64 protein-coding genes and 1 tRNA gene are annotated in these 53,777 nt (G+C 70.5%); 40 read left to right on the plus strand and 25 right to left on the minus strand.

The genetic code is table 11. The features are described from left to right. The first annotated feature begins 181 nt into the window (after nt 1-181). The 27 genes from ACTOWY_RS35220 (at nt 182) to ACTOWY_RS35350 (ending at nt 16,600) form a co-directional block, all read left to right on the plus strand. A complete protein-coding gene (locus tag ACTOWY_RS35220) occupies nt 182-478 on the plus strand; it encodes a hypothetical protein (RefSeq protein ID WP_441313924.1) in 297 nt (98 codons plus the stop codon). Next, nucleotides 478-918 carry a hypothetical protein gene (locus tag ACTOWY_RS35225; RefSeq protein ID WP_441313925.1) on the plus strand — a complete coding sequence of 147 codons (441 nt, stop codon included), beginning with the start codon at nt 478-480 and terminating at the stop codon, nt 916-918. The genes ACTOWY_RS35220 and ACTOWY_RS35225 overlap by 1 nt, the downstream gene beginning before the upstream one ends. Next, nucleotides 918-1,103: a hypothetical protein gene (locus ACTOWY_RS35230; RefSeq protein WP_441313926.1), complete on the plus strand. Its 186-nt coding sequence runs from the start codon at nt 918-920 to the stop codon at nt 1,101-1,103. Before ACTOWY_RS35225 ends, ACTOWY_RS35230 begins: the two co-directional genes overlap by 1 nt. Continuing rightward, nucleotides 1,103-1,543: a DUF3307 domain-containing protein gene (locus ACTOWY_RS35235; RefSeq protein ID WP_441313927.1), complete on the plus strand. Its 441-nt coding sequence runs from the start codon at nt 1,103-1,105 to the stop codon at nt 1,541-1,543. Before ACTOWY_RS35230 ends, ACTOWY_RS35235 begins: the two co-directional genes overlap by 1 nt. Next, complete coding sequence (locus tag ACTOWY_RS35240) at nt 1,543-1,989, plus strand: hypothetical protein (RefSeq protein ID WP_441313928.1); 447 nt, start codon at nt 1,543-1,545, stop codon at nt 1,987-1,989. The genes ACTOWY_RS35235 and ACTOWY_RS35240 overlap by 1 nt, the downstream gene beginning before the upstream one ends. Before the next feature lie 280 nt (nt 1,990-2,269). Continuing rightward, nucleotides 2,270-2,452 carry a hypothetical protein gene (locus tag ACTOWY_RS35245; protein WP_441313929.1) on the plus strand — a complete coding sequence of 61 codons (183 nt, stop codon included), beginning with the start codon at nt 2,270-2,272 and terminating at the stop codon, nt 2,450-2,452. Nucleotides 2,453-2,456: 4 nt separating this feature from the next. After that, the gene (locus tag ACTOWY_RS35250) at nt 2,457-2,609 is read left to right on the plus strand and encodes a hypothetical protein (RefSeq protein ID WP_441313930.1); all 153 of its coding nucleotides are present in this window, start codon (nt 2,457-2,459) and stop codon (nt 2,607-2,609) included. Between the two features lie 3 nt (nt 2,610-2,612). Next, nucleotides 2,613-3,050 (plus strand): RRQRL motif-containing zinc-binding protein, encoded by a 438-nt coding sequence (locus tag ACTOWY_RS35255; protein WP_441313931.1) that lies wholly within the window; start codon nt 2,613-2,615, stop codon nt 3,048-3,050. Further along, nucleotides 3,047-3,256 (plus strand): hypothetical protein, encoded by a 210-nt coding sequence (locus ACTOWY_RS35260; protein WP_441313932.1) that lies wholly within the window; start codon nt 3,047-3,049, stop codon nt 3,254-3,256. Before ACTOWY_RS35255 ends, ACTOWY_RS35260 begins: the two co-directional genes overlap by 4 nt. Before the next feature lie 8 nt (nt 3,257-3,264). Continuing rightward, on the plus strand, nt 3,265-3,486 hold the full coding sequence (locus ACTOWY_RS35265; protein ID WP_441313933.1) for a hypothetical protein: 222 nt from the start codon (nt 3,265-3,267) through the stop codon (nt 3,484-3,486). A gap of 8 nt (nt 3,487-3,494) precedes the next feature. Beyond that, complete coding sequence (locus tag ACTOWY_RS35270) at nt 3,495-4,328, plus strand: DUF4097 family beta strand repeat-containing protein (protein WP_441313934.1); 834 nt, start codon at nt 3,495-3,497, stop codon at nt 4,326-4,328. Between the two features lie 294 nt (nt 4,329-4,622). After that, complete coding sequence (locus tag ACTOWY_RS35275; RefSeq protein WP_441313935.1) at nt 4,623-4,820, plus strand: hypothetical protein; 198 nt, start codon at nt 4,623-4,625, stop codon at nt 4,818-4,820. Continuing rightward, nucleotides 4,817-5,047, plus strand: coding sequence for a hypothetical protein (locus tag ACTOWY_RS35280; RefSeq protein ID WP_441313936.1), 231 nt, complete (start codon nt 4,817-4,819; stop codon nt 5,045-5,047). The genes ACTOWY_RS35275 and ACTOWY_RS35280 overlap by 4 nt, the downstream gene beginning before the upstream one ends. A gap of 1 nt (nt 5,048) precedes the next feature. Continuing rightward, nucleotides 5,049-5,285 carry a hypothetical protein gene (locus ACTOWY_RS35285; protein ID WP_441313937.1) on the plus strand — a complete coding sequence of 79 codons (237 nt, stop codon included), beginning with the start codon at nt 5,049-5,051 and terminating at the stop codon, nt 5,283-5,285. Next, nucleotides 5,285-5,464, plus strand: coding sequence for a hypothetical protein (locus ACTOWY_RS35290; protein WP_441313938.1), 180 nt, complete (start codon nt 5,285-5,287; stop codon nt 5,462-5,464). Before ACTOWY_RS35285 ends, ACTOWY_RS35290 begins: the two co-directional genes overlap by 1 nt. Beyond that, a complete protein-coding gene (locus ACTOWY_RS35295; RefSeq protein WP_441313939.1) occupies nt 5,461-6,441 on the plus strand; it encodes a hypothetical protein in 981 nt (326 codons plus the stop codon). Before ACTOWY_RS35290 ends, ACTOWY_RS35295 begins: the two co-directional genes overlap by 4 nt. Continuing rightward, entirely contained in the window at nt 6,438-6,788 is a 351-nt protein-coding gene (locus ACTOWY_RS35300) for a hypothetical protein (RefSeq protein ID WP_441313940.1), read from the plus strand. The genes ACTOWY_RS35295 and ACTOWY_RS35300 overlap by 4 nt, the downstream gene beginning before the upstream one ends. Next, nucleotides 6,785-8,992: an ATP-binding protein gene (locus tag ACTOWY_RS35305; RefSeq protein ID WP_441313941.1), complete on the plus strand. Its 2,208-nt coding sequence runs from the start codon at nt 6,785-6,787 to the stop codon at nt 8,990-8,992. The genes ACTOWY_RS35300 and ACTOWY_RS35305 overlap by 4 nt, the downstream gene beginning before the upstream one ends. A gap of 295 nt (nt 8,993-9,287) precedes the next feature. Continuing rightward, nucleotides 9,288-9,590, plus strand: a complete 303-nt coding sequence (locus ACTOWY_RS35310; protein WP_441313942.1) for a hypothetical protein — start codon at nt 9,288-9,290, stop codon at nt 9,588-9,590. 82 nt (nt 9,591-9,672) lie between these two features. Continuing rightward, on the plus strand, nt 9,673-9,891 hold the full coding sequence (locus ACTOWY_RS35315) for a hypothetical protein (protein WP_441313943.1): 219 nt from the start codon (nt 9,673-9,675) through the stop codon (nt 9,889-9,891). Next, the gene (locus ACTOWY_RS35320; protein ID WP_441313944.1) at nt 9,888-10,319 is read left to right on the plus strand and encodes a hypothetical protein; all 432 of its coding nucleotides are present in this window, start codon (nt 9,888-9,890) and stop codon (nt 10,317-10,319) included. Before ACTOWY_RS35315 ends, ACTOWY_RS35320 begins: the two co-directional genes overlap by 4 nt. Next, the gene (locus tag ACTOWY_RS35325; RefSeq protein WP_441313945.1) at nt 10,309-10,746 is read left to right on the plus strand and encodes a hypothetical protein; all 438 of its coding nucleotides are present in this window, start codon (nt 10,309-10,311) and stop codon (nt 10,744-10,746) included. The genes ACTOWY_RS35320 and ACTOWY_RS35325 overlap by 11 nt, the downstream gene beginning before the upstream one ends. Before the next feature lie 159 nt (nt 10,747-10,905). Beyond that, nucleotides 10,906-11,616 (plus strand): PP2C family protein-serine/threonine phosphatase, encoded by a 711-nt coding sequence (locus tag ACTOWY_RS35330; protein WP_441313946.1) that lies wholly within the window; start codon nt 10,906-10,908, stop codon nt 11,614-11,616. A 112-nt stretch (nt 11,617-11,728) separates the two neighbouring features. Beyond that, nucleotides 11,729-12,811, plus strand: coding sequence for a bifunctional DNA primase/polymerase (locus tag ACTOWY_RS35335; RefSeq protein WP_441313947.1), 1,083 nt, complete (start codon nt 11,729-11,731; stop codon nt 12,809-12,811). Next, on the plus strand, nt 12,808-14,457 hold the full coding sequence (locus tag ACTOWY_RS35340; RefSeq protein ID WP_441313948.1) for a hypothetical protein: 1,650 nt from the start codon (nt 12,808-12,810) through the stop codon (nt 14,455-14,457). Before ACTOWY_RS35335 ends, ACTOWY_RS35340 begins: the two co-directional genes overlap by 4 nt. A 218-nt stretch (nt 14,458-14,675) precedes the next feature. Then, entirely contained in the window at nt 14,676-15,029 is a 354-nt protein-coding gene (locus ACTOWY_RS35345; RefSeq protein WP_441313949.1) for a hypothetical protein, read from the plus strand. Between the two features lie 62 nt (nt 15,030-15,091). Then, a complete protein-coding gene (locus ACTOWY_RS35350; RefSeq protein ID WP_441313950.1) occupies nt 15,092-16,600 on the plus strand; it encodes a LacI family DNA-binding transcriptional regulator in 1,509 nt (502 codons plus the stop codon). Nucleotides 16,601-16,711: 111 nt separating this feature from the next. On the opposite strand, the gene ACTOWY_RS35355 is transcribed toward ACTOWY_RS35350, so the two are convergent. After that, a tRNA-Pro gene (locus ACTOWY_RS35355) sits at nt 16,712-16,785 on the minus strand. Between the two features lie 22 nt (nt 16,786-16,807). Further along, nucleotides 16,808-17,770 (minus strand): metallophosphoesterase, encoded by a 963-nt coding sequence (locus tag ACTOWY_RS35360; protein WP_441313951.1) that lies wholly within the window; start codon nt 17,768-17,770, stop codon nt 16,808-16,810. Between the two features lie 59 nt (nt 17,771-17,829). On the opposite strand from ACTOWY_RS35360, the gene ACTOWY_RS35365 reads away from it, so the two are divergent. Then, nucleotides 17,830-18,300: a GatB/YqeY domain-containing protein gene (locus ACTOWY_RS35365; RefSeq protein ID WP_441313952.1), complete on the plus strand. Its 471-nt coding sequence runs from the start codon at nt 17,830-17,832 to the stop codon at nt 18,298-18,300. A 65-nt stretch (nt 18,301-18,365) separates the two neighbouring features. Here ACTOWY_RS35365 and ACTOWY_RS35370 read toward each other — a convergent pair whose 3' ends face one another. Then, nucleotides 18,366-20,720: a penicillin-binding protein gene (locus ACTOWY_RS35370; RefSeq protein WP_441313953.1), complete on the minus strand. Its 2,355-nt coding sequence runs from the start codon at nt 20,718-20,720 to the stop codon at nt 18,366-18,368. Between the two features lie 304 nt (nt 20,721-21,024). On the opposite strand from ACTOWY_RS35370, the gene ACTOWY_RS35375 reads away from it, so the two are divergent. Beyond that, a complete protein-coding gene (locus ACTOWY_RS35375; RefSeq protein ID WP_185001228.1) occupies nt 21,025-21,351 on the plus strand; it encodes a WhiB family transcriptional regulator in 327 nt (108 codons plus the stop codon). A 4-nt stretch (nt 21,352-21,355) separates the two neighbouring features. Here the strand turns inward: ACTOWY_RS35375 and ACTOWY_RS35380 are convergent, their stop codons facing one another. The 3 genes from ACTOWY_RS35380 to ACTOWY_RS35390 are packed head-to-tail and all read right to left on the minus strand — an operon-like array spanning nt 21,356 to nt 23,775. Further along, complete coding sequence (locus tag ACTOWY_RS35380) at nt 21,356-22,495, minus strand: ArsA family ATPase (RefSeq protein ID WP_441313954.1); 1,140 nt, start codon at nt 22,493-22,495, stop codon at nt 21,356-21,358. After that, on the minus strand, nt 22,492-23,481 hold the full coding sequence (locus tag ACTOWY_RS35385; protein WP_441314018.1) for an ArsA-related P-loop ATPase: 990 nt from the start codon (nt 23,479-23,481) through the stop codon (nt 22,492-22,494). Before ACTOWY_RS35385 ends, ACTOWY_RS35380 begins: the two co-directional genes overlap by 4 nt. Nucleotides 23,482-23,523: 42 nt before the next feature. Next, nucleotides 23,524-23,775 carry a hypothetical protein gene (locus ACTOWY_RS35390; RefSeq protein ID WP_441313955.1) on the minus strand — a complete coding sequence of 84 codons (252 nt, stop codon included), beginning with the start codon at nt 23,773-23,775 and terminating at the stop codon, nt 23,524-23,526. Between the two features lie 216 nt (nt 23,776-23,991). Here ACTOWY_RS35390 and ACTOWY_RS35395 point away from each other — a divergent pair, with 216 nt between their 5' ends. Together ACTOWY_RS35395 and ACTOWY_RS35400 are read left to right on the plus strand one after the other, a co-directional pair. Continuing rightward, nucleotides 23,992-24,150 (plus strand): DUF4177 domain-containing protein, encoded by a 159-nt coding sequence (locus ACTOWY_RS35395; RefSeq protein ID WP_185001230.1) that lies wholly within the window; start codon nt 23,992-23,994, stop codon nt 24,148-24,150. Nucleotides 24,151-24,152: 2 nt separating this feature from the next. Next, entirely contained in the window at nt 24,153-24,611 is a 459-nt protein-coding gene (locus ACTOWY_RS35400; protein WP_441313956.1) for a RidA family protein, read from the plus strand. 54 nt (nt 24,612-24,665) lie between these two features. Here the strand turns inward: ACTOWY_RS35400 and ACTOWY_RS35405 are convergent, their stop codons facing one another. The 3 genes from ACTOWY_RS35405 to ACTOWY_RS35415 are packed head-to-tail and all read right to left on the minus strand — an operon-like array spanning nt 24,666 to nt 27,287. Then, nucleotides 24,666-25,886, minus strand: coding sequence for a hypothetical protein (locus ACTOWY_RS35405; protein ID WP_441313957.1), 1,221 nt, complete (start codon nt 25,884-25,886; stop codon nt 24,666-24,668). Nucleotides 25,887-25,914: 28 nt separating this feature from the next. Further along, on the minus strand, nt 25,915-26,820 hold the full coding sequence (locus tag ACTOWY_RS35410) for a Gfo/Idh/MocA family protein (protein ID WP_441313958.1): 906 nt from the start codon (nt 26,818-26,820) through the stop codon (nt 25,915-25,917). 11 nt (nt 26,821-26,831) lie between these two features. Beyond that, nucleotides 26,832-27,287, minus strand: a complete 456-nt coding sequence (locus ACTOWY_RS35415) for a hypothetical protein (protein WP_441313959.1) — start codon at nt 27,285-27,287, stop codon at nt 26,832-26,834. Nucleotides 27,288-27,319: 32 nt separating this feature from the next. Here ACTOWY_RS35415 and ACTOWY_RS35420 point away from each other — a divergent pair, with 32 nt between their 5' ends. After that, a complete protein-coding gene (locus tag ACTOWY_RS35420) occupies nt 27,320-28,150 on the plus strand; it encodes an NUDIX hydrolase (RefSeq protein ID WP_441313960.1) in 831 nt (276 codons plus the stop codon). Beyond that, complete coding sequence (locus ACTOWY_RS35425; protein ID WP_441313961.1) at nt 28,147-28,926, plus strand: MBL fold metallo-hydrolase; 780 nt, start codon at nt 28,147-28,149, stop codon at nt 28,924-28,926. The genes ACTOWY_RS35420 and ACTOWY_RS35425 overlap by 4 nt, the downstream gene beginning before the upstream one ends. Here the strand turns inward: ACTOWY_RS35425 and dnaN are convergent. The 4 genes from dnaN to ACTOWY_RS35445 all read right to left on the minus strand — a co-directional run bounded on the left by dnaN (nt 28,923) and on the right by ACTOWY_RS35445 (nt 32,771). After that, nucleotides 28,923-30,029 (minus strand): DNA polymerase III subunit beta, encoded by a 1,107-nt coding sequence (gene dnaN, locus ACTOWY_RS35430; RefSeq protein ID WP_441313962.1) that lies wholly within the window; start codon nt 30,027-30,029, stop codon nt 28,923-28,925. The genes ACTOWY_RS35425 and dnaN overlap by 4 nt on opposite strands. Before the next feature lie 40 nt (nt 30,030-30,069). Next, the gene (locus ACTOWY_RS35435; RefSeq protein WP_441313963.1) at nt 30,070-31,335 is read right to left on the minus strand and encodes an MFS transporter; all 1,266 of its coding nucleotides are present in this window, start codon (nt 31,333-31,335) and stop codon (nt 30,070-30,072) included. A gap of 397 nt (nt 31,336-31,732) precedes the next feature. Further along, complete coding sequence (locus ACTOWY_RS35440) at nt 31,733-32,407, minus strand: Crp/Fnr family transcriptional regulator (protein ID WP_185001239.1); 675 nt, start codon at nt 32,405-32,407, stop codon at nt 31,733-31,735. A 109-nt stretch (nt 32,408-32,516) separates the two neighbouring features. Next, nucleotides 32,517-32,771 carry a hypothetical protein gene (locus ACTOWY_RS35445; protein WP_441314019.1) on the minus strand — a complete coding sequence of 85 codons (255 nt, stop codon included), beginning with the start codon at nt 32,769-32,771 and terminating at the stop codon, nt 32,517-32,519. A 139-nt stretch (nt 32,772-32,910) separates the two neighbouring features. On the opposite strand from ACTOWY_RS35445, the gene nth reads away from it, so the two are divergent. The 4 genes from nth to ACTOWY_RS35465 are packed head-to-tail and all read left to right on the plus strand — an operon-like array spanning nt 32,911 to nt 36,114. Then, nucleotides 32,911-33,612, plus strand: coding sequence for an endonuclease III (gene nth / locus ACTOWY_RS35450; protein ID WP_441314020.1), 702 nt, complete (start codon nt 32,911-32,913; stop codon nt 33,610-33,612). Continuing rightward, nucleotides 33,609-34,232, plus strand: coding sequence for a TlpA family protein disulfide reductase (locus tag ACTOWY_RS35455; RefSeq protein WP_441313964.1), 624 nt, complete (start codon nt 33,609-33,611; stop codon nt 34,230-34,232). Before nth ends, ACTOWY_RS35455 begins: the two co-directional genes overlap by 4 nt. After that, on the plus strand, nt 34,232-34,933 hold the full coding sequence (locus ACTOWY_RS35460; protein WP_441313965.1) for an NUDIX hydrolase: 702 nt from the start codon (nt 34,232-34,234) through the stop codon (nt 34,931-34,933). The genes ACTOWY_RS35455 and ACTOWY_RS35460 overlap by 1 nt, the downstream gene beginning before the upstream one ends. Beyond that, nucleotides 34,930-36,114: a MarP family serine protease gene (locus tag ACTOWY_RS35465; RefSeq protein ID WP_441313966.1), complete on the plus strand. Its 1,185-nt coding sequence runs from the start codon at nt 34,930-34,932 to the stop codon at nt 36,112-36,114. The genes ACTOWY_RS35460 and ACTOWY_RS35465 overlap by 4 nt, the downstream gene beginning before the upstream one ends. Here ACTOWY_RS35465 and ACTOWY_RS35470 read toward each other — a convergent pair whose 3' ends face one another. Beyond that, nucleotides 36,115-36,621: a phage holin family protein gene (locus ACTOWY_RS35470; RefSeq protein WP_441313967.1), complete on the minus strand. Its 507-nt coding sequence runs from the start codon at nt 36,619-36,621 to the stop codon at nt 36,115-36,117. It lies immediately after the preceding gene. Between the two features lie 16 nt (nt 36,622-36,637). Further along, nucleotides 36,638-37,846, minus strand: coding sequence for a Na+/H+ antiporter NhaA (gene nhaA, locus ACTOWY_RS35475; RefSeq protein WP_441313968.1), 1,209 nt, complete (start codon nt 37,844-37,846; stop codon nt 36,638-36,640). A 163-nt stretch (nt 37,847-38,009) separates the two neighbouring features. Between nhaA and ACTOWY_RS35480 the strand changes: the two genes are divergently transcribed. Together ACTOWY_RS35480 and ACTOWY_RS35485 are read left to right on the plus strand one after the other, a co-directional pair. Then, the gene (locus ACTOWY_RS35480) at nt 38,010-38,813 is read left to right on the plus strand and encodes a sulfite exporter TauE/SafE family protein (RefSeq protein ID WP_441313969.1); all 804 of its coding nucleotides are present in this window, start codon (nt 38,010-38,012) and stop codon (nt 38,811-38,813) included. Between the two features lie 92 nt (nt 38,814-38,905). Beyond that, entirely contained in the window at nt 38,906-39,595 is a 690-nt protein-coding gene (locus tag ACTOWY_RS35485) for a hypothetical protein (RefSeq protein ID WP_441313970.1), read from the plus strand. 54 nt (nt 39,596-39,649) lie between these two features. Here ACTOWY_RS35485 and acs read toward each other — a convergent pair whose 3' ends face one another. Then, nucleotides 39,650-41,641: an acetate--CoA ligase gene (gene acs / locus ACTOWY_RS35490; RefSeq protein WP_441313971.1), complete on the minus strand. Its 1,992-nt coding sequence runs from the start codon at nt 41,639-41,641 to the stop codon at nt 39,650-39,652. 130 nt (nt 41,642-41,771) lie between these two features. Further along, entirely contained in the window at nt 41,772-42,377 is a 606-nt protein-coding gene (locus ACTOWY_RS35495; RefSeq protein ID WP_441314021.1) for a GNAT family N-acetyltransferase, read from the minus strand. Nucleotides 42,378-42,490: 113 nt separating this feature from the next. Here ACTOWY_RS35495 and ACTOWY_RS35500 point away from each other — a divergent pair, with 113 nt between their 5' ends. Continuing rightward, nucleotides 42,491-43,246, plus strand: coding sequence for an oxidoreductase (locus tag ACTOWY_RS35500; RefSeq protein WP_441313972.1), 756 nt, complete (start codon nt 42,491-42,493; stop codon nt 43,244-43,246). A 24-nt stretch (nt 43,247-43,270) separates the two neighbouring features. Here ACTOWY_RS35500 and ACTOWY_RS35505 read toward each other — a convergent pair whose 3' ends face one another. The 8 genes from ACTOWY_RS35505 to ACTOWY_RS35540 all read right to left on the minus strand — a co-directional run bounded on the left by ACTOWY_RS35505 (nt 43,271) and on the right by ACTOWY_RS35540 (nt 53,534). Beyond that, nucleotides 43,271-44,203: an N-acetylmuramic acid 6-phosphate etherase gene (locus ACTOWY_RS35505; protein WP_441313973.1), complete on the minus strand. Its 933-nt coding sequence runs from the start codon at nt 44,201-44,203 to the stop codon at nt 43,271-43,273. Further along, complete coding sequence (locus ACTOWY_RS35510) at nt 44,200-45,135, minus strand: MurR/RpiR family transcriptional regulator (protein ID WP_441313974.1); 936 nt, start codon at nt 45,133-45,135, stop codon at nt 44,200-44,202. Before ACTOWY_RS35510 ends, ACTOWY_RS35505 begins: the two co-directional genes overlap by 4 nt. Nucleotides 45,136-45,579: 444 nt before the next feature. Continuing rightward, a complete protein-coding gene (locus ACTOWY_RS35515) occupies nt 45,580-47,319 on the minus strand; it encodes a serine hydrolase domain-containing protein (protein ID WP_441313975.1) in 1,740 nt (579 codons plus the stop codon). 9 nt (nt 47,320-47,328) lie between these two features. Further along, complete coding sequence (locus tag ACTOWY_RS35520) at nt 47,329-48,597, minus strand: exo-beta-N-acetylmuramidase NamZ family protein (RefSeq protein WP_441313976.1); 1,269 nt, start codon at nt 48,595-48,597, stop codon at nt 47,329-47,331. A gap of 14 nt (nt 48,598-48,611) precedes the next feature. Then, nucleotides 48,612-50,336 (minus strand): glycoside hydrolase family 3 protein, encoded by a 1,725-nt coding sequence (locus ACTOWY_RS35525; protein WP_441314022.1) that lies wholly within the window; start codon nt 50,334-50,336, stop codon nt 48,612-48,614. 167 nt (nt 50,337-50,503) lie between these two features. Further along, nucleotides 50,504-51,358: a carbohydrate ABC transporter permease gene (locus tag ACTOWY_RS35530; protein WP_441313977.1), complete on the minus strand. Its 855-nt coding sequence runs from the start codon at nt 51,356-51,358 to the stop codon at nt 50,504-50,506. After that, the gene (locus tag ACTOWY_RS35535) at nt 51,355-52,239 is read right to left on the minus strand and encodes a carbohydrate ABC transporter permease (protein WP_441313978.1); all 885 of its coding nucleotides are present in this window, start codon (nt 52,237-52,239) and stop codon (nt 51,355-51,357) included. Before ACTOWY_RS35535 ends, ACTOWY_RS35530 begins: the two co-directional genes overlap by 4 nt. Next, nucleotides 52,236-53,534 carry an ABC transporter substrate-binding protein gene (locus ACTOWY_RS35540; protein WP_441313979.1) on the minus strand — a complete coding sequence of 433 codons (1,299 nt, stop codon included), beginning with the start codon at nt 53,532-53,534 and terminating at the stop codon, nt 52,236-52,238. The genes ACTOWY_RS35535 and ACTOWY_RS35540 overlap by 4 nt, the downstream gene beginning before the upstream one ends. Nucleotides 53,535-53,777: the final 243 nt, after the last annotated feature.

The raw sequence follows: 53,777 nt of genomic DNA on the forward strand, positions 1-53,777 counted from the left end.
GGACGTCCCATGTGGACGGCTGGCACCTCCGGAAGCTGCAACCCCGTTCGTGGTTTGCCGGTCGCGCATCACCTGGTGCCCCAGGGTGATGCGTTCTCCGGGAGGTACACGAACTCCGCAACCTCTCCGGGCCACTCGGCCCGATTCCCCTTGTCCCGTAACTGATTTCGAGGTGACTGCTGTGCAGAACACGACCGTCAACACCGAGCTGGACGCGCTGGGCCGCCACGTTGAGGAGATGTGCGGCCGGTATCTGGAGGCGCACAAGAGCATGCGCACCCTGGCCGGTATCGCCGCGTCCTGGACGCTGCTGGTGCGCCAGCAGCCGACCCGGATGGACTACCGCAAGGCCCTGCGCCGGGCCCGCGCCGACGTCGCCGTGGCCACCGACCGCGCCGAGCGGGCCTGGGAGATCTACCAGGCCGCCGCACACCGCGCCGACGCGGTGTGGACGGCCACCGTGGGTAGGGCCGCCTGATGGCCACCCGGACCGAACTGATCGCCGACCTGCTGCGACTGGGCGCCGAGCTGCTCACCGCGCACCCGGACGCCCCGCCCGTGGCCTGCGTGTCCTCGACTGGCTCCTGTTTCGACACTGCCCGGGTCCAGCTTCAGTTGCCCTCCCAGAGCGACCTCCACGCGGAGTGTGCCGCGATCGCCGAGTGGGCCACGCTGCTGAAGCTGCCGGTGCCGTTGCGTGACTGCGGCTCCTACCTCGCGGCGGAGATCGAGTGGGTCATGCACACCCCCGCCGGCCATCCCGTCCAGGTTCAGATCTGGAACTACTTCCGGCAGACCCAGCGCCATGACCTGATCCGCGCCGTCGGTGTCGCCTTCACCGACGGCAAGGCCACGGTGTCGGCAGAGCAACTTCGCGCTGCACTTGCCGAGATCGAGCCGAAGGCGGAGGTCGCGTGATGGCGTCCAGCCCGCGTTCCCGCCGGGTCGACGGCCACCCGGAAACCTCCGCCGACACCAGGTTTTTCACCCTGCGTGCCTCCGGCTACACCGGGCCGATCGACCAGGACGGCCACCCCGTCACCATCGGGGTGGCCGCCGAAATCCTGCGCCGCCTCGCCGACTCGACCACCGAGGTGCAGTGATGTCGGCCGCCGCGATCACCTTCGCCACCGTCGCCCCCGCCCTGTGGGCCGCCCACCACGTCGGGGACTACTGGTTGCAGACCACCCACCAGGTCGAGCACAAAGGCTGCCCCGGCACCAAGGGCTGGGCCGCCGCGGCCCGCCATGTCGCCTCCTACACCGCCGCGACCGCGGCGTTCGTCGCGATCGTGTGGGCAGCCTTCGGCCTGGACATCACCTGGACCGGGTTCCTGCTCGGGCAGGCCGTGTCCGCGGTGACGCACCTGGTCATCGACCGTCGGCACACCCTGCGCGCCTTCGCCGCCCTGCTGGACCGGGCCGGGATCCGCGGCAAGTTGGGCTACTACGACAACGGTGGCTCGGCCCACCTGGACCAAGCCGCACACCTCGTGTGGCTGTTCGTGGCCGCGCTGCTGACCGCGCTGGTCGGGGGTGCGTGATGACCGGCAATCTGACCGCCTCGGTGCTGACCCCCGCTGTGGCCCAGGCCCAGCGGCTGGCCGTGCTGTCCCAGCACATGCTCTACCACTCCCACCTCTGCCCAGGTGACGTGCACCGCGACAAGATCCAGCTTCCCTTCTACGCCGGGCCCGCCGACCTGTTGGCGTGGGCCGACACGATGACCGCGCCCACCGCGCAGGTGCAGGGCATTCACGGCCTCGCCTACCTCTACATCACCGGCTTCCTGGGATGGCGCACCGAAACCATCTGGTGCACCGCCGAGGACCTGCCGGACCTGCTGGACGCGCTCGGCTTGTCCGCCGAGGCCGAGCACACCCCGGTCGACCTGGAGGTGCTGCGCACCCTCGCTGCCTCGGCGCGGAAGGTGCGGAACGGGGAAGCCACTCACCCCACGTCGGGATCTGACGTCAGGAGGAACCCGTGAGAAACCCGTTCAAGCCCAAGCCCAAGCCCTCCGTACCGCCGCCCCGACGCAGCAAGTGTCGTTGCTGTACCGCCGCGCTGCGCCGGGACGGCACCTGCCCACGGTGTTCCAACCTGGGAATCGGCACTGATCTTGACGGCCGGGACTTCCTCTCCATCTGTGCGTGCCAGGGCTTCTGAAAGCCCCCAGCGGGAGGCCGCCGAGTACGCCTCCTTCGAGCTGGACCGCACCGCACTCTGCTGAAACCCACTCCGCTCACTGTCCAGGAAGGACATTCGTAATGGGATTGTTCACGACCAGCAGCAAGACCGGCGGCACCTTGCGCAGCAAGGCCGCGGCGAAGCTCGCGAACGGCAAGACCTGCATCGTGTGCGGGGAGGCGCTGGTGTCCTTTGCGCCCAACCTGGTGACGTCGTGGGCGAGTAGGGCCAACGTCCACCCGGCCTGCACCCGCAAGGTCTAGAGCGATGGCCAAGCTTGTGGTGCACAAGCTGCGCCCGTACAGCTGGCAGAACGGCCCAGCCGTGACGATGTGCGGCATTCGCCGCACCTCCTACCACGACGGCCATTTCGCCACGGTGACCTGCCCCGGCTGCCTGGCCGCACTCCGGAAGAAGTGACCGGTGGCCCGCCAGTTCCCGTGGTTGCTGGCCGCGGTGGCCTGGTCGCAGGCCCACGAGTGGATTCGCGGTCACCACGACGGGTTGCCGCTGCTGTCCTACGGCTGCGCCCCCAAACACCTTCTCGCGACCCGCCGCCAGCTTCGCGCACAAGGTCTGCGCCCCAACGGGCAGGACCCGGTAGCGCTGTTGTACCTGCGGCACAACGCATCCAAGAAGTTCACCGTCGCGCACCTCTACCTCATCGCGGCTGCCGCTCCGGTGCGGCCGATGACCCCGGCCCGCTGGACCGCGCTGGCCAAAGCCAACCAGGCGCGCCGGATCTGCCGCACCTGCGGCCGCGACCCCCTCTACATCCTGCCGACCAGCACCAAGCAGTGCTGGCCGTGCTGGGAAACCGACCACGCCACCGACACCACCGAGATCGGAGCAGCAGCATGAGCAGCAAGACCCTTCCCGCCAGCAACCTCAGCGTCGGCACCTGGATCCGCGTCAACGGCAAGAACTACCAGATCAGCGGGATCGAGCCCGACTTCGGCGGACAGTTCAACGGCCGCTACCAGGAGTTCGACTACATGGTGCACCTGCGCGGCGGGCCGAGCATGGGCGTGGCCTACAACACCACCTTCACCGTCACGAACTGGTGAGGCAGGCCATGGCCAAGCCCCGCCGGGTGCAGGTCCGAGCCGATCAGGTCCAGGTGGGTGACTACATCACCTACGGCGAAATCCGGGGCCAGGTAGTGGAAATCACCCCCCACGGCCGGATCGACACCTGGGACGGCCCCCAGGTGTACGACTTCGTGTTCGACATCTTCAGCAACCAGGTCCTCGGCGCTGGCCGCCACGCCATGCTGACCGTCCTGAAAGGACAGTGATCGGCCCCATGCCTTCCCAACCGAACACCACCTTCACCGCGTTCCGGCCTGGCCCTGTCCTGCTGGAACTGGACCTGGCCCACGGCGAGATCAGTGTGAGCGTGGACGACCGCGAACACGCCGAGATCACCCTGACCCCGCTCCGGCACGCCGACCCGGACGCGGCCAAGCTGATTAACCAGGCCACCGCAGACCAGCGCGGCCAGCACTGGACGGTCACCGTGCCCAGTCCGGCCGAGACCGTCCACCACCGCAACGGCGGCCTGGTGGTCAGCCAGGTCATGGGCACCGTCACTGGCACCGTGGTCGGCATCAACATCGACCACTCCGGCCGGGTCACCACCGGCACGGCCGGACGCACCTCGGTGCGAGGCGGGAAGATCCGGGCCGACATCCGGCTTCCCCGAGGCAGCTCGGTGCGGGTGAACACCGTCAGCGCCAACCTCGCCACCACTGGCCTGCTCAACACGGTGCGATTCCGGTCCACCTCCGGCTCACTCACCACCGCAGCTGTGAGGGCGCTGGACGCGGACACCGTCTCCGGCACTGTGACCGCAGGGCAGGCAGAGAAGGCGCGGGTGAGCACCACCTCCGGGACCATCCGCCTGGCCAGCACCGGCATTACCGCCGTAGACACCATGTCCGGTGCGATCGAGCTGACCCTTCACGGTGGCCACGCAGACGCGGCGTCCACCTCGGGCAACGTCACCGTGCACGCCACCGAACCCTCCACTGTGGAGGTCGAGACGATGAGCGGGCACATCTCCCTCAGCGCCGCGGCCGGGGTGTCCCTGCGCGAGCGCACCCACACCATGTCCGGCCGCATCACCCGGAACCTCTGACCGTCCAACACCGGCCCGGGTCTGAAAGGACAGTGCCCCATGGGACTCGCCACCCGGATCACCGCCGCTCTGAACCGGTGGTCCACCTGCACCAACTGCAAGCACAACCGCTACGTCCGCGCGTGCGCCTGCACCGTGCGCACCTGCGTGTGCTGGGCGGAGAGGGACGGAAAAAACACCACACGCTGACGGCCCGGACCGGCGGCCAGTCCCGCCAAGAACGACCCGCCGGTCCGGTCTCCCCACACCCACCTACGTGAGCCCGGGAGGCTCCCCATGCTAAAGGTCAACCAGATGAAGCCCGGCGCAATCACGGCCTGGGCGCTGCTCGGTCTTCTGTCGGCCATCACCGCGGTGCTGGCCAGCACCGCCGCCGCTCTCTCCGCGATCCTGTCCGGGATTGCCCAGGTAGGCGACGCGGCCTGCGTGCGCATCCGCACCATGCCCAGCGCTGCCCGCCCCGGCCTGCTCGCCGCCGGGGGTCAGCGATGAACGCCCGCCCCCGCCAGGACGCGTTGCAGCGACTGGAGCAACTGCCACCCCCGCCCAGCCCGGACGACCCGCCGGCGGTACGGATCGCCTGGTTGGAGGAGGCGGCCACCGCGATGGATGGCTACGCCGATGCCTACGGCGACTCCGGCTTCGGTTCTGCCGCCGACCACCGGGCTCACGCCCGGCAGGCCCGGCAGGAAGCCGCGGCGCTCCGGGCGGGCCAGTGACATGGCCGCCACGCTCGCGGTCAGCCCCGCCCATCTGGCCCGGCTGATCGCCAACCTGACCAACAACCGGCCCGAGGCCGGGGCGCCCAACAGCGTGCTGGCCGCCTGGCACGAGGAAAAGGCCATGGTGCTGGAACTGCGGGCGGTGCACGAACCAGCCCTGGCCGCCATCCACACCCAGCGAGCCGGGATCGCGCGGGAGATGGCCGCGGAACTCCGGCGGGCTGGTGACCGGTGATGCGCCTGAACCTGTGCACCACCGGCACCTGCCGCCACTGCGGCTGGACGATCCTGCGGGCCACGCAGCCGGACGGCACCACCTACTGGGTGCATTCCGGCACCTGGCACCACCGCTGCACCACCACCGGCACCGACACCACCAGCGCAGAACCCGTGAAGTTGGAGATCGTGCGATGACCACCACCATCGAGACCCCCACGGCCACCACCTCCGACCCGGGCACCACCGCGGCGGAACCGGTGACCACCACCCCGACCACATCCGAATCACCGCTCCCGGCGCCCGCCCCGGCCATGGCCAGCGAGGTCTCCGAACCGTCCACAACCGCGGCCGCGGGACTGGCGGCCACGGCGCTGGCCGAGCATGCCGAAACCGTCTACCGGGACAGCCTGGCCGCAGGCAACCCGCTCAACGGCCGCGAACTCGGCGCCCGGTTCGACCGCAGCGAACGCTGGGGCCGAGACCGGATCTCGGCTGTGCGCGCCAGCGGCAGAGGCGCGAGCAAGACCCGCGCCGGCGGCACCCGCCGCAAGACCACACCGGCCAAGCCCGCCGCCGCCACGGCGGCCACGCCGGTGGCCCCCAGCGCCGCCGAGACGGCAGGGGCACCGGCAGTGCCGGAGGCCACGCGGCAGCCGGTTGCCGCCCCCGTGTCCAGCTTCGCCGCCTCGGTCGCGGCTGCCGAAACGGCAGCGGCCACCCGGCCCCGGATGCGGACCTGGCCGGTGTGGCTGCTGGCCGCACCGGCCTTCGTGGCCATCTGGGGCGGCTGGGTCGGACTCGGCGGTATGACCGGCTTCGGCAAGATCAACCTGCTGCCTGGGATCTGGAACAGCCTGGTCCTCAACACCGCCATCACCCTCCCGATCGGTGTAGAGGCGTACGCGGCCTTCGCCCTGCGGGTGTGGCTGTCCAACACCATCCGCTCCCCGCGCGCCCGCCGCTTCGCCATGTGCTCCGCGATCGGCTCACTGCTGCTCGGCATGGCCGGGCAGGTCGCCTACCACCTGATGAAAGCCGCCGGGGTGGTCACCGCCCCCTGGCCGATCACCGCGTTCGTGGCCTGCCTGCCCGTGGTCGTGCTCGGCTGCGGCGCCGCACTGGCCCACCTGATCACCCACGACCGGCCCGAACAGGAGGACACCCCGGCATGAACCCCGCCCACCCCCGCCCCGGGGACACCCCCGCCCACGGCAACCCGCAGCCCACCGAGAACACCGCGCTCGCGCCCATCCCGGCCCGAACCGGGATGCCGGACCGGCAGCGCCCCGTGCTGGCGCGGGCCGGGACGTGGGTGGGCTGGCACGCCGCCGAACTCACCGCGGTCAGCTTGCCCCTGGCCGCGGCCGCGATCTGGTCGCGGTGGTTCGCCGTGCTCGCCGCCGTGGCGGGCGCGGCCTGGATTCACTACGAGATCCGCACGGCGCGGCAGCACCGCACCACCGGCGGCGCGGCTGCCGTTTCGGCAGCCGCCCACGATGAGAAAGGACCGCGGTCATGACCACCGACAACACGACTCCCGATGCCGCTGCCGGTGATCTGGCACGCGTGCACTACCTGCACGACCGACACCCCGGCGAGGGCACCGACAACGAGGTGCTGGAAGGGGAGGTGATGACCGACGCGCAGTACCGGCAGCACCTGAGTCAGAAGGCCCAGGCCCTGGCCCGCTACCAGGGATACCGGCAGGGCGCCCGAACCCTCTGGCAGGGTGCGAACCGCAGCGGCACCCGGATCGGGCGCTTCGCCCGCCGTCACGGCACCTTCATCGCCAAGGGCATGGAGGCCGAGCGGCAGCGCCGCAAGGCCGAACGCGGCCAGAACGATGCCCGCACCGCCCGCAAACAAGCCCTGGCCCAAGGGGACCTGGACCGGGTCGCGGTGCTGAACAAGCAGATCCAGGACGCCCGCCACCTGCGGGTGGACACCCTGATGAAGTGGGTCGAGCTGGGCTGGTCGGTGGCCAAGAAGACCGTGCTCGCCGTCGGCGCGCTGCTGTGCAGTGCGGTGGTGCTGGGCCTGGTCAACGGCCTGGGTGGCTGGTTCGGCGACTGGGGTGTAGGTGACGTCCTGGGCACCACCGGCGGCATCATCACCACCGGCTGGGCCGTCGTGTCCTTCACCGTGCTGCACGCCTGGCTGTTCGCGCTGGCCGCGGCGGTGGTGTGGGGTTTCCGCCGGTGGAAGGACGGGCTGCGCCTGGGCGAGTCGGTCCTGCCCGAAGACCTGCGCCGCACCGCCGGCACGTCCGTGCGGTATGTGGAGCTGACCGAGTCGGCGCTGGCCACCGCGCTGGCCAACATCCGTAACGACAAGCTCAACGCCGCGATCAAGGACGGCTGGCCCAACCGGGACACCGACAACGCCTGGGTGCTGATGCCGATGATGGACGGCAACGGCTACACCGCCAAGATCCGCCTGCCCTACGGGGTTCCGGTGGCGGTGGTGGCCAAGGCCAAGGAGTACCTGGCCCACAACCTGGGCTGCCGCATGCAGGAACTGTTCATCGAAGCCGATGAACACGACCCGACCGTGATGGACCTGCACCGCCTGGAACCCGGAGCGCTACGCGCCCCGGTGCCGCCGTATCCGCTGCTGGAAGACGGGCAGACCGACTACTTCAAGGGCTTCCCGGTCGGCATCACCCCCCGCGGTGACCTGGTCACCGGGGTGACCTCCGAACGCAACTACGTCATCGCCGGGGAGATGGGCTCAGGCAAGACCACCATGATCCTGGCGCTGCTGGCCGGGGCGATCCTGGACCCGCTGGTCGACATCGACGTGTTCATCTTCGCCACCAACAACGACTACGACTGGCTCAAACCGTGCCTGAACACCTTCTCCGACGGCGACGGCAAGGAGAAGGTGCAGGCATGCATGGACCACATCCAGGCTCTGCACGCCGACCTAGAGCTGCGGGGCCAACTGCTGAAGAAGTACGACGTCAACGAGGTCAACCGGGAGGTCGCGGCCAAGGACTCCCGGCTACGGCCGCGGGTCGTGGTGATCGATGAGTGCCAGTCCTACTTCCGGCAGGGAACCCCGAAGAAGCGGCGCGAGGTGATCGACCAGATGGTGCGGTTCTTCTCCGCCGCCCGCAAATACGGCATCACCATGATCTTCGCGACCCCGGTTCCCTCGGATCAGTCGCTGCCGCGTGACCTGGTGTCGGTGACCTCCAACGCGGCCTGCTTCGCCATCAGCGACAAGACCCGCAACAACGTCGTGCTCGGCGACAAGGCCCACGAGAACGGCATCTCCGCCCTGGGCCTCAAGGCCAAGACCGAGACCGAACTCAACGACGCGGGCACCTCCATCACCCGCGGTTTCATGCCCACCCCCGGAACGGTGCGCAGCTACTTCCTCACCAAACAGGAACGCACCCGCCTGGTGGAGCGCGCGGTGGAACTCCGTGGCGGCCAGGCCGCCGGCGCGACCCCCGCGGCCGTAGAACGGGACTGGCTGGCCGATCTGGCCCAGGTCTGCCAGGGACAGGACAAGGTCCGGCTCACCGACGCCGCCGGGTGGCTGCGCAAGCTCGCCCCGGCCTACCGCGCCTACAAGAGCCTGGACGGCAAGACCCTCGCCGAGTGGCTCGACGGGGTCGGCGTGCCGGTCACCTGGCCCTCCCGCCAACCCACCGCAGTCACGGAGCGTATCCATACTGCGGTGAATGAGAGGGAGTCCATCCCGGCTGGTGAGTGAGCAGGCCCGACCTGCCGCCACCCCCGCCCCAGCCACCCTGGCCGGGGCGGGACCAGGCCGTTCACCCGTTCACTCCCGCACCGTCCGGACAGCTCAGGGCACGTGAACGGGGTTTTCGGGCACGGTCGTGAGTATTCACGCGCCGCGTGCTGACTCACGTGCTCGCTCACCCCTCACTCGCAGGCTCCGCCGAGCCTCGCCATACCCATCGTCAACTACACACGGTAACTATTGGAGGCGTTCTGTTCAGCAACCACATCCCCGTCCCGCCGCGAGGCAGCGGGAGGCGCACCCGGTGAGCCGCAGCATCCTCACCTTGATCCTGGCCACCGCCGTGATGGCGGTGGCCTTCACCGACCTGGCCCCGCCGCTGGCCCCGCTGGCCACCTTCGCCCTGGCGCTGCTGGCCCTGGGCTATGTGGCCGCCTGCCGGTGGTTCCCGTTACGGCGCTGCCCGGCCTGCAAAGGCAGCGGGCACATCACCGGTGGCCTGCTCGGCGGGATCCGCTACTGCGGGCTGTGCCGCGGCGAAGGCATCCAGCTGCGCCGGGGCGTCGTGCTCTGGCGCCGCCTGCGCCGCGGCCGAGGTCGCCGCTGACCTGCTCACCCCAAACACCTGGGTGGGTGGCCGTGCCGTGCCCGGCCACCTGCCCAGCCCCACACGTACCTGGGAGTTCGTCATGTCCAAATGGATCATCCACACCGAGAAGACCCGCAACTTCTGGAACGGCTCGTCCACCACCATGTGCGGGTTGACCATCACCAAGGTGGAGGTCTCCGATCACGGCCTGGGCCTGGGTCCGCGCCTGACCTGCCCGGCCTGCAAGGCCATCAAGAAGGCCGAGAAGGCGGAGAAGCGGGCTGCCCGCAAGGCTCGGGGCAACGGGGGTTGGTGGTGAACCCCAACACGCCCGCGAACCCGGCCACAGCCGGGCTCGCCGCACTGGCCGAGGGGATCGGCGCCCGGCTGGATGCCCACCCCGCCAACCAGCGCGATGCGCAGCACCTGGCCGAGATCACCGCGGTGCTGGCCTCCGCAGACCGGCACTGGAACCACCGGCTCGGCGACCCGCCCGCCGAACCGGACTACCTCACGGCGCTGGCCGGTGACCTGTGGCGGCTCTGGATCCGGCCCGCGCTGGACCGGCGCGACCGCGACCTGGACACCGCGCAGGCGGCACGGTCGGCCGATCTGGAGTTCCTGTTCACCGAGCTGGCGGACCGGGACGCCGAGATCGACCGGCGGCGCGCCGAAGACGAGGACCGGCTTGGCGTTCCGCCGGCCACCATCCATGCCTACCCCCAGGGGGATCACCGTGCCCAGTGACTACCACCAGACCCAGCACGAGCTGCTCACCAAGGCATTCGCCGACCTGGACACCTGGCTGGGCCAGTACCAGCACCTGCTCTACATCAGCTCCCTCCGGCTTTCGGCCGTCGGCGTCGATCGCAGCGCCACGGCCGCCATTCACATCAACACTGACCTCAACCACCTGATGACGCTGCTGCCGCACCTGCCCAGCGCCACGGTCGATGCGGAGACCAAGACGGGGTGCGTCGAGATCACCATCAAGGTGACCACCCCGGCAGGGCTGCCCGTGCGGCTAAGCAGCGTGCTGTTCGGCGACGAGGCCGACGAACTGGCCGAGATCGCCGGACTGGCCGCGCCACGCCCGGCCACGATTCCCGCGATCACCACCGACCACCTGGCCGCGGCACTGACCCAAGCCCGGCCCGGCGAAGCGAACCAATGACCGCGCCGGGCAGCCCGGCAACAGAAGGCACCTCCAGCCCACGGTGGAGGTGCCTTCGCCGTCTCCAGCCCCCGGCACCAGCACCACACCGGCCGGCCCGCCCCCGCGGCGACTGGGCTGGTTCACCTCCGCGCGAACCCGTCACCGAGAGGAACCCTCGTGACCGATCCACACCAGCAAGCCCCACTGATCCGGGTAGCCATGGCCACCCGCCGCGGCATCCGGGAGAACAACATGGACGCCGCGGCCGCCTTCGAGTCCTCGCGGGGACTGCTGGCCGCCGCGGTCGTCGACGGCATCGGCAACCACGCCTACGGCCCGGAGACGATGCGGCTGTGCGCGGTGACCGCAGCCCGGATCTCCACCACTCGGGGAACCATGGCAGGGGTGCTGGCCGCCGCCGGGCTGATTGAGGACCCCGGGGTGGAGGAGTACCGGCCCAACGCGGTGGCCGTGGTCGCCCTGGCCGAGGCGGGCGAGGAAACCGACATTGCCTGGGTCGGTGACTCCCACGCCTACAGCTGGGACGGGACCCGGCTGCACCGGCGCACCACCCCGCACACCATGGGGGAGTTCCTGCGCCAGAACGGCGACATCGACCTGGCCCCCGAACACGACAACTGGGTTCGGGTCAGCCTGACCACGGCCACCCCGACCAACATCGCCCGCGCCGCCATTCCCGCAGGGGAGCTGGTGTTGCTGCTCTCCGACGGGCTGGACGGCGTCCCAGCCGAGGAGCTGACCGCGCTGGTTCAGCAGCACCAGGACAACCCGGAGGCGCTGGCGGATGCCTTGGTGGAGGCCGCCCGCGCCGACGAGGACGGCTACCGCGACGACGCCACCGCGATCGTGCTGGCCGCCCTCACCTGACCAGGCCACCACCACCGCCAGGCCCTACTACCCGCGCGCGTAGTAGGGCCTGGCCCGTTCTCCGGTCCTGTTCCCGCCGGGCTGCCCGCATCGTCCAGACAGGAGGTTGGCCATGACCACCAGAGCATCCCGAGACCAGGCCGCGGCCACGGTGGCCCTGTGGATGGCGACCCACCTCGGCTGGCAGGTCTTCCCGCTCAACTCCGGCACCAAGAAGCCCTTGGGCGGGTGCGGCGCATGCCGCGCCGACCGCGCGGACCACCTCGCCGCGGACTGCCCGTGCCTGGCCCGCCAGGATGGCGCGCTCTGCCACGGCGTCTGGGCTGCCAGCCCCGACCCCGAGATCATCACCCGGTGGGCCCGCCGCTGGCAGACCAAGGTGTGGGGCCTGCACCTGGGGGTCTCCGGGCTGCTGGCAGTGGACCTGGACACCCGAGCCATCGCCCCGCCGGCGCAACCACTGCACGGCCTGGACTGGCCTGCGGATGCGCGGCCGCCGGTGGACGGGCTGGACGTCTTCGCCGCCCTCGCTGGGCTGTACGGCGCCGGGGTCGACACCGACGGCACGCTGTGCACCCAGACACCCAGCGGCGGACTACACCTGATCTACGCGGCCGAGCCGGGCCGGTGGAAAGGCAGCAGCGTCAAGAACAGCAGCATCAGGCAGGGCCGAGTGACCTCCGGACTGGCCTGGCAGGTTGACATCAAGTCCTATGCCGGGCACGTAGTCATCCCGGGCAGCATCACCGCCGCAGGGTTGTACCGGCGGATCTCGGCCACGGTCGTCCCGGCCTGGCGCCCAGCCTGGTTGGCCGAGGTTCTCGCGGCCACCGGCCACGACCGCCACGCCCCCACCCCAGCACCGGCCAGCCCGCCACCGGCACCGGCGGCCGCACCGCGAGGCACGGCCGATCTGGACATCCGGGGCGCGCGGTTCGCCACGGGCGCCCTGCGCTCGGCCTGCGCCGAGCTGGCCGCCATGGCTCCGGATTCCGGCCGCAACCGCAAGTTGTTCCGCTCCGCGTCGCGGCTGGCGGGGATGGTCGCGGCCGGGTGGATCGGCCGCGACCAGGTGGCCACTGCTCTGGCTGCGGCCGCCGCGCACGCGGGGCTTCCCGCAGGGGAGATCCGCTACGCCATCACCTCGGGGTTCCGCACGCCCCGCCCGGCATCTGATCTACGGAGCGCCGCGTGACCACCACCGAAGACACCCCGACCCCCGCACCACCCGAGGCCGAACCCGACCGCCTGTCCATCCACCTCGGCGGAGAAGCCGAAGCCATCCGCGCCCTCACCAGCACGCTGGCCGAAGGCTCGTTGCCGGACGTCTTCGTCGCCGGGGGCCAGCTGGTGCACCTATCCCGGGTCTCCGGGCAGGCCGACCCGAGTGCCCCGCCCACTGTCACCGCTGAGCCGTTGACCGCACCGGCGTTGGCGTTCCTGCTGGCCCACCACACCTACTGCTACCGCATGCGCGAGGACAAGCAGACCGGGGAGAAGAAGCGGGTGGAAGGCTCCCCGACCAAGTCGGCGCTGGCCGCGGTGCTCTCCCAGCGGTACTGGCCCGGGGTGCGGCCGTTGACCGGCATCGTCGGCTCGCCTGTACTGCGCCCGGACGGCAGCCTGGTGCACGTCGAGGGCTACGACCCGGCCACCGGCCTGTACTACGCGCCCACCGTCCGCATGCCACCCATCCCGACCACACCCACCGCCGAGGAAGTGACCGCCGCCCGGCAGTTCCTGCTGGGCCAGCTGCTGCGGGACTTCCCATTCGTCGCCGAGGCCGACCGCGCCAACCACATCGGGCTGCTGCTCGCCCCGATCCTGCGCCCGTACTTGCGGTGCTTGATCCCGTTCGGGCTGATCTCGGCCACCACCCAGTCCAGCGGTAAAACGCTGCTGGCCGAGGTCATCGGCTACCTCTACGGCCACAAAACCCTGGTCTGGCGCAAGGGCGATGACGCCGAGCTGGAAAAGGCCATCACCTCCGCACTGCACAGCAGCGCGCCGATCATGTTGTGGGACAACATCAAAGAGGGCACCGAAGTGGCTTCGCCGGTGCTGGCCCAGTTGCTGACCGGTCCGGAATGGTCGGCGCGGATGCTCGGCAGCTCCGGTGCGGGATTCACCGCGAACAACGACCGGGCCTGGTTGGCAACTGGCAACAACCTTCGTCTGGGCGGGGACATGGCCACCCGCACCGTGCTCATTCGGCTGGACCCCAACGACCCCCACCCCGACCAACGCGACCAGAGCGCGTTCGGCATTCCGCACCTGGACACCTGGCTCAAGGACCCGGCCCACCGGGTCGAGGTGCTGCGGCACCTGCTGATCCTGGTGCTGGACTGGATCGCCGCCGGCGCACCGCGCAGCGGCCACACCATGCGCCAGTTCAGCGGCTGGGCGCAGGCCACCGGCGGACTGCTGGACCACCACGGAATCGTGGGTTTCCTGGACAACCTGGCCGATCTCCGCGAGGCCGACGACGAAGACGCCGAGTGGGCAGCGTTCCTGACCCGCTGGTGGGAGCTCAACAGCGACAACCGCATGTCGGCGACCCGGCTACGCCACCAAGCCGAAATCGAGCAGATCGGCGGCATCGCGGTGGACCGGTGGGAAGGCGCGTTCCTCACCGACGACTCCGGGCGAATCCCCTCGGCCAAGAGCCTGGGCCGGACGTTGACCGGGCACATCGGCCGCTGGCATGGCGGCTACGCACTGCGCTCCGTGCGCGACAAGTCCGCCAACGCCAACGTCTTCTGGGTCGAGCGAGCCGCTGGCATCACCGCCGAACAGGAGGACCAGGCACCGGCCGGGCCGACGCAAGCGGCGTGGATGTGAGCGGCGGCGCCCGCGGCCCGGGTTTCCCGGGTTTGGCCCGGGTTTCGCCGGGTTTGGCCGAGCACCAAACCCGGCGCATGTTTCCGCAGGTCACAGCCCACTTCGCAAGATCAACCGGGTTTGCGGGTTTGAAACCCGCATCCCCGCACCGCCACTGCACACACCGCGCAGTGGCGACCGGCAACACCCTCGCCCAGGACGCCTCCGGGAGGTGCAACATGACCAGTAGTCGAGCATCGGCAAACCGGGCCACCCCAAGTGAACCGATTCTCTACCGTCCGAGCGAGGTTGCGAAGCAACTTGGCTGCTCGGAGTGGTGGATCAAAGAGCAAGCGCGTCATCGGCGGATACCGTTCAGTTGGATCGGTGGACGCTACTCGTTCACGGACGAACATGTTGCCGCGATCATCGCGATTTTCGAGAAGCGCCCAGCAGGGCAGGTAGTTCCTGCGAATGAGATGCAGGTACAGGAAGTCAGCAACCGTCGCGGTACGGCAGCCGCTCACGTCAAGCTGAAAGCGCGCAGTCCGAAACGAGGCAGTGCAGCGCGCGCACGTCAGAACGCCGCCTGACGAAAGACCGCGCCCGCCGCAGCCAGCGCTGCGGCGGGCGCTTCACTTTATACGGAGCACTAATGGGCTATGCAGAAAAACGCGGCACATACTGGCGTGGGCGATACAAGATCGCACCAGGAAAGTACGGCACGGTTACGGACGAACACGGCGAGACAATTAGATTCACAAGGAAGCGCGACGCCGAGAACGCCGCTGACGAGGCCGAAGCGAAGATTCGCAACGGCAGGCAGGTCGCGGGCAAGCAGGACGACGAACTCTTCGGTGACTTCGTCAGCAGGTGGTACGCAGACCAGGACCTGGCAGCGTCGACCATGCAGAACTACAAGAGGCACATCGAAGAGCACCTATTGCCGACCTTCGAGAACGAGATTATTCGCAGTATCGGTAAGCCTGAAGTGGCAGCTTGGGAAAAGGCGGAAAAGGAGGCAGGGTACGCGCTGTCGAGCATTAAAACGTGGCGCTCAACTCTGCATCTGATCCTAGGGGACGCCTTCGATGAAGGGCTCTCGGACTCGAATGCGGCAACAAGGCGTCGCGGGCGCGGAAAAAGGGCGGGGAAATCGAGAAGTAGGGGACCGGAAAAGGCGATCACGACTGCACTCGGTATTCTTCTGATAGCTGAACGTGCAGCTCTGCTGTCGGGTCGTGACGATGAATTTGTTGCAGTCGTCACCAAGGGGTTCACTGGGATGAGATGGGGTGAACTCGTTGGCCTTGAAGAGCGGTATGTGAATGAATCCGGAATCCGGATCGAATGGCAACTGTACGAGTTGGACACAGGCGAGCTACATCGCTGCCCGCCGAAGGATGATTCATATCGAACGATCGATGTTCCGGAATGGCACTCCGAGCTGCTGGCGGAGCATTCCGCAAGCAGCCTGTCGCAGCCTTGCGCATGCCACGAAAACAGCTACGTCTTCAGTGGCCACCGCGCATCCAACGGATCAGTGCGGAAGGTCGGGGCGAAGCTGGTCGACGTCGCCCGCCGTGCGGCGGTGTCAGTCGGCACCGTGTCGGCTGTGCTCAACAAGACCGGAACAGTCAAGGCAGCTACCGCGGCTGCCGTCGAAGTCGCCATCGCCGAACTCGGGTACGTACGAGGCGGTGCGCCGGCGCAGCTCGCGGCGCACTGGCGGCGCAACGGTTTCACGACGTGGCTGTTCCGTCCCGCGGCGACCGGGTGGTACCCGAGCAAGGCTCCGGCGCCCACTCGGCCGGTGCCGATCATCGGGGAGCCCTGGCCGGGCATCCCGGTTCGCGGGCGGAACGCTCCGGGCCGCGCCGACGCGTGCTGGCTGCCGATCGCGCCGGGGCTGACTCCGCACGGGTTGCGGCACACGCACAGGACGCTGCTGGTGAAACTCGGGCTGCCGGGCGTGCTGATCGATGACCGGCTGGGCCACTTGGACGGCTCGGTTCAGGGTCGCTATACCCACGTGACCGCCGCGATGCGGCTGGCGCTCCTGGACGGCCTGACGGGGATCTGGGAAGCCGCGCTGGCCGCTCGCCGGGCGATGCATCCCACCTCGCCGGTGCAAGCCCTGGACCGCCTTCTGCGGGCTGCCTGACGGGAGAAACCTTGGGCAGTTCTCCCAGATTTCTCCCAGACCGGCCCTGTAACGTAGATCAGGCCCTGTCCACGTCTATTGTGGACAGGGCCTGATCTGCATCTTTACCAGTCGGGGTGACAGGATTTGAACCTGCGACCTCTTCGTCCCGAACGAAGCGCGCTACCAAGCTGCGCCACACCCCGGTTAAGCGGAACGAGACAAATACTAGCGGACGTTCGCCTGGACACCGAATCGGGGGCTTCCGCCTGCCCTGAGCAGGCTGGGGTCGAGTTCGGCCGAGCGCGGGACCAGCGTCAACAGGCTCGCCTCCGGCGGGCAGGCGAAGCGCACCGGCGCGTACGGCGAGGTGCCCAGTCCGGCCGAGACGTGCAGCCAGGTGTGCCGGCCCCAGCGGGAGGCGCCCTTGACCCGGGAGCGGTCCAGGCCGCAGTTGGTGACCAGGGCGCCGTAGCCGGGCACGCAGAGCTGGCCGCCGTGGGTGTGACCGGCCAGGACCAGGTCGTAGCCGTCCTCGGCGAAGGCGTCCAGCACGTGTGGTTCGGGCGAGTGGGTCAGGCCAAGGCGCAGGTCGGTGTGGTGGTCGGGCCTGCCCGCGATGTCGCTGTACTGGTCGCGGTGCAGGTGCGGGTCGTCCACGCCGGCGGCCTGGATGGTCAGGCCGGCGATGGTCAGGTTGCGGCGCACGTGGGTCAGGTCCTGCCAGCCGCGTTCGGTCAGCGCGGCGCGCAGGTCGCGCCAGGGCAGCGGGGCGCCGTGCACGCGCTTGGTCTTGCTGGAGGGCAGCAGGTAGCGGGCCGGGTTCTTCGGCTTCGGCCCGTAGTAGTCGTTGCTGCCCCAGACGAACAGGCCGGGCAGGTCCAGCAGCGGGCCCAGCGCGCGCAGCACCGCGGGCACCGCCTTGGGGTGCGCCAGGTTGTCCCCGGTGTTGATCACCAGGTCGGGCTCCAGCTCCGCCAGCGCGGCCACCCAGCGCTGCTTGGACTGCTGGCCGGGCAGCATGTGCAGGTCGGAGACGTGCAGCAGGCGCAGCGGGCGGGCGTTGTCGGAGAGCACCGGCAGCGTCGCGTGCCGTAGCGTCCACATCCGCCGTTCGATCGCGGTGGCGTAGCCGAGCGCCGCGCCGCCGAGTGCCGCCGTGCCGAGCAGGATCCGACCCAGGTTGTTCACCCTTACCAGGGTACGTAATGCGCCGTGGTGCCTTTTTCGCAGGAGTAACCTGCCTGGTCATGGCGGAGCTGAAGGCGAAACTACAGGCCGATCTGGCCGCGGCGATGAAGCAGAAGGAGACCGTGACGGTGGCCTCGTTGCGGATGGCGCTCGCGGCGATCAGCACCGAGGAGGTGGCGGGCAAGACCGCCAAGGAGCTGACCGACGACGAGGTGCGGCGGGTGCTGGCTCGCGAGCTGAAGAAGCGCAAGGAGGCCGCCGAGGCCTTCGGCGGCGCCGGCCGGGCCGAGCAGGCCGCCGCGGAGCTGGCCGAGGGCGAGGTGCTTTCCGCCTACCTGCCCGCGCAGCTCTCCGATGAGGAGCTGGCCGGACTGGTGAGCCAGGCGGTGACCGAGCTGACCGCGCAGCTCGGCGAGAAGCCCGGACCGAAGCAGCTGGGCCAGGTCATGAAGGCGGCCAACGCGAAGGTGGCAGGCCGCGCCGACGGCGGGCGGGTCGCCGCGCTGGTGAAGGCCACCCTGCTCGGCTGAGTCCACTGACGGAAAAACGGGGTCTGTCCACAGTGGACAGACCCCGTTTCGCTTGTGCGCCTTGACTAACCCGGTCCGCTGGTCGGCTCGATCGGATCTATGGTGATGCCGCCGGTCGGCGGGTTCACCTCGCCCGGCGGCGGTTCGGTGGTGCCGGTGGGCGGCGGCACGTAGCCGGTGCTGACCCACAACGTGATCGTCTCGCCGGGCAGGGCAGCGCCGCGCGGGTTCTGCCCGACCACGGTGCCCTTGGGCTGGGCCGCGTTCCGGTTCTGCGTGCTCACCTTGTACCCGGCGGCCTGCAACTTCGAGGTGGCCTCGTTGACCATCATGCCCACCACGTTGGGCACCTTGGCCTCATCGCCGCCGTTGAGGTAGCGCCCGTCCGCGCCCGGCAGCCCCTGGGCTGGCTGGTTGCCGTGGATCGCGCTCATCGCGTCGAACCAGGTCGGCGCGGACACCGAGGAGCCGTAGATGCCGCCGCCGGTGTTGCCGCCGCAGAGCCGGGGCGGGTTGCCCTTGCAGATCACCTGCGGCCGGTTGCCGTCGTTGAAGGTCAGCACCGCGCCCGCATACTGCGGGGTCGCGCCGACGAACCCGGCCGACTTGTGGTCCTGGGTGGTGCCGGTCTTGCCCAGCATCGGCCGGTTCCAGTCCTTCGGCCGCGCGCCTGCCGCGGTGCCGCCGGGCAGGTCGTCCTTGCTCATGCCCTGCGCCAGCCCGTTGGCCAGGCCCTCCGGCACCGCCTGCTCGCACGGGGCCTCGTTGAGCTGGAGCGGCTTGCCGTTGCGGTCCAGGATCTGCTCGATCGGACTCGGCGGGCACCAGGTGCCGCCACTCATGATCGTCGCCGACACATTGGCCAGTTCCAGGGTGCTCACCGCGGCCGGGCCGAGGGTGAACGCGCCCTTGTTGTTGCGCCAGTAGTCCGACTGCGACCGGTTCAGATCGTCCCTTTTGGACTTCGGATCCGGTTTCACCCCGGCCACGTTGAGCTGCATGGTCTCCCGCAGCCCGAGCCTGCTGGCCATATCGACCACCGGGCCCATGCCGACCCGCTCCTCCAGGATGACGAACCCGGTGTTCGGCGAGGTGGCCAGCGCGCTCTGCAGGGTCATCTGCTGCGGGTAGTTGTCCCCGGCGTTGCTCAGGCAGTACCAGCGCTCACCGCCACCGGCTGGCGGGCAGCGGGTGGCGCCGCCCTTGAAGACCCTGGAGGTGTAGGAGGTCGGGGTGTCGATCACGTTGTTGATGCCCATGCCGCGTTCCAGCGCCGCGGCCGCGGTGAAGATCTTGAAGATCGAGCCCGCGCCGAACTTGTTCGCCGCCGCGCTGGGCAGCGCGTAGGTGGTCTGGCCCTTGTCCGAGTCCAGGCCGTAGTCCCGGTTGGCCACCAGCGCGAGCACCTTGTGCCGCTCCTTGCCCGGCTGCACCACGGCCATGGTGTTGGCCACCCCGTTGGCGTCCTTGGGCACCCGGCCCTGCGCCGCCTTCTTGGCCGCCTGGGTGATGCGCGGATCCAGGGTGGTCTTGATGGTGAAACCACCGCGCTTCAAGGTGTCCTCGGAGTACCCGATCTTGCTCAGGTAGTCGATGACGTACTTGCAGAAGAACCCGTTGTCCGGCCCGGCGCCGATGCAGCCGTAGGGCGGGTTGCGGAAGTCCGGGGCGGTGCCCAGCGCCTCCTTCTTGGCCGCCTCGGCCACCTCCACCGGGATCCGGCCCTGCCTGCCCATCTCGCTGATCACCAGGTTGCGCCTGGTCAGCGCGGCTTCCGGATTGCGCTTGGGGTTCAGCCCGCTGGGCTCGTTGACCATGCCAGCCAACAGCGCGGCCTGGGCGATGGTGAGCTTGTCCGGGCTGGTGTCGAAGTAGGTCTTGGCCGCCGCGGCCACCCCGTAGGTGCTCGCGCCGAAGGGCACGATGTTGAGGTAGCGGGTGAGGATCTCGTCCTTGGTGAGCTTGCGCTCCAGCTGCAGCGCGATCCGCATCTCGCGCAGCTTGCGGGCCGGGGTCTGCTCCTGCGCCTTGGCCTGTTCGACCTTGTTCGTGGCCACCACGTGCATCAGGTAGTTCTTGACGTACTGCTGGGTCAGGGTGGAGCCGCCCTGGGCGACCTTGCCCTCCACCGTGTTGGTCACCAGCGCGCGCATCGCGCCGCGCCAGTCCACGCCCTGGTGGTCGTAGAAGCGCTGGTCCTCAATGGACACGATGGCGGCCTTCATCGTGTCCGCGATCTTCTCCGGGCCTGCCAGCACCCGGTACTGGTCGAAGAGGTAGGCGATCTGGCTGCCCTGCGCGTCCAGCACCGTGGTCAGCAACGGCGGGTCCTTCTGGACCAGATCCGAGGAGATGCTGTCGACTGTGTCACTAGCGCGGTTGGAGACCACCCCCAGCGCGCCCACCGCAGGAAACAACATGCCGGCGAGTAGCACTCCAGCCAGCACACATAGCCCCAACAACTTGAACAAAGCCGCCCGCACGCCCACGCGGGACAGCGTACGCTTCACCCATTTTGGTGACGCGATTCACACACTTTCGGGTGCGGGGATGTAACGGGTAGGCAAACCCGTCTTGGACCTGGAACCAGAACCCTCTACAGTCCGTCAACGTCGAACGACAGCACACCGGCGGGTGTGCCACTCCCCGTGGCGCACCTCATGCGGACCTCGGAGCTGGGGAGCACCGAGCGTAGTCGCGACGACGCGTAGGAGCTGGGGGAACATGGAGTTCAACCAGGGGGACTGGCGGGTAAGGGCCTCTTGCAGGGATGAGGACCCGGACCAGCTTTTCGTCCGAGGTGCAGAGCAGCGCAAGGCCAAGCTCGTCTGCATGGGGTGCCCCGTGCGGACGGAATGCCTGGCTGAGGCGCTGGACAGTCGAATCGAGTTCGGTGTCTGGGGTGGCATGACCGAGCGGGAGCGTCGCGCTCTGCTCCGCCGCCGTCCGGACGTCGTGTCCTGGGCGGAACTGCTCGAGTCCGCCCGCCGCAAACACCTGGACTTCGACGAGGTCGAGGAAGCCGACTACCGCGTGGGCCTGCTGAGCTGACCGGTCACTGACCGGCCAGCCTGGCGCCGATCTCGCGCAGCCCGTCGATGTCGTGCACATCAGCGGGCAGTGCGGGCACGCCGATCATCGCCACGCCCGGGTGCGCCTTGGTGAATCGCGCGAGCAATCGTCGCTCACGCTCCGCCACGGCCACCCGGTCCGCGTGCAGTCGCAGCACGGCCGCGGCCAGTGGCGACGAGCCACCGCGTTCGAGGTCCTCGGCCGCGGCGAGCGCGCGGGCGCTGGGCAGGTTCGCGAACACCGGGTGGGTCCGGTTGGCGACCAGCCCGGCCAGCGGCATGCCCTCACCGGCCAGCCGGTCCACGAAGTAGGAGGCCTCGCGCAGCGCGTCCGGCTCGGGCGCGGCCACCACCAGGAACGCGGTGCCGGGTGAGCGCAACAGCTCGTAGGTGGCCTGCGCGCGCTGCCGGAACCCGCCGAACATGCTGTCGAAGGCCTGCACGAAGGCCGAGGCGTCGTTGAGCAGCTGGCCGCCGATGATCGTCGAGATCACCTTGGTGAACAGGCCGAAACCCGCGCCGACCAGTCGCCGGATCCCCCGCCCGCCGGCCCGCGCGGGCGCGGACAGCATCCGGATGATCTTGCCGTCGAGCACGGTGGACAGCCGCTGCGGCGCGTCCAGGAAGTCCAGCGCGGACCGGCTCGGCGGGGTGTCCACCACCACCAGGTCCCACTCGCCGGAGTGCACCAGCTGCCCCAGCTTCTCCATCGCCATGTACTCCTGGGTGCCGGAGAACGAGGAGGAAATGGTCTGGTAGAAGGGATTCCGCAGGATCTGCTCGGCCCGGTCCGGTCCGGCGTGGGAGAGCACCATCTCGTCGAAGGTGCGCCGCATGTCCAGCATCATCGCGTGCAGCGCGCCGTCCGTCCCCTCCGGACGGTCCAGCACGGTCACCTCGCGCGGGTGGTTGCCCAGCTCGGTCAGGCCGAGGGACTGGGCCAGCCTGCGCGCCGGGTCGATGGTGAGCACCACGGTGCGCCTGCCGCGTTCGGCCGCGCGCAGGGCCAGCGCCGCCGCGGTGGTGGTCTTGCCGACCCCGCCGGAACCGCAGCACACCACCACCTTGGTCTGCGCGTCGTCCAGCAGATCGTCGATGTCCAGCAGCGGCGGGCGGGCGTTCACCGGACCCCCTGCTCGATCAGCAGCTCGCTCAGCTCGTACAGCCCCGCGGTGTCCACCCCGTCGGTGAGATCGGGCAGCTCCAGCACCGGCAGGTCCACCTCGGCCAGCTGATCGCGCGCGGTCAGCTCGGCCTGCACCCGGATCGCGTGCTCCACCGTCTCATCCACCAGCCCGTCCACAATGGCCTCGTCCAGGTTCAGCCCGGCGGCCAGCAGCCCGGCCTTGATCCGGGCCGCGTCCACCCGCCCGCCGGCCGCCGCGCCCACCGACCGCGCGGGCAGCCGGGGCGGCCGCACCCGATTCATGATCACCGCGCCGGGTCGCAGGTCGGCGGCGTCCAGCTCGCCGACGGCGTCCATGGTCTCCCGCACCGGCATCTCCTCCAGCAGGGTCACCAGGTGCACCGCGGTGTCCCCGGAGTGCAGCAGCCGGATCACGCCGTCGCTCTGGTTGCGGATCGGCCCGACCTTGGCCAGATCGGCCATCGCCCTGGTCACGTCGAGGAACTTGACCACCCGGCCGGTCGGCGGCGCGTCCACCACCACCGCGTCATATTCGTGCCGCCCGCCCTCGCCGGTGCGGCCGACGCACTCCTTGATCTTGCCGGTGAGCAGCACGTCCCGCAGGCCCGGCGCGAGCGTGGTGGCGAACTCCACCGCGCCCATCCGGCGCAGCGTGCGCCCGGCGAAGCCCAGGTTGTAGAACATCGACAGGTACTCCAGCAGCGCCGCCTCGGCGTCCACCGCCAGCGCGCGCACCTCGCCGCCGCCGGGCGCGGCCGCGATCCGCTCCTCGGAGTAGGGCAGCGGCGCGTGGTCGAAGACCTGGGCGATGCCCTGCCTGCCCTCGACCTCCACCAGCAGCACCCGCCGCCCGCCGGTGGCCAGCGCGAGCGCCAGCGCGGCGGCGATCGTGGTTTTGCCGGTGCCGCCCTTGCCGGTGACTATGTGCAACCGGGCGCGGCTCAGCTCCTCGGTCCAGGCCATCACAGTGATCAGCCTAGGTCGACTCGCGCGAGCGTGCGGCCCTTAGCCCGCGAGCATGAGGAAAAGCACTGCGATGGCCTCGGCGGCCACCAGCGCCCAGGCCCAGGTGGAGGGCAGCGCGAAGGCCACCAGCAGCGCCAGCGCCGCGACCACGGCCACCGAGATCAGCCCGGCCTGCACCACGGCCGCGTGCGTGGTCCGCTTCCGGTCCCTGACCTGGGCCATGGCGACCAGGGTGAGGATGAGGCCGCCCACGCTGAACAGGACGGTCGCCGTGATGCGCCAAGTCTCCACGTGATCACGGTATCCCCTCCGGCAACAGATAGGCCCGCACCTAGGGCCAGCCCGCGGAGCCTCGCCCGCGATAGCCGCGTCGAGGCGGCCCCTGGCGGCACGGCCGGACCACCCGAATACGCCCGGTATGAGGGCGGCCCGTCCGTACCACCAGGAACCACCTCGATCACGACTCTCACGGACGGGGCTCCACGGGCAGGCCCTAGGCTCTGCTCCATGACGAAGTGGGAGTACGCCACGGTTCCGCTGCTGACCCACGCGACCAAGCAGATCCTCGACCAGTGGGGCGAGGATGGCTGGGAGCTGGTGTCGGTGCAGCCGGGACCCACCGGTGAGCAGCTGATCGCTTTCCTGAAGCGCCCGAAGGGCAACTGAGCATGGGCGAGTGGAAACAGCGCCTGGTCGAGCTGGGCATCGAACTGCCTGCGGTGGCCGCGCCGGTGGCCGCCTACGTGCCCGCCGTGCGCAGCGGCGCGCATGTCTACACCTCCGGCCAGCTGCCGATCGTGACCGGTGCGCTGGCCGCGACCGGCAAGGTCGGCGCGGCGATCAGCCCGGAGGAGGCCAAGCAGCACGCGCGCACCTGCGTGCTGAACGGACTGGCCGCCATTGACGCGCTGGTCGGCTTGGACTCGATCACCCAGGTGGTCAAGGTGGTCGGCTACGTGGCCTCCGCGGACGGCTTCACCGGCCAGCCCGCGGTGATCAACGGGGCCTCCGAGCTGCTCGGCGAGGTCTTCGGCGAGGCAGGGGTGCACGCCAGGGCCGCGGTCGGGGTGGCCGAGCTGCCGCTGGGCGCGCCAGTCGAGGTGGAACTGATCGTCGAGGTCGCCTGATCCACTGAACCGCCGCCACCCCGGCCGAGGTTGGGGTGGCGGCGGTTCTTCTGTTCAGGTGGGCAGCGCGGCCAGCGCGGTAACCAGGGCCGCGCGCTGTTCCCTGGCCAGCAGCCGGTACGGCCGGGCGGCCATCCGGTCGGTGTGCGTCTCGATCCGCCGCCGCAGTGGATCCTCGGCGTCCAGCGCGTTCGCCTGGATGGGGGTGAGCCCCTCGGCGCCCGCCGCGGCGGTCTGGGTGTCCACCCGGTGGTAGCGCAGCGCGCACAGGCCGTCGACCAGTCGGGCCGGGGCGGTGCGGGCCGAACGGGCGCCCACCCAGGCGTCGAAGGCCGCGCCGTCGGAGGTGCCGACCGCGCCGCCCACCGCCAGGTCCACGAAGGACAGCGCGATCTCCGGCCCCGGCCACAGCTCGGCCGCGGTCCGGTCCACCACCTCCACCACCGCGCGCAGCATCGCCACGCACCGCGGCGTGGCCAGCACGGCCCGGCCCTGGCGGCTCAGCCAGCCCGCGGCGGTCAGTTGGTCCAGCACCGCGTCCAGGTCCGGTGTCTGCGGGTGCACCGCGTGCGCCACCGGCAGCAGCACCGGCCCGGACAGCAGCAGGGTGCGCAGTTCCAGCAGCAGCTCCCCGCCCTCTGGCAGGCCGTGCTCGGCGGTCACCGCCGCCCCGCCGCGTTCGGCCGCGGCCTGGTAGATCGCGGTGAGCAGCCGGTTGAGCTGCTGCTGCACCGCCCGCGCGGAGAGCACCGCGTCGGTGGCCTCCCAGGCCCACAGCTGCGGATCGCCCGGCTCGGCCGCGCCGCCGCGCATGCGCAGCGCGGTGGCGAAGCAGTGCCGGGCCGCGGCCCACTCACCGGCGTCGTAGTAGCACTGACCGGCGTGCTGGAAGATGAAGTGGAAGTGCGTGCCCAGTTCGGGCGTGCGGCTGCCGTCGACCAGGCAGCGGTCGAACTCGGCCATCGCCTCGGTGTGGCGGCCCTGCCACTGCAGCACGTGCGCCAGCCTGCTGCGGGCCAGCACCTCGGAGGCGGCCGGGCCATGCTCCTCGGCCAGCCGCAACGCGGTGCACAGGTGCCGCTGCGCCAGGTCCAGCCTGCGCAGGATGCGCGCGGCCACGCCGATCATGGTGTGGTGCTGCCGGGCCACCGCCGGATTGCCCGGCACCGGCTGCGCGGCGGCCCGGTCCAGCCAGGCGGTCAGCGTGGCCGGATCGTCCGAGCACTCCCACAGGGTTTCCGGATCGATGTGGTAGGCGAACAGGGGACTCGCCATCGGGTCACTCGGTTGTGCCGTCACGGTCTCAGGCGACCCACCCGGCGCGCTGGGTGATCTCGTCGAGCACCCGTTGCAGGTGCAGACCGCGGCGCACATCGCAGGGGTGCTCGGTGTGGCCGCAGTCGATCAGCGCCAGGAACTCATCCAGCAGCGCGGTGAAGCAGTCTTGCGCGCTGAACTCGCCGCTGCCCAGCGCCCGGTGCCCGTGCTGCCCGTACACCGCGATGTCCACCACGCTGGGCTGGATCGGCAGCCGCAGGGACAGGGTGAGCGTGCTGCTGGCCCCGCCCTCGTGGCCGAGCACCAGGTGGCACAGGTCGTCCGGGCCGCGGTGCGCGGCGATGACCTCCTGGACCGGGCCGAGCGCGGCGTCGAGCAGGTCGATGGCGTGCGGGCCGATATCCAGCACCGCGCCGTCGGTCTGCCGCCAGGGCGAGGCGGAGTAGGGGCCGCCGAGCACTGCGCCGGTCAGCCAGCGCACCGAACCACCGGTCCAGCCGCCCAGTTTGTGCAGCCCGGCCAGCCAGTCGCGGACCTCGGGGGAGTAGCGCCGGGTGAGCAGCAGCAGCGAGGCCAGCCCGCGCCCGGTCACCTCATCGACCAGTCGCTGGGCCTGCTCCACGTTGGCGGCCAACGGTTTCTCCAGCACCAGGTGCTTGCCCGCCCTGGCCGCCTGGAGCGCGAGATCGCCCTGGATGGCCGGTGGCACCGCGAACGCGACCGCGTCCACAGTGGACAGAAGTTCGTCGAAGGAGTCCGCGGTCAGCGCGCCGTGCGGCTCCGCGAGGTCCTTGGCCGCGTCCCGCCGCCGGGCCCACACCGCGGCCAGCCGGGTGCCGGGGTGATCCGCGATGCCAGGGGCGTGCACGGCCCTGGCCCATGGACCCGCACCGACCAAGCCGATCTTGAGCTGTTCGTCCACGGGGAACATCCTGCCGGGTTTCAGCGCGCGTCGCGGAAGACCCGCACCGGAACTTCTATCCGGCCACCACCGGCGAAGTCCAGCCGCACGTTCTCCGGGCTCCAGCGCACGGTCAGCCCGTTGTCGGTGCGCCAGCCCGAGGGCACTTCGAGCACGTGCCCGCGCGGCACCTCGCCGCCGTCGTGCCTGCCCAGCCACACCTCGAAGGAGTTTCCGCTGGACATCATCGTGCCGACCCGTTTCACCGCCAGCGCGTAGCCCTGGTAGTCCCCGGCGGTGGCCACCGCGGGCGGCGGGGTCTGCACCTGCACCGTGCTGCGCACCGGCAGCAGCAGCGCCGCGGTGATCGCCACGGTCAGCACGGTGCCCAGCACGGCACCCGCCAGCACCAGGCTCAGCTTCAGCAGGCAGCCCGCGAACCGCGGCCGCGGCAGACTGACGTCCGGCTGCTGGGATGGGACGTTCGGCACACTCACGCCGCACATCTTCCCGCCCTAGTCTGGATCACATGCCGCAGCTACCCGAGGAGATGGTCCTGCCCGAGGGTTTTGTGCCAGCCAAGGCCCCGCAGCCGCCGGCTGAGCCCCGGGATTCGGCCACGGTCGCCCTGGTCAGGGACACCGCGACTGGACCCGAGGTGTTCCTGCTGCGCCGGGTGACCGGGATGGCCTTCGCCGGCGGCATGACCGTCTTCCCCGGCGGCGGGGTGGATCAGCGGGACGCGGACACCTCGGTCGCCTGGGCTGGGCCGACCCCGGCCTGGTGGGCCCAGCGGTTCGGCTGCTCGCCGGAGCTGGCCAGGGCGCTGGTGTGCGCGGCGGTCCGGGAGACCTTCGAGGAGGCCGGGGTGCTGCTGGCCGGGGCGAACGCGGACAGCGTCATCGCGGACACCGCGCCCTACGCCGACGCCCGGCAGGACCTGGTGGACCGGAAGCTGTCGCTGGCGGAGTTCCTCACCGAGACCGGCCTGGTGCTGCGCGCGGACCTGCTGCGGCCGATGGCGAACTGGGTGACCCCGCCGGAGGAGCCGCGCCGCTACGACACCCGGTTCTTCCTGGCCGCGCTGCCCGCCGGTCAGCGCGCCGACGGCACCACCACCGAGGCCGACCACGCCGCCTGGCAGCGGCCGGCGGACGCGCTCGCGGACTGGGCGGCCGGGCGCAGCGGCCTGATGCCGCCGACCTGGGTGACCCTGTCCCAGCTGGACCAGCACCGCACCGTGCGCGAACTGCTGGCCGTGGACCGCCAGATCACCAAGATCACGCCGAGGGTGGTGCGCCGCAACGGCAACCTGCACGTGGCCCTGCCCGGCGACGCCGACTACCCGGAGGCATCGTGACCCACCCGGCCTACGGCACGCTCCGCCAGGTCACCGCGAACGCGGCGGTGCTGCTGGCGGACAACCCGAACATGATGACCCTGGACGGCACCAACACCTGGCTGCTGCGCGCCCCCGGCCAGCCGGAGTGCGTGGTGGTCGACCCCGGCCCGGCCGACGAGGAGCACCTGGCCAGGGTGGCCGCACACGGCCCGGTCGCGGCGGTGCTGATCACCCACCACCACGGCGACCACACCGACGGCGCGGCCCGCCTCGCCGAGCTGACCGGCGCGCCCACCCACGCCATCGAACCCGCGCACCGCTACAACGGCGGCGGCGACCTGCACGACGGCCAGGTCATCGAGGCGGCCGGGCTGCGCCTGCGGATCTGGGTCACGCCGGGACACACCGCCGACTCGCTCTGCGTGCAGATCGAGGGCGACGGTTCGCTGCTCACCGGCGACACCATCCTGGGCCGCGGCACCACCATCGTGGCGCACCCGGACGGCAGGCTCGGCCCGTACCTGACCACCTTGCGCCGTCTGCTGGAGCTGCCGCCGGGCACCACGGTGCTGCCCGGCCACGGCCCGGAACTGCCGGACGTGGCCGCGGTGGCCACCGCCTACCTGACCCACCGCGAGCAGCGGCTGGAGCAGGTCCGCCAGGCCCTGGCCACCCTGGGCCAGGACGCCACCGCGCGCGCCGTGGTCGAGCTGGTCTACGCCGATGTGGACCAGTCGCTGTGGCCGGCCGCCGAGTGGTCGGTGCAGGCCCAGCTCGCCTACCTGCGGAGCTAACTGGGCTGGCGCAGCGGCACCACCAGGTACCGCAGCCGCACCGCGCCGGGCGAGGTGACGTGGCTGAACATGGTGCCCCGGATGCCCGGCTGGATGTCCACCCGGACCTCGTGCTCGCCAAACCAGCGCAACGTCTCCAGCAGGTATTTCGCCTGGTAACCGCGGCTCACCCGGTTCCCGTGCATCCCGGCCTTGACCGTCTCCTCGGCCTCCCCGGCCTGCGGATCGCTGCCGCGCACCCGCAGCTCACCGTCCCCGGTCTCCAGGGTCACCGTGCCGCGTGGTCCGGCGTACGGCGCGACCCGGCGCACCGCCCCGGCCAGCGCGGCGCCGTCCAGGGTGAGCGAGCACTCGACGGTGCTCGGGAAAAGCTTGTCCTCCTCCGGTAGCCCGCTGACCAGCACCGATGTGGTGACCGTCGACGAACCCCAGGTCAGCGCGGCCCGGTCGGCATCAGCGTGGATGGTCACCCGGTCCGCACCCCTGGCCTGCTTGGCCACCTCGGTGAACAGCGAGGCCGGGATCAGCACGTCCAGCTCGTCATCGGCGGAGATCCACGGCAGGTCGGCCGCCGCCATCCGGTACCGGTCGGTGGCCACCGCCACCAGCCGCCCGCCCTTGGCCCGCAACCGCACCCCGGTGAACACCGGCAGCGCGTCGTCCCGGCTGGCCGCCGAGGCCACCGGCAGCACCGCCGCGTGCAGCTCCGCTCCCCGGGCACTGCCCGCCACCGCGGGCGGCGCTGGCACGCCGGGATGGTCCTCCACGGCCAGCAACGGCAACGCGAACCGCGCGCTGGGCGTCCGGACCGCCAGCCGGGAGCCCTCCACCACCAGCCGCACATCCGGCGAGTCCAGCGCGGCCAGCGTCTCGGCCAGCGGCTTGGCCGGGACCAGGACCTGGCCGTCGGTGTGCGTGACGGCCGCGGTGTGCAACCGCACCCCGCGCTCCCGGTCGGTGGCCGCCAGGGTCACCCCGCCGGCGTCCGCGGACAGCAGCAGCCCGGCCAGCACCGGATCAAGGGTGCGGCCGGGCAGCAGCCGGGACAGGTCGGCGGCGGCGGTGGCCAGCGCGGTGGTGGTCGCGGTCAGGTCCAGGGACATGCCGCGCACGCTAGCGCCGCCCACCGACAGATCCGGGGCCTCAGCGCGCGGTGGCGACCACCTCGGCCGGGACCGCGCAGTCCGCGGGCGAGACCGCCGGGAGCGCGTCCCGCACGGTCCGCCTGCGCAGCCACACGCCGCCGGCGATCAGCAGACCGGCCACGGTCGCCGCGGCGAAGGCCAGCGGCGGCCCGGACAGTTCGATCAGCTGACCGCTGACCGACTGACCAGCGGCCAGGCCAAGGGTCACCGAGGTGATCACCCAGCCGAAGGCCTCGGTGGAGCTGCCCGCCGGGGCGACCTCGTCCACCGCGATGGAGTGCGCGGTGGCCTGCGGGGTGATCAGGGTGCCGACCACCAGCAACGCGATGGCCAGGCCTGCCAGGCTGGTCTGCCACACCAGCAGCAGGAGCAGCAGCGAGAACGCGGCCAGCAGCACCGGCAGGCGCAGGTACATCGGGCGCGGCACCGGGCGCAGGCCGTAGAGCAGGCCGGCGACCACCGAGCTGACCGACCACAGGCTCAGCAGCAGACCGCCGACCGAGCTGGGGTAGCCGGCCATGGTGGCCGCCGCCGGGACCGCGATCTCGACGAAGCCGATGGTCACGCCGAAACCGAAGGCGGCCAGCGCGACCGTGCGCATGGCGGGGGTGAGCACGGCCAGCAGGCCCTGCCCCGCCCTCGGCTCGGTGCGCTCGCGCCAGGCCCGCACGGCCGGGGTCAGCGCGAAGCCGACCGCGCCGATCACCATCGAGCCCGCGCCGATCACCACGCCGGTGCCCGGCCAGGGCAGCGCCATCAGCAGACCGGCGATGGCCGGGCCCAGGATGAAGAAGACCTCCATGCTGATCGCCTCGTAGGAGTAGGCGGCCTGCCGGGCCGGGCCCGGCGGCAGCAGCCTGCTCCACAGGCTCCGCGAGGAGGAGCTGACCGAGGGCTGGCTGACCCCGAGCGCGAGCGCGATGGTCATCAGCAGCCACACCGGCGCGCCGGCCTCCACCGCGCTCACCCCGAGCGTGGTGAACAGGGTGAGCAGCGCGGCGGCGGTGAGCAGCGGGCGGGTCGGGCCGAACCGGTCGACCAGGCGGCCTTGCAACACCGAGCCGATCGCGGCGCCGGTCAGGGCGCCCGCGGAGACCAGACCGGCCGAGGCGAAGGAGCCGGTGGCCTGCCGGACGTAGAGCATGAGCGCCAGCCCGACCATCGCGACCGGGAGGCGCCCAAGCAGCGCGGCCAGCACCGGGAGGCGGGCTGCCGGGGTGCTCAGGGCCGCGCGGTAGGACGCGAAAGACAGAGACTGGGACATGCGTACCAGTCTGCCTGATCTGGTACGCAGGTACCAGTTATTTCCCGGTGCCCTTGGTCACCACACGCAGGGTCACGATGCTGTAACGAAAATGCGGTTTCTGGGTGAATCCACGCAACTTCGGCGCGAAGAACGCCGTCCTTGAGGGTGACAGCGCTTGTACAAAAGTGCTGGAAGACGCAGTGTTGGCGCTGTGCCCGTCACGACGGGGCTGGTCAGGCGGCTAAAAGGGACATGCTTCACAATCGAACTTGAAAATTTCCCTCGGAGATCCGGTTCGGGGCCGGACCGGGGGACGCGTGGCTGGTCGGGGGATTGGCCGCGCACCAAAAGGAGGCTGGCGCGCCGCGTCGGGGGCGGCGTCCAGCCTCCTCTTGTTTTCCAGTTCTCTGGTGCGCTACCGCGCCCGGCGAGCCATCCGCTCCGGGTCGAGGATCAGCACGCTCTTGCCCTCCAACCGCAGCCAGCCGCGGTGGGCGAAGTCGGCCAGCGCCTTGTTCACGGTCTCCCGTGAGGCGCCGACGAACTGCGCGATCTCCTCCTGTGTCAGGTCGTGGGTGACCCGCAACAGGCCACCCTCCTGGCTGCCGAAACGCTGCGCGAACTGCAACAACGCCTTGGCAACCCGACCGGGCACATCGGTGAAGATCAGGTCCGCCAGCATGTTGTTCGTCCGGCGCAGCCTTCTCGCCAGCACCCGGAGCAGTTGCTCCGCGATCTCTGGTCGCTTGTTGATCCACTCGCGGAGCGCCGGCCGGTCCATGGTCAGCGCACGCACCTCGGTCACCGTGGTGGCCGTGGAGGTCCTCGGGCCCGGATCGAAGATGGACATCTCGCCGAACATGTCGGAAGGTCCCATGATGGCCAGCAGGTTCTCCCTGCCGTCCGGCGATTTGCGCCCGAGCTTCACCTTTCCCGACTGCAGGATGTACAGCCGGTCGCCGGGCTCTCCTTCCGCGAAGATCACATGGCTGCGCGGGAAGTCCACAGCCTCCAAAGAACTGGCCAGCGCCTCAGCGGCAGCCGGATCCACGCCCTGGAAGATGCCCGCGCGGGCCAGGGTCTCGTCCACCTCGTCCCTCCTGTCGAGACGCGGCAGTCACGTGTTCTCGTCGAAGCCACTGGAGCGGGCCGCGACGACGTGCCGCCGATCACTCCGAGCAGTCTAGGACTTCACCCGGCTAAGGACGGCTTCGGACACGGCGAGGTCGTCGCGGAGCCCGTCCACCGAGCCTCCGGAGCCGGAAAAGTTCGAGTGCGCGACCGATGCCGTGTCCGTAGAGCGCGCGCACCTCGTCGGGGCGGGCCTTCTCCAGGAACTCCTCGACCTCGTCCTCCTGCACGGCGACGTGCCGAAGCCGGTCTTCCACGCGCTCCATGAACAGCGCGAAGAACATCACGATGAGCGGTACGACGAGTACAAACCAGGCAGCCATGATGATTCGATACTGACCCATACACCCTCAGTGAGCGCAACCGGGGTCCCCCACAGACGTAAACACCATCGTGTCCAGTCCGTAGGCTGAAGGGGTGGCAGAGCAAACCCGGCTGGCGTTGGTGCGACGGGTGCGGCGCATGGTCCGGGCGCTCGCCGACGGTTACCCCGACGCGCACTGCGAACTCGACTTCACCAACCCCCTGGAACTGGCCGTGGCGACCATCCTGTCCGCCCAGTGCACGGACAAGCGGGTCAACGAGGTCACCCCGGCGCTGTTCGCCCGCTACCGCACCGCGGCCGACTACGCGGGAGCGGACCGCGCCGAGCTGGAGGAGTACATCCGCTCCACCGGCTTCTTCCGCAACAAGACCACCTCGATCATGGGCCTCGGCGCCGCGCTGGTGGAGAAACATGCAGGCCAGGTGCCCAAACGCCTGGTCGACCTCGTCGAGCTGCCCGGGGTGGGGCGCAAGACCGCCAACGTCATCCTCGGCAACGCCTTCGGGGTGCCGGGGATCACCGTGGACACCCACTTCGGCCGCCTGGTGCGCCGCTGGGGCTGGACTGCCGAGACCGACCCGGTGAAGGTGGAGAAGATCATCGGCGAGCTGGTCCCGCGCAAGGACTGGACCATGCTCTCGCACTGGATCATCTTCCACGGCCGCCGCGTCTGCCACGCCCGCAAACCCGCCTGCGGAGCCTGCTTCCTGGCCAGGGAATGCCCCTCCTTCGGCGAGGGCGAACTGGACCCGGTCAAGGCCGCCGAGCTGGTCAAGGGCCCAGAGGCGGCGCACCTGCTGGCGCTGGCGGAGACCCGGCGGGCGGGTGCCGCCCGGTGATCCCCCGGGTGCGGTGGTTCGTGCTGATCGTGGTGCTGGCGGTGGCCGCGGTCATCGCGCTGTGGCCACGTGGTGGCGAACTCGCCCCGAGCGGATCCAGCCCGACCTCGGTGGCTGAGCCGGACCTGGCCCCGCTGCGGGCCAAGGCCCAGCTCGCGCCCTGCCCGCAGCCCGGCCCCACCGACAGCGTGGTCGGCCAGCTTTCCGGCGTCCGGGTGCCCTGCCTGGGCCAGGAGGGCGTCACCGACCTCGGCTCGGCGCTGGCCGCCAAGGCCACCCTGGTCAACGTGTGGGCCACCTGGTGCCAGCCCTGCCGCGCCGAACTGCCGATCCTGGCCGAGTACGCGGCGGGCGAGGGCGCGGTGCCGGTGCTCGGCCTCCAGGTCCGCAACGACAGCCGGGCCGCCGGGCTGGAGCTGCTGGCCGCGCTCAACGTAAAGCTGCCCTCGGTGGCCGATGCCGACGGCGCCGCGCAGGCCGCGCTCAAGGTGCCGCCCGCACTGCCCGCCTCCTACCTCGTCCGCCCGGACGGCGAGGTTCGCAGAATCACCCAGCCGCTGCTGTTCACCTCGGTCGAGCAGGTCCGCAGGGCGGTCGCCGACAACCTGGGGGGCGCCTGATGACGCACGGTCCACTCGTCGACCCGGCCGAGCTGCCCGACTGGCTCGCGCCCCTGGTCAAGACCACCGCGGAGATCGACCACTCCGCGTTCACCAAGTACAACCCGAAGGCCACCGCGGACGTGCGCCAGGCCGCGGTGCTCATCCTGCTCGGCGAGGAACACCCCGGCTCCGGGCCGGACGTGCTGCTGCTGCGCCGCGCCGACGGCCTCAACTCCCACCCCGGCCAGGTCAGCTTCCCCGGCGGCGCGGTCGACCCGACCGACTCCGGCGTGGTCGAGGCGGCGCTGCGCGAGGCGCACGAGGAGGCCGGGGTGCTGCCGGAGAGCGTGCGCCCGGTCGCGCTGCTGCCCGAACTGTTCATCACCCCCAGCGGGTTCATGGTCACCTCGGTGCTCGGGCACTGGGAGAAACCCGGTCCGGTCGCCCCGGTGGACTTCGGTGAGACCGCCGCGGTGGCCAGGGTGCCGATCGCCTTCCTGGCCGATCCGGCCAACCGGTTCCGGGTCCGGCACTCCTCCGGCTGGCTCGGTCCGGCCTTCGCCGTGCCGGGCATGCTGGTCTGGGGTTTCACCGCCGGACTGCTCGCGGGCGTGATCCGGCTGGCCGGCTGGGAGCAACCATGGGACGAGACGGACGTCCGAGATCTTGAGGCCTCCTGGCGGGCCGTCGAGGAACTTCCAGGCGAGGAGAGCGCGTGAACTGGGTCGACCTCCTGGTGGTGCTGCTGGCGATCGTGGCGGCGCTGTCCGGGGCCAGGCAGGGCGTGGTCATCGCCGCGCCCGCGATCCTGGGCGCGCTCGGCGGCGCGCTGCTCGGCCTGGTGCTGGCGCCGATCGTGGTCGCCCAGTTCACCAACGTCACCGTGCGGGTGGTGGTGCTGGTCGCGGTGATCGTGCTGCTCGCGGTGCTCGGCGAGACCCTGGGCGTGCTGATCGGCCGCCCGCTGCGGGAGAAGATCCACCGCTCCCGGATCGTCTGGCTGGACAACACCCTGGGCGCGCTCGTGCAGGGCGCGGTGGTGTTCGTGGTGGCCTGGCTGCTCGCGGTGCCGCTGACCTCGGTGGCCGGCCTGCCAGGGCTGTCCGGGGCGGTCAAGGGCTCGGCCGTGCTGGGCACCGTGGACGAGGTCATGCCGCAGGCGGGCAAGGACCTCTCCGGCGAACTGCGCAGGCTGCTCAACGTCTCCGGCTTCCCGACCCTGCTCGACCCGTTCAGCTCCACCCCGCGCACCGACGTCGGCCCGGCCGACGGCACCCTGGCCGCCAGCCCGATCGCCAAGGAGGTGCAGGCCAGCGTGCTCAAGGTGCGGGCCCAGGCCTCCTCCTGCTCGCGGGCGCTGGAGGGCACCGGGTTCGTCATCTCCCGCGGCCGGGTGATGACCAACGCGCACGTGGTGGCAGGCGCGGACACGGTGGCCGTTGAGGTCGGGCGCGGGCAGTTCGACGCGACCGTGGTGCTCTACGACCCGCAGACCGACGTGGCCGTGCTCGACGTGCCCGACCTGACCGCCGCCGCGCTGCCCTTCGCCCCCGCCGACGCCAAATCCGGCCAGGACGGCATCGTGCTCGGCTACCCGCTGGACGGCCCCTACACCGCCACCGCGGCCCGGATCCGGGACCGCATCCAGCTGCGCGGCCCGGACATCTACGAGTCCCGCACCGTCACCAGGGACGTCTACACCGTGCGCGGCACCGTGCGCAGCGGCAACTCCGGCGGCCCGCTGGTCGATCCGCAGGGCCGGGTCATCGGCGTGGTCTTCGGCGCCGCGGTGGACGACCAGGAGACCGGCTTCGTGCTCACCGCGGCCGAGGTCGCCGCCGAGGTCAAGGACGCGCCGAAACTCACCCGGCGGGTCTCCACCGGGGCCTGCGCGCGCTGATCAGGCGGACTGCTGCTGCTCCGCGTCACTGCTGTGGCGGCGGGGCAGCACCTTGCCGGTGTCCTTGAGCGTCTCGATGGTCCGCTTCGGGCCGCGGATGGTGCGCACCCTGCGGTAGCCGAGGAACCCGAGCAGCCCGGCCGAGACCAGCATCAGCACGAACACGATGCCGAAGCCGCCCCAGCGCGGCAGCCACACCGAGAGCAGCTCGCCGAGGGTGAAGAACAGGAAGAACATGCTGAAGGCGAGCACGGCCAGGGCGAGGATGAAGTAGACACTGCCCTTGACGCCCTTCTTCACCTCCGTGCCCAGCTCGGCCTTGGCGAGTTCAAGCTCGCTGCGGATCAGCGTGGACAGGTGGGTGGTCGCCTCGCGGACCAGGCCGCCGATCGACTGCTCACCTGGCGCGGCCTCGAAGTCCGACAGCGGGATGGACGGGACGGGCGGCAGCCCGGCGCCGTCGGGGCTGCCGCTGGCGTTGTGCTGGGCGCGGGTCACGCCCGACATCGTGCCATGCAGCGGATCAGTCCACAGTTTCCGTGTCCCGGTGCGCCCTGCTTCGGCGCAGCAACATCAACGCGGCCAGCAACGCGGCCACCGCGGAGGCCACCAGCACCGCGGCCTTGGCCACCTCGGCCTCACCGGCGGGCAGCGCCAGCTCGGCGATGAGCAGGCTGACGGTGAACCCGACACCGCCGAGCATGGCCACGGCGGCCATGTCCCGCCAGCTCAGCTCCGCCGGTTTGCTGGCCAGCCCCAGTTTCACCGCGACATAGGAGAAACCGAAGATGCCCAGCAGTTTCCCGGCCAGCAGCCCGGCGATCACCGCCAGCGCGATCGGGTCCTGGGTGAGCATCCGCAGCGCGTCCGCGCCGATCGGCACCCCGGCGGCGAAGAGCGCGAACACCGGCACCGCGAACCCGGCCGAGTAGGGCTGCAACCGGTGTTCCAGCCGCAGGGCAGGGGCCTCCCGCTCGTACGGGTCCGGGCGGACCCTGGTCAGCAGGCCCAGCGCCACCCCGGCGATGGTGGCGTGGATGCCGGAGGCGTGCACCGCGTACCAGGTCAGCAGCCCGATCGGCACGTACAGCCAGGAGCTGCGGATCCGCTTGTGCTGCAGGTACCAGTACAGCGCGCACAGCAGGATCGCCGCGCCGAAGGCGAGCAGGCTGAACTTGGCGGTGAAGGCGACCGCGATCACCGCGATGGCGCCCAGATCGTCCACCACGGCCAGGCTGAGCAGGAAGATCCGCGCGCTGCTCGGCATGCCGGAGCCGGTCAGCGCGAGCACGCCGAGGGCGAAGGCGATATCGGTGGCCACCGGGATCGCCCAGGCGCCCTGCGCGCCGGGCGTGCCCGCGGAGACCGCCAGCGCGACCATGGCAGGCACCATCATGCCGCCCATCGCGGCGATCACCGGCAGCAGCGCCGAACGCATGTCCGCCAATTCGCCGACCACCAGTTCGCGTTTCAGCTCCAGGCCGACCACGAAGAAGAACAGCGCGAGCAGCCCGTCCTTGGCCCATTCGCCCACGGTCAGCTTCAGGTGCAGGGCGTCCAGGCCGATCGGGAAATCGCGCAGCGCCCGGAAGGAATCACCCCAGGGCGAGTTGGCCCAGAGCAGGGCGATGGCGGTGGCCGCCAGCAGCACGAAACCACCGACGGTCTCGGTGCGCAGATAGCGGGCGAACTCGGCGGCGGCGGCCTTGGGGCGGCGGAGGCGAGCGTGCACGGGCGGCTCCCTGAAGGGTCGGCTGTAACAGTCGCCGACCAGACTTCCCGGCACACCCTGATGCGACCTTAACGCCTCAACCGGGCGAAATATAGGTGCTTAGCACAACGAAGTGACGGAAAGCACCAGGACAGCGCCGGTGCGGGCTGCCTAGGTTCGAATCGTGCCCGCCGCCGAGCCCACCGCGTCGCAACGGCCGCACGCGCTGCGGCTGATGCTCATCGGACTGGCCGCCGGTGTGCTGGCCGGACTCTTCGGGGTGGGCGGCGGCATCGTGATCGTGCCCGCGCTGACCGCGCTGTGCGGCCGGGACCAGCGGCACGCGGTGGGCACCTCGGTGATGGCCATCGGCCCGCTGGCCATCGCGGGCACGGTCGGCTACCTCTACGCCGGCGAGGTCGACGTCTTCATCGCGGTCCCGCTGGCCCTGGGCACCATGATCGGCGCCTGGCTGGGTGCGGCACTGCTGGACCGGGTGCCGCTGGCCCTGCTGCGCTGGTTGTACGCGGTGCTGGCGCTGGCCACCGCGATCCGTTTCCTGACCGTGCCCGGCGTGTCCAGCGGCCCGGTGGAACACGATCTGCTCGCACTCTCGCTGCTGATCCCGGTCGGCGTGCCCATCGGCGTGCTGGCCGGGCTGACCGGCATCGGCGGCAGCACCGCGATGGTCCCGGTGATGCAGCTGGGCTACGGCGTCGGCGCGGCCATGGCCAAGGGCACCTCGCTGCTGGTGGTGCTGCCCTCCTCGGTGCTGGGCGCCTGGCGCAACGTGCGCAACGGCAACGGCTCGCTCCGGGACGCGGCCTGGATCGGCGGCGCTGGCGCGCTCACCGCGATCGGCACCAGCTTCCTGTCCGTGGCCCTGGACCCGCGACTGTCCGATCTGCTCTTCGGCGGACTGCTGGTTCTGGTTTCGATTCGGACAGTTTGGCCGGATATCCGACGGAAAGGCACTCGTTCGGGCTAGCCTGCGCGGCTGGTGGGAGTCAGTGGAACGGATGGGCGGTCCGGTGCGTCGACTCCTTCGACCGGGCGAGCGAGTGACTGGGGAAGACCGAGATGAAGAGCATTGTCCGCTGGGTGGTCGTGACCGGAATCGGTCTGGTGATGCTGATCGTGGGCATCAGCAACATGAACGCCACCGAGGTCAAGTGCGGCAGCCAGGTGATGAAGCCGGGCGATTCCTGCACCAGCACGGCCCGGCGCAGCCGCACCACGACCACCAGGACCTACGCCGAACAGCGGGACTCCGACCGGACCTTCGGCCTGGTCATGACCATCATCGGGCCGATCCTCCTCCTCGGCGGCGGCCTGATGACGGTGCTCACGGTCAACAAGAACAAGCGGATCAAGGCCGCGGCCGCCGGTGGCGGCTACCCGCAGCCGGGCCAGGGCGGCTACCCGCAGCCCGATCAGCAGTACCCCGGCCAGGACCCGCAGGGTTACCCGCAGCCCGGCCAGCAGCAGTACCCCGGCCAGCCGCAGCAGGGCTTCCCGCAGACCGGTCCGCAGCCGCAGCAGGGCTACCCGCAGCCTGGCCAGCAGCAGCCGGGCTACCCGCCCACCGGCCCGCAGCCGCAGCCCGGTTACCCGCAGCAGCAGCCGCAGTGGGGCCAGCCGCAGCCCGGTTACCAGCAGCCCGGCCAGTACCCGCCGCCCGGCCCGCAGGCGCCGCCCGCCTACCAGCAGCCGCAGCCCGGCCAGTACCCGCCCGGCTACCAGCCGCCCGCGCCGTACCAGTCATCCTGACCAACGCGAAGGCGCCGTTCCCCAGCCCGGGGAACGGCGCCTTCGGCGTTGTGCTCAGTCCTCGCTGGCCGAGCCCTTCTGCAGGCCCGCGCTGATCAGGTTCATCACCGTGGAGTCCGCGAGCGTGGTGACGTCGCCGACCTGCCGGTTCTCCGCGACATCACGCAGCAGCCTGCGCATGATCTTGCCGGAGCGGGTCTTGGGCAGCTCGGGCACGACCATGATCTGCCGCGGCTTGGCGATCGGGCCGATCTCCTTGGCCACGTGGTTGCGCAGCGCCTGCACCGCGGCGTCCCCGCCGTCCACCGCGTCCCCGCGCAGGATCACGAAGGCCACGATGCCCTGGCCGGTGGTCGGATCGGCCGCGCCGACCACCGCGGCCTCGGCCACGGTCGGGTGCGAGACCAGCGCCGACTCCACCTCGGTGGTGGAGATCCGGTGGCCGGAGACGTTCATGACGTCGTCCACCCGGCCGAGCAGCCAGATCGCGCCGTCGGTGTCGTACTTGGCGCCGTCCCCGGCGAAGTAGAAGCCCTGGGACTCAAAGCGCGACCAGTAGGTCTCCCGGAACCGGGCCTCATCACCCCAGATCCCGCGCAGCATGGACGGCCACGGCTGGTCCAGCACCAGGTAACCGCCGCCGCCCTTGCCGACCTCGTTGCCCGCCTCGTCGACCACCTTGGCGCCGATGCCGGGCAGCGGACCCATCGCCGAACCCGGCTTGGTGCTGGTCACCCCGGGCAGCGGGGAGATCATGATCGCGCCGGTCTCGGTCTGCCACCAGGTGTCCACGATCGGCGTCCGGTTGGCGCCCACGTGCTCCCGGTACCACATCCAGGCCTCGGGGTTGATCGGCTCGCCGACGCTGCCCAGCACCCGCAGCGAGGACAGGTCGTACTTGGCCGGGATGTCCGCGCCCCACTTCATGAAGGTGCGGATCAGCGTCGGGGCGGTGTAGTAGATCGACACCCCGTACTTCTGGATGATCTCCCAGTGCCTGCCCTCGTGCGGGGTGTTCGGCGTCCCTTCGTAGACCACCTGGGTCGCCCGGTTGGCCAGCGGCCCGTAGACGATGTAGGAGTGCCCGGTCACCCAGCCGATGTCCGCGGTGCACCAGTAGACGTCGGTCTCCGGCTTGAGGTCGAAGACGTTGCGGTGGGTGTAGGCGGCCTGAGTGAGGTAGCCGCCGGAGGTGTGCAGGATGCCCTTGGGTTTACCGGTGGTGCCCGAGGTGTAGAGGATGTAGAGCGGGTGCTCGGCGTCGAATGCCTCGGCGGTGTGCTCGGTGGACTGGGCGTCCACCAGCTCGTGCCACCACAGGTCGCGGCCGTCGGTCCAGTCGATCTCGGAGGAGGTGCGGCGCACCACCAGCACGTGCTCCACGCTGGGGTTGCTGGCCACCGCCTCGTCCACCGCGGGCTTGAGCGCGGCCGGGTTGCCCCGCCGGTACTGGCCGTCGGTGGTGATCACCAGGCGGGCCGAGGCGTCCTCGATCCGGGAGCGCAGCGCCTCGGCGGAGAAACCGGCGAAGACCACGCTGTGCGGCAGGCCGAGCCGCGCGCAGGCGAGCATGGAGAAGATCGCCTCGGGCACCATCGGCATGTAGATGGCCACCCGGTCGCCCGCGACCAGGCCAAGCGAGGACAGCGCGTTGGCCGCCTTGCTGACCTCGTCCTGCAGGGTGGCGTAGGTGATGGTGCGGGTGTCGCCGGGCTCGCCCTCCCAGTGGATGGCGACCTGCTCGCCGTGCCCGGATTCCACGTGCCGGTCGACGCAGTTGTAGGCGACGTTGAGCTTGCCGCCGAGGAACCACTTCGCGAACGGGGCGTCGGTCCAGTCCAGGACCTTGGTGAACGGCGTGTGCCAGTGGAGCTGTTCGGCCTGTTCGGCCCAGAACGCCTCCCGGTCCGCCGCCGCCTGCTCGTACAGGGCGGGCTTGGCGTTGGCCTTGGCGGCGAACTCCGCGCTGGGCGGGAACGTCCTGCTCTCGGTGAGCAGGTTGTCCAAGGTGTTGCTCGATCCGGCGTCGCCACTAGGCGGGGTCATCGCGTGCGCCCTCCCTGCATCGTCGGTGGTGGCTGCGGGGCAACGGTAGTGCGATCCGTCACCCGCGAGTAGACCTCCCCCCACAAAGGTATAGACCACTTCAGCCATGCTCACCCGATAGAGTGGCTTGTCAGACGGTTGAGGGGGAGTTCGCCAGCCGCTTGCGCAACGCCGTGCGGGCGGCCGGCCACTCTCCGGCGAGCATCGAGTACAGCACCGTGTCGCGCAAGGTCCCGTCCGGCCGGATCCGGTGGTGTCTAAGGATTCCCTCCCGCTGCGCGCCGAGCCGCTCGATCGCGCGCTGGGAGCGTTCGTTGCGGATGTCGGTGTGCCACACCACTCGCAGCGCGTCCAGCTGCTCGAAGGCCCGGCCCAGCAACAGCAGTTTGGCCTCGGTGTTGAGCGCGGTGCGCTGCCAGGGCGTGCCGATCCAGGTGTGCCCGATGGCCAGCGCCCGCTGGGCGGGGACGATCTCGTAGTAGGAGGTGACGCCGGCGACCGCGCCGGTGGCCACCTCGATCTGGGCGTAGACGAGGCGGTCGCCGTCGGCCTGTGCGGCCAGGTGATCCTGGACGAAAGTACTGGTGCCAGCCAGGTCGCTGGGCCAGTGCGCGGACAGGTGCGTCCACACCGAGGGGTCGCGGCCCGCGGCGTGCAGGCCGGCCACGTGGCCGGGGGTCAGCGGTTCCAGGCGCACGTGCTCGCCGGTCAGGGTCGGTTGGCGCCACCAGTCGATGTTGTCCACGCAACCGACGGTAGAAGCCGACAGTGGCCTGTTAAACGGCCACCGGGGAGCGAATCCAGCAGGCCAATCCTGACTGTCGGCTCAGCCGGGTACGCTCCGCCGTCGTGAGTCCGCTCGCCACCGATCCGTTGCGTCCGTTGCTCGAACTGCCCGGTGTGGCCGAGGCGGTGGAGACAGCGCGGTTCGCCATCGCCGAGGTGCACCGGCATCCGACCAACCGGCGCGGCTGGCCGACCACGGCCGCCGAGGCCTCCGTGCGTGCGGCCAGGGCCTCGGCCGTGCTCGACGGCGGCAGCGCCGAGATCCCGGCCGCCGGCGAGGTGAGCGACCCGGTGCTGGCCGGTGCGCTGCGGGTGGCCGAATCGGTCGGCCTGCTGCTGACCACCTGGCAGCGCGCCCCGTTGCAGGCACTGGCCCGGATGCACGTGCTGGCCGCCGCCGACCTGGTGCCCGGCGCGGACCCGGAACTGCTCGGCCGCCCCACCGCCGATCCGGCGGTGGCCGCCCGGCTGGACCTGCTGGCCCAGTTGGTGGCAGGGGGCAGCAAGGTGCCCGGCCCGGTGGTCGCCGCCGTGGTGCACGGCGAACTGCTCACCCTGGTGCCCTTCGCCCAGGCCAACGGCGTGATCGCGCGGGCAGCGGCCCGGCTCACCTGCATCGCCACCGGCCTGGACCTCAAGGGGCTCGGCGTGCCGGAGGTGTCCTGGATGCGGCACCCCGAGGCATACCTGAGCGCGGCCCGCGGCTTCGCCTCCGGCGAGCCCGACGGCGTGGCGAACTGGATCGTGCACTACTGCGGGTCCCTGGAGGCCGGCGCCAAGGAAGCGGTCTCGATCGCCGAGGCGGCCGCGGCGAACTGAACTCCGCCGCGGCCACACGGTGGCTCAGCCGGTCGCGGCCCGCAGGCTGTCCATGGCGTGCCGGACATGGCCGCTGCTGGCCTCCAGCGCCCTGGTGGCGGCCTCGGTGTCCACTCCGGAGAGCAGGCACACCAGCGCGGTCTTCACATCGCCCTCGGCGGCCAGCAGCGCCGCCGAGCAGGTCTTCTCATCCAGCCCGGTGGCCTCGCCCAGGATGACCAGCGACCGCCCGCGCAGCTTGGCGTTGGTGGCCTTCATGCTGACCATCAGGTTGGAGTAGGTGCGGCCCAGCCGGACCATCACCGCGGTGGAGAAGGAGGTCAGCACCAGCTTCTGCGCGGTGCCCGCCTTCATCCGGGTGGAGCCCGCGATGGCCTCCGGACCGGTGTCCACGGCCAGCCGCACGTCCACGTCCACCCCGGCGATCGCGGCCGGGTTGGCCGAGACCAGCCCGGTGCGCGCGCCCAGCCGCCGGGCCGCGGCCAGTGCGGAGAGCACGAACGGGGTGCGCCCGGAAGCGGCCAGCCCGAGCACGAAGTCCTTGGGAGAGGCGTGCTCGGCGATCACCGCGGCCCCGGCCTCCACGCTGTCCTCGGCGTCCTCCACGGCCTGCCGCAGCGCGGCCGCGCCACCGGCGTGGTGGGCCAGGAACCAGTCCGTGGGCGCGCTGAAGGTCGGCACCAGCTCGGCCGCGTCCAGCGTGGCCAGCCTGCCGGAGGTGCCTGCCCCGACGTAGTGCACCCGGCCGCCGGAGCGCAGTGCCTCCACCGCGAAGTCCACCGCCCTGGCCAGCTCCGGCAGCACCAGCGCGACCGCGCCGGGCACCAGCTGGTCCTCGGCGTTGATCATGCGCAGCAGGTCCTCGGTGGGCAGCTGGTCGAGTTCGAGCGTGCGCGGGTTGCGGCGTTCCGTCGGCGAGTCCACCCGGACCGAGGGACGCGGCGTGGGGAAGCTCATTTGCCGTTCTCCCGCTGCCGGCGCCGGCCGTCCGGACGTGGCCCGAGCCGGTGCCCGCTGACCGCCTCGAAGGTGGCCTCCAGGGCTGCCGTCGCGGACTCGTGGTGCCGCTGGGCCACCCCGACGAACAGGCAGTCGATCACGGTGAGCTGGGCGATCCGGCTCGCGGTGGCCCCGGAGCGGAAGGTGGTCTCCCTGGCCGCGGTGGTCAGCACGTAGTCGGCGACCTCGGCGATGGGGGAGCGCGGGAAGTTGGTGAGGGCGACCGTGGTCGCGCCGCGGCTGCGAGCCACCCGCAGCGCCTCCACGGTGTCCGCGGTGGCGCCGGTGTGCGAGATGCCCACCGCCACATCGCCCTTGGACAGCACCGCGGCGGAGGTCAGCGCGATGTGGGTGTCGCTCCAGGCGAAGCTGATCCGCCCGATGCGGTGCAGCTTCTGCTGCAGGTCCATGGCCACGAAGGCGCTGGCGCCCACGCCGTAGACATCCACCCGGCCCGCCGCGGACATGGCCTCGACGACCTTCTCCAGCTCCACCACGTCGAGCTGGTCGGCGGTCTCCTCGACCGCACGGGCGTCGGCGAAGGAGACCTTGCTGACCACCTGGCGCAGGTCGTCGCCCTGGCCGATGTCACTGCCGAGATCGCGATCGGCGCGGGCCGCGGTGCGCGCGGTGTCCGCGGCCAGCGCGATGCGCAGGTCCGGGTAGCCGCCGACGCCGATGGCCTTGCAGAAGCGGGTCACCGTGGTCTCGCTGGTGCCGGCGGCCTCGGCGACCTCGGTGATGGAGCGGTGCGCGACCACGGCCGGATCGCCGAGCACCACCTGGGCCACTCGCTGCTCGGCCCGTGCGAGTCCCGGGAACAGGGAGCGGATCCGTACCAACGGACTCGTGTCAGCGATGTCCGGGGCCGAGCCAAGGGAAGAGGCCATGTCGGAAACTTACTAACAGTTAGGCAGAGAATCAACAGGTCATCTGGCGTCTTTGTGCTGCCTCAGCCCACTGTAACCCCGTTACCGCGCGGTGTTGAGGAAGAACTTTCGGCCGTTGATAACGGGCAAATGGTCACCGGTGTCCTTCAATCGAACGACACCGGAGATTCATGTTCTGCCGCAGGTCAGGGCCGTGAGCGGGGCGTTCGAATGTCACCGCAATCTTAAGTCTGCCAAGATCGTCGACTCTGTGCACACAGTGCCCCGCCGGACTCCGTTCGGCTTAGTCAGCCGGGTCGATTAGCCCGTTCGTGTCGCCGAATCGTTACGCCCCGGTGTCACCCTCGGAACCGGGGGTTGACGTGCTCGAACCCGTACCGACACCGGTACGTGTTGTGCCCGGTAAGCCGGGGTCGCGGGAGTGGTGAGTCCTTCACCACATCGTCATCTGCGGACCGGTGTCCAGCCCTGCGCGGTGAGCGTTTCCGGGTGCCGTTCGGCGTCCAGCAGCACGCCCCGGCGGTCGCTGACCCGGATGCCGTCGAGGAAGACCCCGCGGCCGGTGTACTGCTTGTCGCTGGCGTAGCGCCAGCGCAGGGTGACCGAGGCGGCCGGGGGCAGAGTGGCGGAAACCCGCCACCAGGCCCGGTGACCGGCGCCGGTCAGCGTGGTCACCGCGTCGGCTGGCGCGCCCGGTCCGGTGGCGGTGAGGGTCAGCGGCTGCCAGTTCACCCCGCCGTCCACGCTGGCCTCCACGCTCACCTTGTCGGTGGCCTCGGTGTCGACGAAGGCGGCGAAGTGCAGCGTGGCCGGTCCGCGCTGGTAGAGCGGGCCCGTGCGGAGCACCGCGGCCTGCTCCTCGTTGGCGGCGGAGTGCCAGGCGTCCCTGCCGTGCCGAGGGTGCACCGCGAGGGACTGGGCGAAGCCCTGGGCGAGGGCGCGGCGGGCCGGGTTGTTGGAGCCCCAGGCCCGGGACGGGTGCACCCGGTTGGACAGCAGCACCGCGACCGAGCGGGACACCGGGTCGATGACCAGCGAGGTGCCGGTGAACCCGGTGTGCCCGGCGGTGCGCGGGCTGGACAGGCCCTCCATGTACCAGCGCTGGTCCAGCTCGAAGCCCAGGCCGTGCGCGTTGTCCGGGAAGCCGGTGTTGTGGTTGGTCATCATCTGCCGCAGCGTGCGCTCACGCAGGATCCGGTGCCCGCGATAGGTGCCGCCGTTGAGGATGGTCTGCCCGAGCACGGCCAGGTCCTCGGCGGTGCCGAACACCCCGGCGTGCCCGGCCACGCCACCGAGTGACCAGGCGTTCTCGTCGTGCACCTCGCCGCGCACCATGCCGCGGGCGGGGACGGTCATGAACTCGGTGGCCGCGGTCCGGGCCTTGTCCGCCGGGTTGTAGCCGGTGTCCCGCATGCCCAGCGGCGCGGTGATTCCCTTGCGCACCAGCACATCGAGGGGATCACCGGTGACCTTCTCCACCAGCACGCCGAGCGCGATCAGGTTGAGGTCGGAGTAGATGTAGGCCTTGCCGGGCGGCTGCTGGAGTTTGGCGGTGAGCGCGCCCAGGATGCGACTGGGCTTGTCCGGGTGGTCCCGCCACAGCGGCAGGAACGGCGGCAGCCCCGAGGTGTGGGTGAGCAGCTGCTCGACGGTGATGGCGTCCTTGCCGTTGGCCGCGAACTCCGGCAGGTAACTGGCCACCGTCCTGGCCAGGTCTACCCGGCCTGCCTCGACCTGCTGCATGACCGCGATCGAGGTGAACAGCTTGGAGATCGAGGCCAGGTCGAAGATCGTGTCGGTGCGCATCGGCACCTGCTCACCCGCGGGCAGTTCGGTGCCGATGCCATCGGCGTAGCGCAGGGCCTGACCGGTGGCGGTCCTGGTGACCACCCGGCCGTCGTGCGCGAGCAGGGTCACCGCGCCCGCGAACAGCGGTTTCGCGGCGCCCTGCGGCTGCGTCCAGTTCCTGATCTTCGCCAGCGCGGCGCTGATCGGCGCCGGGTCCAGCCCCGCGCGCTCCGGGGTGGACTCGCGCAGGGTGGTCCAGAAGGGGGCGAAGCCCGGGTGCGGGCGGTCGAAGCGGCCGGACACCCCGCCACTGTCACCTGTTTCCGCCGCCGCGGCCGGTAGACCCGCGGTGACGAGTGCGAGCAGCAGCACGGGCACGATCATCCGGCGACGCATGGATCCCCCTCAGCGGTACAGCAGGTACTGGGCGCGGTGCCTGCGGAAGTCGGCCTGCTCCTGGCGGTAGGAGCCGACGATCTCCTCGGTGCTCGCGCCGCGGTCGACCATGTCCTTGAGGCGCTCGGTGCCCCACAGCTTGTGGATGAAGTTGTCCGGCCGCCAGCCGAACAGTTCCGGGTACAGCCGTTTCGCCGTCACGATCATGGCCACCCCGGCCTGGATCGGGTCGAAGGCACGCGGATCGGTGAGCGCCAGCTGCACGCCGCCGCAGTTGACGTTGACGTGCTTGTTGAAGGTGGGCACGAAGTAGTTCTCCCGGAACAGCACACCCTTGAGCCCCAGCGCGTTGAGCGCCTCCGCCCAGCGCCAATCGATCTTGGGTAGGCCGACGGTCTCGAACGGCCGGGTGGTGCCCCGGCCCTCGGAGAGCAGGGTGCCCTCGAACAGGCAGGTGCCCGGGTAGACCAGCGCGGTCTCCGGCGTGGGCATGTTCGGGCTCGGCGGCACCCAGTGCAGGCCGGTGCTCGCGAAGAGCATGTCCCGCCGCCAGTTCCGCACCGGCACCACATCGAGCTGCTCGACCCGCTTGCCGGTCTCGGCCGGCAGGAAGGTGTCGTTGTAGAGCCGGGCCAGCTCGCCCATGGTCATGCCGTGCCGCAGCGCGATCGGTTTGCGGCCGACCCCGGAGGCGTGTTTCGGATCCAGTTGCGGGCCGTAAGCCTGACCGCCGATCGGGTTTGGCCGGTCCAGCACCAGCACGGCCGCGCCGGTGAGCACGGCGGCCTGCATCGCGGTGTAGAGCATCCAGATGTAGGTGTAGAAGCGCACGCCCACATCGGCGATGTCGAAGACCACCACCTCGACGTTGGCCTTGCGGTACATCTCGGCCAGCTTCACCGCGGTCGCGCCGTAGGCGTCGTAGACCCGGACCTTGGTGCGCGGATCGTCGTACTCGCCCTCGGAACCACCGGCCTGCGCGGTGCCGCGGAAACCGTGCTCCGGGCCGAACACGCCGACCAGGTTGACCGCCCCGGAGGCGACCATGGTGTCCACCAGGTGCCCGAGCCCGTCGGAGAGCACCCCGGTCGGATTCGTCACCACCCCGACCCTGCGGCCCTTGAGCTGGGCGAACCCGTTGTCCGCCAACCGGTCCGCGCCGGTGCGCACCTTGCGCCGGTCGCCACCCTCCGGTTCGGCCGAGGCCGAGCCCGCGGTCAGCAACGGCACTGACAACGCCGAGGCGGCCAGGAAACCTCGCCTGCTCACACCATCCATGGCTGGATCTCCCGTCACCAGGTGAGGCCGAAGCCGAACGGGTACCGGGTCTGCGCCGGATCGCCCAGCGCGGGCACGCTCACCGGCAGCTTGCCGCTGGGCTTGGCCTCGCCGAAGAGCACCTTGGTCAGCGATTCCATCGACACCGCGGTGGCCGAGTAGGTGGTCAGCCAGGTCTTGGCGTCCTCGATGGCCACGTCGTACGGATCGCGCACGGCCACCCCGACCACCGGTTTCCCGGTCGCCACCAGACGTTTGACCAGTTCACGCTGTTGCGCGTCGGTGGTGGCCCGGTTGGTCAGCACCAGGATCAGGTCCTGGCCCTCGGCCGCCGCGACCGCCTTGGCGATCACCGCCTCGGTCGGCTTGTCCCCGGTGACCTGCACGGTCGGCGTCACTCCGCGCGCGGTGAGTTTCTGCCCGAGCGCGGTGGCACTGCTCGACCCGGCCACGAGCACCTTGCCGGGCTTGGCCCGCAACGGAAGCAGCCCGGCGTCGTTGCGGACCGCGGTGACCGTCCGGTCGGTGACCTGCTGCGCGGTGGCCAGGTGCCGAGGGATGCCGACGATCTTGTCCACCGCGGTCTCGTCGACCAGCGGGTGGGTCAGCGCGCCGCGCTTGATCTTGAGCAGCAGCACCCGGAGCAGGCTCTCGTCGATCCGCCGCTCACTGATCTCGCCACTGCGCACCGCGTCCAGCACGGCCTTGATCGCCACGTCCAGGTTCTTCGGCATCAGCAGCATGTCCGCGCCGGCCTTGAGCGCCAGCACCGGGATCTCCGCGTCCGGGTGCTTGATCCGCACCGCCTCCATCTGCAGCGAGTCGGTGATGATCACCCCGCGGTAGCCGAGCTGGCCACGCAGCAGACCGGTCAGCATCTTCGGCGAGAGTGTGGCGGGCTCACCGGAGTCATCCAGCTTCGGCGTGACGATGTGCGCGCTCATGATCGAGTCCACGCCGGCCTTGATCGCGGCCTGGAACGGCGGCGCGTCCAGCTGCTGCCACTGCTCGGGGGTGTGGTTGATCACCGGCAGCGTGTAGTGGCTGTCCTGGTTGGTGTCCCCGTGCCCGGGGAAGTGCTTGACCGTTGCCGACACGCTCTGCCCCAGCCGGCCCTGCTGGTAGCCCTTGACCTGCGCGGTCACCTGCTGCGCGACCAGCTTCGGATCGCTGGAGAAGCTGCGCACGCCGATCACCGGGTTGGCCGGGTTGACGTTGACGTCGGCATCCGGCGCGAAGTTCTGGTTGATGCCCACCGCGCGCAGTTCCCGCCCGGTGATCTCGGCGGCCTGCCGGGCCAGTCCGGCGTCCCTGGCCGCGCCCAGCGCCATGCTGCCCGGGAACAGCGTCGCGGGCGAGCTGAACCGGGTGACCACGCCCTGCTCCTGGTCGGTGGAGATCAGCAGCGGCAACCGCGCCCCGCTGCTCATCGCCGCCCGCTGCAACCCGTTGGACAGCGCGGCGACCTGCTTGGGGTTGGCGAAGCTGTCCGTCCAGTTGAAGTAGATGACCCCGCCCAGGTGGTACTTGCGCACCACCTCCGCCGGGGTGGCCACGCCGAACTCGGCCAGGTTCTTCGGGTGCGCCGAGTCCGCGGCAGGCCCGTAGGCGTAGGTGACGAAGAGCTGCCCGACCTTCTGCTCCAGGGACATACCGCGCATCCGCGTTGCCGCGGCCTGCTCCCCGGTCAGCGCCTCCGTCGCCGCCTCCGGTGTCGCGCTCGCGGGGAAAACCCCCATGACGGTGACCGCGGTCAACGCCGAGAGCGCCGCCGCGAGTGGCCGGCCAACCTGGTGCACCGTTGCCTCCCTGCTGGTCAGGTGTAGTTCGGGTAACTCTTCACAAAAAGGACTGGGTTGCCTGCAAGTTACTGACGTGATCTGGACGGGTCAACGTCCGTACGGCGTCATTTGAATCCGGTCTGCGCGATCCCCTGCACGATCTGGCGCTGCATGAACAGGAACACCACGACCACCGGCGCCATCGTCACCACGCTCATGGCCAGGATCAGGTTGAACGGAACCACCTCCTCCGCGGCGAAGCGGGCCAGCGCCACCTGCAGGGTGTAGGTGTGCTCGTCCTGGGCCACCACCAGCGGCCACAGGAAATCGTTCCACCGCCACACCACCGAGAAGATCGCCACCACCGCCAGCGCCGGCTTGCACAGCGGCAGCACCACCCGCAGGAAGATCCGCGGCTCGCCGGCGCCGTCGATCCGGGCCGCCTCGATCAACTCGTCCGGGATGGTCAACATGTACTGGCGCAACAGGAACACCCCGGTCGGCGTGGCCGCGGCCGGGATGATGAGGCCCCACAACGAGTTCACCAGCCCCAGATCGGCCACCACCTGGTAGACCGGGATGAAGATGACCTGCAACGGCACCATGATCGTGCCCAGGATGACCAGGAACAGCGTGGTCCGGCCGCGGAAGTTGTACTTGGCCAGCGCGTAGGCCGCCATCGTGTTGACCACCAGCGTGAGCACCGTCGCGGCCACCGTGACCAGCACGCTGTTGCGCAGGTACACCGCGAAGTTGAAGCGCCCCAGCGCGTCCACGTAGTTGTCCGGCCGGAAACTCTCCGGCAGCAACCGCGGCGGCCGCAACGACAACTCGGTGCTGGTCTTGAACGAGGACAACGCCGTCCACAACACCGGGGCCAGCACCAGCAACGCCAGCGCGACCAACCCGGTGTAGGCCAGCACCTTCCCGGCAGAGGGCATCGGCCTGCCGCCGATCCCGGTCCACCGCGGCGGGCTCACACCGCCTCCCGCCGCCGGGCCAGCCCGAACTGCACCAGCGTGACCAGCAGGATCACCAGGAACAACAGCACCGACCCGGCCGAAGCCAGCCCATAGCTGATGGGCGATTCGAAACCGCGCTGGTAGATGTACTGCACCAGCAACGTGGTCGCGCCCAGCGGACCACCGCCGGTGAGGCTGTAGAGGAAGTCGAAGGACTGGAATCCGGCGATGGTGGCCAGCACCAGCACCACCAGCGTGGTCGGCCGCAACAACGGCACCGTGATCAGCCGGAACCGCTGCCACGGCCCGGCCCCGTCCAGCGCGGCCGCCTCATGCAGGTGCGGATCGATCGCCTGCAACCCGGCGAGCAGGATCAACGTGTAGAAGCCCAGGTGGATCCACACCCCGACACCCACCGCGGCGACCATCGACAGCGCAGGGTCGACCAGCCAGCCCGGCGTCGGCAGACCCAGCCAGCCGAGCACGGTGTTGATCAACCCGCCGCGGCCCTCCAGCAGCCAGCCCCACACCAGGCCGACCACCACGGGGGAGAGCACCATCGGCAGGAAGAAGGTGGCCCGGAAGAACCCGCGCCCACGCAGCCGCCGGTTGAGCAGCACCGCCAGTCCCAGCGCCACCAGCACCGAGACCAGCACGTAGGCCAGCACGAACACCAGCGTGTTCACCGCGGCGGACCAGAACTGCTCGTCGGAGAGGATCCGCCGGTAGTTGTCCAGGCCGACCGGGCGGAAGGTGCGGCCGTTGCGGCTCTCGTAGAAGCTGATGTTGACGCTGTTCAGCGCCGGGTAGATGGTGAAAACCCCGAAGATCAACAGGTTCGGCAGGAGGAAGAGGTACGGCGCGAGCCGTTGCCCCCAGCCGATCCGCCGCCCGGTCACCGCCCGTTGACCTCCGCATACGCCCGTTCACTCACCTGCCGCACGGCCCGCGCCGCCTCCTCCGGCGTGCTCCGCCCGCCGAGCACCTTGGCGATCTCGTCCCGCAACGCGTTGGCGGTGCGCACGAACGCGGCTGAGGAGTTGGTGGTGTACGCCTCCGCCGGGACCAGTTTCGCCTCGGCCAGGAAGATCCGCATGTCCTCCAGCCGCTGCGGATAGCTGATCCCCGGCTCGACCAGATCCCTGCGGGTGGGCAGGAACTGGGCCTTGGCCACCAGCTCCCGCTGCCGCTGCGCGCCGTTCATCCACTCGATGAAGGCCGCGGCCGCCGCCGGATGCCTGGCCTGCTTGAACGAGACCATGTACTTGCCGCCGGGAAAGCCGCCACAGCGCGCCGCACACGGGTTCGGCGCGGCCGCGAACCGGAACTGACTGGCCTTGGCCAACTGGCTGACCTGCCAGTTCCCCGACAGGTACACCGCGGCGTCCTGGGCAAGGAAGATCTCGTTGGCACCCTTGTAGCGAGAACCGGACTCCAGCCAGAAATCGGTCGGCATCGCCCCGGAGGCGTGCAGCCCGGCGAAGCGCTTGAGCGCCTCGGTGGCCTTGCCGACATCCAGCGCCGGCCTGCCGTCGAGGTCGAAGAAGGTGGTGCCGTACTGACTGAGCATGGTGGCCAGCCGGTGCCCGGACTTGTCCATCGCGATCGCGTACGGCTTCCCAGTGGCCCGGCGGACCTTCTCCGCGGCCTCGACCAGCTCGTCCCAGCTCCACCGCGCCGGCACCGGCACCCCGGCCTTGGCGAACAGGTCCAGGTTCACGAACGGGCCGTTGAGGGTCAGATCGCTGGGCACACCCAGGAACTCCCCGCCCGGACCGCGCACCGCCCGGGTCGCATCCGGCAGGAAAGCCTCGGTGAAACCCGGATCGGACAGGTATGGGCGCAGGTCAAGCAGGTCCGCGCGGTAGGGGTTGAGGTCCTGGGTGCGTGCGACGTCCGGGGCGTTGCGGCCGGCGATCCGCGCCTGCAACGTCCGCTCCAGGTCCGCGTAGGCCACCAGCTGCAGGTTCACCCGCGCGCCGGTGGCGACCTCGAACTTCTCAATCGTTTGCCGAGTAGCGATCTCATCCGGGCCATCGGTGAAGTACAGGTACTCCAGCTCGACCCCGCGCAACTGATCCGGCCCGGCCGGGCGGGCATCGCCGGGAGCGGTCGCCTCGGGCACGCCGGGCGCACACGCGCCCAGCGCGAGCAGCAACGCGAGCAAGCCGCCGACTCCGCGCACCGCCCGCATCCCGCCTCCCCCCACATCCCGCCTGTCGTGGCGGAGGCTAGAGAAGCCGCGGTGGTCGTGGCTACGCCCATCCGAGCGGTGTCCGCCACGTTTTGCCTTCGAACGCGATGGTGGCGCCCACCGGTTTGCACCGAGGGCGCCACCAACAGCGTGAACAGTCAGGTTACCAAGCGTGCATCTCGTGTCGTACAAATCTGAGCTCGACGTCCAGCGTCCCGGTACGTAGCCCCTAGACGACATGCC

The sequence above is a fragment of the Crossiella sp. CA198 genome (assembly GCF_052078295.1).
Lineage (GTDB): Bacteria > Actinomycetota > Actinomycetes > Mycobacteriales > Pseudonocardiaceae > Crossiella.

Excerpts from the sequence above, each read along its gene's own strand:
- ACTOWY_RS35225 (WP_441313925.1), top strand. The coding sequence starts at position 478 with ATGGCCACCCGGACCGAACTGATCGCCGACCTGCTGCGACTGGGCGCC.
- ACTOWY_RS35230 (WP_441313926.1), top strand. The coding sequence starts at position 918 with ATGGCGTCCAGCCCGCGTTCCCGCCGGGTCGACGGCCACCCGGAAACC.
- ACTOWY_RS35235 (WP_441313927.1), top strand. The coding sequence starts at position 1,103 with ATGTCGGCCGCCGCGATCACCTTCGCCACCGTCGCCCCCGCCCTGTGG.
- ACTOWY_RS35240 (WP_441313928.1), top strand. The coding sequence starts at position 1,543 with ATGACCGGCAATCTGACCGCCTCGGTGCTGACCCCCGCTGTGGCCCAG.
- ACTOWY_RS35245 (WP_441313929.1), top strand. The coding sequence starts at position 2,270 with ATGGGATTGTTCACGACCAGCAGCAAGACCGGCGGCACCTTGCGCAGC.
- ACTOWY_RS35250 (WP_441313930.1), top strand. The coding sequence starts at position 2,457 with ATGGCCAAGCTTGTGGTGCACAAGCTGCGCCCGTACAGCTGGCAGAAC.
- ACTOWY_RS35260 (WP_441313932.1), top strand. The coding sequence starts at position 3,047 with ATGAGCAGCAAGACCCTTCCCGCCAGCAACCTCAGCGTCGGCACCTGG.
- ACTOWY_RS35265 (WP_441313933.1), top strand. The coding sequence starts at position 3,265 with ATGGCCAAGCCCCGCCGGGTGCAGGTCCGAGCCGATCAGGTCCAGGTG.
- ACTOWY_RS35270 (WP_441313934.1), top strand. The coding sequence starts at position 3,495 with ATGCCTTCCCAACCGAACACCACCTTCACCGCGTTCCGGCCTGGCCCT.
- ACTOWY_RS35275 (WP_441313935.1), top strand. The coding sequence starts at position 4,623 with ATGAAGCCCGGCGCAATCACGGCCTGGGCGCTGCTCGGTCTTCTGTCG.
- ACTOWY_RS35280 (WP_441313936.1), top strand. The coding sequence starts at position 4,817 with ATGAACGCCCGCCCCCGCCAGGACGCGTTGCAGCGACTGGAGCAACTG.
- ACTOWY_RS35285 (WP_441313937.1), top strand. The coding sequence starts at position 5,049 with ATGGCCGCCACGCTCGCGGTCAGCCCCGCCCATCTGGCCCGGCTGATC.
- ACTOWY_RS35290 (WP_441313938.1), top strand. The coding sequence starts at position 5,285 with ATGCGCCTGAACCTGTGCACCACCGGCACCTGCCGCCACTGCGGCTGG.
- ACTOWY_RS35295 (WP_441313939.1), top strand. The coding sequence starts at position 5,461 with ATGACCACCACCATCGAGACCCCCACGGCCACCACCTCCGACCCGGGC.
- ACTOWY_RS35300 (WP_441313940.1), top strand. The coding sequence starts at position 6,438 with ATGAACCCCGCCCACCCCCGCCCCGGGGACACCCCCGCCCACGGCAAC.
- ACTOWY_RS35305 (WP_441313941.1), top strand. The coding sequence starts at position 6,785 with ATGACCACCGACAACACGACTCCCGATGCCGCTGCCGGTGATCTGGCA.
- ACTOWY_RS35315 (WP_441313943.1), top strand. The coding sequence starts at position 9,673 with ATGTCCAAATGGATCATCCACACCGAGAAGACCCGCAACTTCTGGAAC.
- ACTOWY_RS35335 (WP_441313947.1), top strand. The coding sequence starts at position 11,729 with ATGACCACCAGAGCATCCCGAGACCAGGCCGCGGCCACGGTGGCCCTG.
- ACTOWY_RS35345 (WP_441313949.1), top strand. The coding sequence starts at position 14,676 with ATGACCAGTAGTCGAGCATCGGCAAACCGGGCCACCCCAAGTGAACCG.
- ACTOWY_RS35350 (WP_441313950.1), top strand. The coding sequence starts at position 15,092 with ATGGGCTATGCAGAAAAACGCGGCACATACTGGCGTGGGCGATACAAG.
- ACTOWY_RS35365 (WP_441313952.1), top strand. The coding sequence starts at position 17,830 with ATGGCGGAGCTGAAGGCGAAACTACAGGCCGATCTGGCCGCGGCGATG.
- ACTOWY_RS35370 (WP_441313953.1), bottom strand. The coding sequence starts at position 20,720 with ATGTTGTTTCCTGCGGTGGGCGCGCTGGGGGTGGTCTCCAACCGCGCT.
- ACTOWY_RS35375 (WP_185001228.1), top strand. The coding sequence starts at position 21,025 with ATGGAGTTCAACCAGGGGGACTGGCGGGTAAGGGCCTCTTGCAGGGAT.
- ACTOWY_RS35385 (WP_441314018.1), bottom strand. The coding sequence starts at position 23,481 with ATGGCCTGGACCGAGGAGCTGAGCCGCGCCCGGTTGCACATAGTCACC.
- ACTOWY_RS35395 (WP_185001230.1), top strand. The coding sequence starts at position 23,992 with ATGACGAAGTGGGAGTACGCCACGGTTCCGCTGCTGACCCACGCGACC.
- ACTOWY_RS35400 (WP_441313956.1), top strand. The coding sequence starts at position 24,153 with ATGGGCGAGTGGAAACAGCGCCTGGTCGAGCTGGGCATCGAACTGCCT.
- ACTOWY_RS35405 (WP_441313957.1), bottom strand. The coding sequence starts at position 25,886 with ATGGCGAGTCCCCTGTTCGCCTACCACATCGATCCGGAAACCCTGTGG.
- ACTOWY_RS35410 (WP_441313958.1), bottom strand. The coding sequence starts at position 26,820 with ATGTTCCCCGTGGACGAACAGCTCAAGATCGGCTTGGTCGGTGCGGGT.
- ACTOWY_RS35420 (WP_441313960.1), top strand. The coding sequence starts at position 27,320 with ATGCCGCAGCTACCCGAGGAGATGGTCCTGCCCGAGGGTTTTGTGCCA.
- dnaN (WP_441313962.1), bottom strand. The coding sequence starts at position 30,029 with ATGTCCCTGGACCTGACCGCGACCACCACCGCGCTGGCCACCGCCGCC.
- ACTOWY_RS35435 (WP_441313963.1), bottom strand. The coding sequence starts at position 31,335 with ATGTCCCAGTCTCTGTCTTTCGCGTCCTACCGCGCGGCCCTGAGCACC.
- ACTOWY_RS35445 (WP_441314019.1), bottom strand. The coding sequence starts at position 32,771 with ATGGCTGCCTGGTTTGTACTCGTCGTACCGCTCATCGTGATGTTCTTC.
- nth (WP_441314020.1), top strand. The coding sequence starts at position 32,911 with ATGGTCCGGGCGCTCGCCGACGGTTACCCCGACGCGCACTGCGAACTC.
- ACTOWY_RS35460 (WP_441313965.1), top strand. The coding sequence starts at position 34,232 with ATGACGCACGGTCCACTCGTCGACCCGGCCGAGCTGCCCGACTGGCTC.
- ACTOWY_RS35470 (WP_441313967.1), bottom strand. The coding sequence starts at position 36,621 with ATGTCGGGCGTGACCCGCGCCCAGCACAACGCCAGCGGCAGCCCCGAC.
- ACTOWY_RS35485 (WP_441313970.1), top strand. The coding sequence starts at position 38,906 with ATGAAGAGCATTGTCCGCTGGGTGGTCGTGACCGGAATCGGTCTGGTG.
- acs (WP_441313971.1), bottom strand. The coding sequence starts at position 41,641 with ATGACCCCGCCTAGTGGCGACGCCGGATCGAGCAACACCTTGGACAAC.
- ACTOWY_RS35505 (WP_441313973.1), bottom strand. The coding sequence starts at position 44,203 with ATGAGCTTCCCCACGCCGCGTCCCTCGGTCCGGGTGGACTCGCCGACG.
- ACTOWY_RS35510 (WP_441313974.1), bottom strand. The coding sequence starts at position 45,135 with ATGGCCTCTTCCCTTGGCTCGGCCCCGGACATCGCTGACACGAGTCCG.
- ACTOWY_RS35515 (WP_441313975.1), bottom strand. The coding sequence starts at position 47,319 with ATGCGTCGCCGGATGATCGTGCCCGTGCTGCTGCTCGCACTCGTCACC.
- ACTOWY_RS35520 (WP_441313976.1), bottom strand. The coding sequence starts at position 48,597 with ATGGATGGTGTGAGCAGGCGAGGTTTCCTGGCCGCCTCGGCGTTGTCA.
- ACTOWY_RS35525 (WP_441314022.1), bottom strand. The coding sequence starts at position 50,336 with ATGGGGGTTTTCCCCGCGAGCGCGACACCGGAGGCGGCGACGGAGGCG.
- ACTOWY_RS35540 (WP_441313979.1), bottom strand. The coding sequence starts at position 53,534 with ATGCGGGCGGTGCGCGGAGTCGGCGGCTTGCTCGCGTTGCTGCTCGCG.